This is a genomic window from Streptomyces mayonensis (assembly GCF_018982965.1).
Classification (GTDB): domain Bacteria; phylum Actinomycetota; class Actinomycetes; order Streptomycetales; family Streptomycetaceae; genus Streptomyces; species Streptomyces mayonensis.
Genome location: NZ_JACBYP010000073.1, coordinates 1 through 42,628, shown reverse-complemented (window position 1 = coordinate 42,628; position 42,628 = coordinate 1). Strand labels below are relative to the sequence as shown.

The following is a 42,628-nucleotide window of genomic DNA, read 5'->3' as shown; positions in this document are numbered from 1 at the left end:
GCGCCCCCGGCCCCGGCCCCGGGGGGGGGCCGGGGGGGGGGGGGGGGGGGCCCGCCCGCGGGGGGCGGGTCGGCCGGGTGACGGCCGGTCTGCTGCGGCCGGCCGTCACCCGCGTTTCGTCAGCCCAGGCCGCTCACCGCGGTCCCCGCGTCGGGGGCGTGGCCGGGCCTGCCCGGCTCGCCGGGGCCGGCGGGGACGGCCGGCCGGCGTGCGGGACCCGGCGCCCACGAGATCACCAGGGCGCAGACGAGGGCTGCCACGATGACGTAGACGCCGATCGCCCAGGAGGAGCCGAACTTCTCCAGCAGCAGGGTCGCGACGATCGGGACGGGAGCCGCCGTCACGGCGCCGCCCAGGTGGTAGGCCACCGACGAACCCGTGTAGCGCACCCGCGAGGGGAACAGCTGGGCGATGAAGCCCGCGACCGGCCCGTACACCAGGGCGTGCAGGACGGGCAGGGCGAGCAGGAAGGCCGCGAACGCGCCCACCGCGGTGCCGGTGTCGAAGAGGAGGAAGACGGGGAAGGCTCCGACGACGAGGGCCGCGCAGCCGGTGACGAGGAACTTCTTCGCGCCCGTCCGGTCGGCAACCACCGAGAACAGCGGCAGTGTCACCACCTCGAGGGCGGAGGCGGTCATCAGGGCCGTCAGGACCAGGGGGCGGCTCAGCTTCAGGTCGGTCTGGCCGTAGCTCACGAAGAAGGTACTGGCCAGGTAGAAGACGGTGTTGGCGGAGAACATGCAGAGCATGCCGATGAGCAGCGCCTTCTTGTGTCTGACGAAGAGCTCCTTGGCCGGCACCCTGATGACGTCGCCGCGCTTTTGCACGTCCAGGAACGCGGGGGACTCCGTCACCCGCAGGCGGATGTAGAGCCCGACGACGATCAGGATCGCCGAGGACAGGAAGGGCAGGCGCCAGCCCCAGCTGAGGAGCTGGTCCTCGGGCAGCAGGGTGGTCACCAGGAAGAAGGCGCCGGTGGACAGGAACGTGCCGGCCGGCACTCCGCACTGGGAGAAGCTGGCGTAGAAGGTCCGGCGGTTCTCCGGTGCGTGCTCCATGCTCATCACGACCGCGCCGCCCCACTCGCCGCCCACGGCGAAGCCCTGGACGAAGCGCAGCGCGACCAGCAGGACGGGGGCCCAGATGCCTATGACCTCGTAGGTCGGCAGCAGTCCGACGGCGAAGGTGCCGAGCCCCATCATGACCACCGACAGGACGAGCATCTTCTTGCGGCCGATCCGGTCACCGAAGTGTCCGAAGACCAGACCGCCCAGGGGGCGTGCGAGGAAGGCCACCGCGAGTGTCGCGAATCCGGCGAGGGTGCCGGCCAGCGGGTCGAGGGTGGGGAAGAAGAGCGGATTGAACACCAGGACGGTGGCCAGTCCGAAGACCAGATAGTCGTACCACTCGATGGTGGTTCCGATGAAGCTCGCCACCGCGACCTTCATCGGCGTGGGCCTGCTCGGGACGGATGAGGCGGAACGCGTCGTTGACATTCCTGGCTCCCATGGGATTCGGGCTACTGGATGCTTCGGCCACCGTCGACGTCCAGACAGACTCCGGTGAGGAAGCCCGCCTGGTCGGAGGCCAGGTAGAGGGTGCTGTTGGCGACGTCCTGCGGCGACGCGGTGCGAGCCATCGGAATGCCGGAGACCCAGTCCTTGCGGAGGTCGCCGGGAAGGACGTCGGAGCCGGTGAGGCTCTTGACGAAGCCGGTCTCGGAGACCACCGGGTTGACGGCGTTGACCCGGATGTCGGGGGCGACCTCGCCCGCCAGGCCGCGGGTCATGGTGATGACCGCGCCCTTCGTGGCGTTGTAGACGGTCAGCCCGGGACGGGGGCGTTTCGCCGCGACGGAGGCGATGTTGACGATCACTCCGCCGCCGCGTCGGCGGAGCGCGGGCACGGCGTACTTGCAGCCCAGGAAGACGCTGCGGATGTTGACGGCGAGCTGCCAGTCGACCGTGCCGACGTCGAGGTCCACGAGGGCGCCCTTGCGGTGGGGCACGCCCGCGTTGTTGACCATGACGTCGATCCCTCCGTACGCCAGCTCGGCGGCGTCCACGAGGTCGCGTACGGCGTCCGGGTCGGTCACGTCGGTGGTGACGGCGATCGCCGACGGCAGTGCGGCGGCCAGTTTCCCGGCCCCGTCGGTGTCGATGTCGGAGACCACGAGGTGTGCGCCCGCCGCGGCGAACGTCCGCGCGATGGAGGAGCCGAAGCCTCCGGCGGCGCCGGTCACGACGACGGTCTTGTCCTTGAACGAGAGCTCCATGGCTGCTCCTGTGGGGTTCGGTTCTCCGGCTGCCGGGCTGTGCGAGAGGGGCTCGTCACGGGGCCCGCCGCTCCTGCTCCCTGCGGCCCGGTCCGGTCATCCGCCGCGGATCGAGCAGCTCGGTGAGTTCCTCCTCCGCCAGGTCGGTGCGCTCACGGGCGACCTCGCGGACGGTGCGCCCGCTGGTGCGGGCCTCGGCGGCGACGGCGGCCGCCTTGTCGTACCCGATCCGCGGGGAGAGGGCGGTGGCCGTCATGAGGCTGCGTTCGACCGCGGCCGGTCCGGCGGCGGTCGCCCGGATCCCCGCGATGCAGTGGTCGGCGAAGACGGTGGCGGCGCCGGCCAGGAGCTCGATGGACTCCGACAGGCTGTAGGCGACGACCGGGGTCATGACCGTGATCTCGAAGTTGCCGCGGCCGCCGGCCAGGGCGATGGTCGCGTCGTTGCCCATCACCTTGGCCGCCACCTGGCACACCGCCTCCGCGACGACCGGGTTGGTCTTGCCGGGCATGATGGAGGACGCCATCGACAGGTGGGGCACCTCGATCTCGCCCAGCCCGGTGCGCGGTCCGCTGCTCATCCAGCGCACGTCGTCGGCGATCTTGAGGAGACTCGCCGCGGCCGTGCGCAGCGCGCCCGAGGCGAACACCACCGCGTCGAGGCTGTTCTGGGCCTGGAAGTGGTTCTCGGTCTCGCGCAGTTCCACCCGGAACTCGTCGGCCAGGGCCGTGACGACGCGGCCCGCGAACTCGGGGTGGGTGTTGAGGCCGGTACCGACCGCGGTCCCGCCGAGTGCCACCTCGGCGAGGCCGCTCTGGGCGGCCCGGAACCGCTCGACGCTGCGTTCGATCTGGCCGGCGTGGCCCCAGAACTCCTGCCCGAGCCGGATCGGGACCGCGTCCTGCAGATGGGTGCGGCCGGTCTTGACGACGTCGTCGGTGCGCTCGGCGAGCCCGCGCAGCGCCTCGGCGAGATGCGCGAACGCCGGCACCAGCCGGTGCTCGATCTCCGTCTGGGCCGCGAGGTGCACGACCGTGGGCGTGACGTCGTTGGAGGACTGCCCGAGATTCACGTGGTCGTTGGGATGAACGGGGTGCTTGGTCCCCAGGGGCATGCCGAGCATCTGGTTCGCCCGGTTCGCGATCACCTCGTTGGCGTTCATGTTGGTGTTCGTGCCGCTGCCGGTCTGGAACACGTCGACGTCGAAGTGCGCGTCGAGGAGTCCGTCGGCGACCTCGCCCGCCGCGGCCACGACGGCCCTGCCGAGCGCCGGGTCGAGGAGTCCGAGGTCGGTGTTGACGCGGGCCGCGGCCCGTTTCAGGGCTCCGAGGCCACCGATGTAGCGGCGCGGCAGCCGCAGGTCGCTGATGGTGAACGTCTGGATCGCGCGTTGCGTCTGCGCTCCCCACAGGGCCTCGTCGGGCACGGTCACCGGGCCGCCGAAGTCGACCTCCTGCCGGTGTCCCGGCAGGTGCGCCGGGTCCGGTTCGGCGGTGGCGGGAGCCGTCCGGTCGGTACTCATCGCCCGACGCCCACAGCCACGTACTTGACTTCCAGGTACTCGTCGATCCCGACCGTGCCGCCCTCCCGGCCCAGGCCGGACTGCTTCATGCCGCCGAAGGGGGCGGCGGCGTTGGACACGAGTCCGCGGTTGAGGCCCACCATCCCGGTCTCCAGGCCCTCGACGAGGTGGATCGCCCGCTCGACATCACGGCTGTAGACGTAGCCGACCAGTCCGGAGTCGGTGTCGTTCGCCGCGCGGAGCACGTCCTCCTCGTCGGTGAAGGTCTGGATCGCCGCGACCGGCCCGAAGATCTCCTCCTTCGTCAGGCGCGCGGCGGCCGGGACGTCGGTCAGCACCGTCGGCGGGTAGAAGTAGCCCGGCCGGGACGGCACCGTTCCTCCGAGGCGTACGGCGGCACCGCGCGCCACCGCGTCGTCGACGAGTCCGGCGACCTTGTCGCGCTGGGTGGCGTCGATCAGCGGGCCCACGTCCGTTCCGTCGCCGTCGCCCGGGCCGACCCGGAGGGTGCTCATCCTGGCCGTGAGCCCGCCGGTGAACTCCTCGGCGACGTCCGTGTGCACGTAGAACCGGTTGGCCGCGATGCAGGCCTCGCCGATGTTGCGCATCTTGGCGATCATCGCTCCGTCCACGGCCGCGTCGACGTCGGCGTCCGCGCACACGACGAACGGGGCGTTGCCGCCGAGTTCCATCGAGGTGCGCAGCACCTTGTGCGCCGAACTCGCGATCAGCTTCCGCCCGACCTCCGTGGACCCCGTGAAGGACAGCTTGCGCAGCCGGCCGTCGTGGATCAGGGGTTCGGCGACCGCTTCGGGCATCGAGGTGGGGACGACGTTGAGGACGCCGTCGGGCAGTCCGGCCTCGGCCAGTACGGAGGCGAGCAGCAGCGCGGTGAGCGGCGTCTGCTCGGCCGGCTTGAGGATCACGGTGCAGCCCGCCGCGAGCGCCGGACCGATCTTGCGGGTGGGCATGGCCAGGGGGACGTTCCACGGCGTGATCAGCAGGCTCGGGCCCACCGGCTGGCGCATCAGGACGACCCTCCCCGAGCCTCCCGGCTCGACGGTCCAGTCACCCCGGATGCGGACGGCCTCCTCGGAGAACCAGCGGAAGAACTCGGCCCCGTAGGCGACCTCCGCCCGGGACTCGGCCAGTGACTTGCCCATCTCCAGCGTGATCAGCAGGGCGATCTCCTCGGTCCGCGCGACGAGGAGTTCGTAGGCACGTCGCAGGATCTCGCTCCGCTCGCGCGGTGCCGTCGCGGCCCAGGACCTCTGCGCTGCCGACGCCGCGTCGAGGGCGTCCAGGGCGTCCTCGCTGGAGCCGTCGGCGACCTCGCACAGCGGGGTGCCGGTCGCCGGATTCTCCACCGCAAAGGTCCGTTTGCCGGCTGCCGCGCGGAAGCGTCCCGCGATCCACAGCCCCTTTTCGATACCACCGAGTACGCCGTTTTCGGTCACCGTGCCGCTCATCGTCCGAGGTCCTCACTCTCGCCCCATGCGCTTCGACGTGCGTCACTGTGCACCCCCGGAATGCCGCTGTCACGTGCGACGATGCGACAGCGGGGGCACTCGTGGACCGGCCCTCCTGTGCCGTGGGTCACAGCCTGGTCCTATGCAGATCCGGCGGTCACCCATCCATTTCTGGCCGACTGCCGCGAGGCGCCCGGAACATCCGTCCGCTTCCCTCGACGTCCCGATATGTGGTGTGACCCGTGCCACCCCATTACCATGCGCCAATGCCGTCACCCTCGACCACCATTGCGGCCGACCTGATGCCGCGGCTGATGCTGCTGCTCGCGATGCGGGAACAGGGCCATCTGAGCGCGGCGGCGGAGGCGGTCGGCGTGCCCCAGCCCACGGCGACGCGCTGGCTGACGGCACTGAGCCGGACCGTCGGTGTCGAACTCACCCGTCGGACCGGCCGCAGGGTCGAGCTGACCCGGGCCGGCGCCGCGCTGGCCGAGGCGGTGGCACCGGCGCAGACCTCCCTGGCGGTGGGTGTCGCGCGCGCCCACGAGGCGGCCGACCCGGGTCAGGGACATGTGGTCTTCGGCTTCCTGCGCACCATGGGGGCGAGCAGGGCTCCCGAACTCCTGCGCGGTTACCGTGTGGCGCGCCCGCGCGTCCGCCTGGCGCTGGTGCAGGCCTCGCACGAGGAACTGATCGAGAAGCTGCACGACGGCACGGTCGACGTCGCCATGACCTCGGTGCGCGCCACCGACGTCGATGTCGTCGCCACCGAGCTCTTCAGGGAGCCCTTCGTCCTCGTCGCTCCGGCCGATCACCGGCTGGCGCGTCGTGCGTCGGTCCGCCTGCAGGACTGCCGCGACGAGACCCTGGTGGGGCTGTCGGCGGGGATCGCGCTGCGCCGCCGGGTCGACGAGATGTTCGCGACCGCCGGGGTACGGCCCCGGTACGGGTTCGAGACCGAGGAGGTCGAGACGGTGCGGGGGATGGCGACCACGGGGGCCGGTGTCACGGTCCTGCCCGCCCGGCACGGCGGCCCGCTGGCGGGCTCCGTCGAGGTGCCGATCCTGCCGCGCCGCTACCGCCACATCGGGTTGCTCGTCTCGACCCGGCGTCCCCTGGAACCGGCCGCGGAGGGCTTCCGGCGATGGGCCTCGCAACACGGCTGACCGTGCGGCCCGCGCGGCCGGCCGGGCAAGAAGGCGCTGCCGCGATGGACGCGCCGGCCGCGCGTCGGCCCTCAGCGGGCTGCCCGTCCGCGGCTGCCGCCCGCGGTCTACGGCTTCACGAACGCCCGCAGGGAGAACACCGGGTCGGGGCGGGGCCGGTCCTGGTCGGGCAGGGACGCGAGCCGCGCGGCGAAGTCCGCCGCGAGCGGTTCGCCCGGCGGCAGCGTGACGAACCAGCCGCGCCGCAGGTCGGCGACGGTACGCCGGGGGCTGCGGCCCTGACCGTGGCCGGTGAAGCGGGCCCGCCCGGCCGGGCGCAGGCCGTGCGCGCGGGCGTGGGACTCGACGTGGTCGGCGGCGTCGTGGGCGGTACTGGGCGGGCGGGAGGCGAGGACGGCGTCGATGTCGCTGCCGACGTTGTGCGAGGCACCCTTGTCGACCGTCGTCACGTACACCCCGCCGGGCCGCAGTACGCGGGCGCACTCGGCGACGATCGCCCGCACGTTCTCGCCGCCGCCTGCCAGGTGCAGGAGCCACACGCTGGTGACGGCGTCGAACTGCCCGTCCCGGAAGGGCAGTCGGCGGCTGTCGGCGAGCACGACGGCGCCGGGCAGCCGGGCGGCGGCCCGGCGGGCCATGGCGGGGGCGAGGTCGACGCCGGTGATCCTCAGGCCGTCGCGTGCGGCCGCCACCCGGCGGGTGACGATGCCGGTGCCGCAGGCGACGTCGAGCAGCCTGCGGGCCTGCCGCGGCACCAGGCCCAGTACGGCCTCCGCGGCGGCCGCCGCCCGGGGCTCGCCGCCGCGCGACGCGTCGTAGCGTTCGGCTTCCTTGTCGTAGTCGAGCACATCGTCAGTGTGCCCCGTGGCCGGGGGCCAGGTCCTCCACCCTGCGGGCGAGCTCGACGTCCTTCTCGGTGACGGCGCCGCCCGCGCTGTGGGTGTGCACGGCGAGGGAGACGGTGTTGAACCCGAGGGTCAGGTCGGAGTGGTGGTCCAGTTCCTCCTGCACCTGGGCGACGTGGACGACCATCGCGGTCGCCGCGAAGTGCGAGCCGAGCCGGTAGGAGCGGGTGAGACGGCCGGCGTCGAGGGACCAGCCGGGCAGTCCGGCCAGCCGCTCCTCGATCTCCTGCGCGGACAGCGGTGCGACGGGCATGGGCGGCGCTCCTCTCGGACGGCCCGCCCCCGAATGGGCGGTGCGGCGGGTTCAGCGGGTGCGGCGGATTCGGCGGGTGCGGATTCGGCGGGTGCGGCAGGTCCGGCGTTTCGGGCGGGTCTTTCCAGCCTGCCACAGCACGGCCGCCGGAACCGCGCCCGCGGGGTCCGGTCGCCCGGCCCGGCCCGGCTTCGGCTACCGTTCGGGATCATGACCGTACCCGCCTCCGGCACCGCCTCCCACCGGCCGTGGCGCGGGCCCGTTGCTGCGGGCCCGGCACGAACGACGGCGGGCCGGGGGATCGCGGTACCGGCCGGCCACCTCCGCTCTCCCTGTGCTCTCTGCCCCGAGCAGGGCTCCGCCCGGAATAGAAAGATCCACGAACACCCTTGTGAGACCGGGCGGGATGCATGGCAGACTGCGGTGAACCTTGGGCACGTTGGGGAGGCGTGGCGTGAGTGAGCGGCGGGCCGCACCCACCGTGGGCCAGGTGGTCCTCGGCAGACGGCTGCAGGAACTGCGGGAGAGGGTGGGCCTCAGACGCGAGGAGGCCGCCAAGGTGCTCCGGGTGGCCCCGGCGACCGTGCGGCGCATGGAGATGGCCGAGGTCGCCCTGAAAATACCGTACGTCCAGATACTGCTGACGGCGTACGGCGTCGCCTCGGACGAGGTCGCCTCCTTCGTCGCGCTCGCCGAGGAGGCGAACCAGCCGGGCTGGTGGCAGCGGTACCACGACGTGCTGCCTGACTGGTTCAGCATGTACGTGAGCCTGGAGGGTGCCGCGCGCATCGTCCGCTCCTACGAGCCGCACTTCGTGCCGGGGCTGCTGCAGACCGAGGACTACGCACGCTCGGTCCTGGAGGCCGGGACGATCGGCAACGCGGGCGGCGAGGCGGTGGAGCGGCACGTGTCGCTGCGGATGGAGCGGCAGCGGCTGCTGGACCGCCCGGACCCGCCCCACCTGTGGGTGGTGATGGACGAGACGGTGCTGCGGCGCCCGGTGAGCATCCACGGCCGGGTGATGCGCGAACAGCTGGACAAGCTGCTGGAGTTCACGGCACGGGACCGGGTGACCCTGCAGGTGGCCGAGTTCGAGGACGGGCCGCACCCCGGGACGTACGCGCCGTTCTCCCTGTTCCGGTTCGCGGAGCCGGAGTTGCCCGACATGGTGTTCACCGAGTACCTGACCGGTGCCCTGTACCTGGACTCCCGGGCGGAGGTCTCCGCGCACCTGGAGGTCCTGGACCACATGACGGCACGCGCCGCCTCGACCCACCGCACCGAGAAGATCCTGCGCGAGTACCGCGAGAACTTCTGAGGCGGGCGGCGGGCCGGCGGAGTGCGTGCCGGGGCCCGACGCGGACGCCGTTTCGCCACCTCCTGACCCGTACGGGCGTCGCGAACGGGTGCGCTCGCGCGCCCGCCCCTAGGTTCGGGAACCAGGGCGAGCAAGGGAGCGCACGTGACCGACACGCGGACACCGCCCACCGAGCCGTGCGCGGCGCGGTTCTTCCGGCCGGGTTCCGCCGCTCCCGGCGTGCACGGCCCCGGACCGGTCGGCGGCGGGGAGGCGGACGCCTGCCACCGGGACCGCCGGCAGGGGCGGCGACGGGCCGTCGGCCGGTCAGGACCCGGGACGCAGGCGGCTGCCGCTGACGCGGGTGGAGAACGTCCCCGTCCTGCGCCGGCGGCAGACCGCGGACGACGAGAGGGAGCTCTGATCCGATGCCCGGCTTCGAGGTGCTGTACCAGGCGGCGGCGCTCTGTCTGACGTATCCCGACGACGACTTCCGCACCCGGCTGCCGCTGCTGCGCGAGGCGGCGCCGCAACTGCGCGCTTTCACCGACCACGCGGCGGCGACCGGGCAGGGTGAACTCCAGGCGCACTACATGGAGGTCTTCGAGTCCAGGGACCGGCACAGCCTGTACCTGAGCCGGTGGACCGGCGGCGACACCCGCGAGCGCGGGATGTCCCTGGTCCGCTTCAAGGAGCTGTACCGCGCCCACGGCCTGGAGTTCACCGGCGAGGAGCTGCCGGACTTCCTGCCCGCGGTACTGGAGTTCGCCTCCCGCACCGGGGACACGGCCGTGCTCACCGAGCACCGCGACGCCCTGGAGCAGCTGCGCTCCCGGCTCACCGCGTTCGGCACGCCCTACGCGTGCGTCCTGGGGGCGGTCTGCGCGACGCTGCCGCCCCCGCCCGCCGGAGCCCGCGCCTGAACGTCTTCCTGCTCAGGCGCCCCACGCCCACCGGTCGCGCGACCCCGGGCAGCCGGGGCCGCGAGGACCGGCGGCGCTGGGAGCGGGCTCCCAGCGCCTTGTCCCCCTAGGCCAGCTTGGCCGACAGGGTGATCGTCGTGCCGGTCAGGGCCTGGCTGACCGGGCAGTTCTTCTTGGCGTCCTCGGCGGCGGCGACGAACGCGTCCTCGGTGAGACCGGGGACGGTGCCCTCCACGGTGAGGTGGATGCCCGTGATGCCCTCGCCGGGCTGGAAGGTGACGTCGGCGGAGGTGGTGAGCTTGGTGGGCGGGTTGCCGGCGCCGGTCAGGCCGTTCGACAGCGCCATGGAGAAGCAGCTGGAGTGGGCGGCGGCGATCAGCTCTTCGGGGCTGGTCCTGCCGTTCGCCTTCTCGGCGCGCGACGGCCACGACACCGGCTGCTCGCCGATGCCGGACGAGTCGAAGGTGACGACACCGTTGCCCTCGGTCAGGTTGCCTTCCCAGACGGTGTGTGCGGAGCGCGTGGTTGCCACGGCGGGTCCTCTCGAATTCGCTTGCTGTACTGGGGCGGTGGAGGCCCGTTCCCGGGTCCCCGCCCCCCATCCGATCACACTCCGGCTCAGCTCACCCGGAAGACCGGCCCCCGGGCGGTGAACGGCAGCCGCGCGCCCCGCGGAATCAGGTAGGCGTGCTCGCGCCGCACCCGCAGGACGTCGCACCATCCGTCGGTGATGACGAGCACCGGCGCGGCGGGCGGGAAGTCGTCGGCGCGCAGCAGCAGGTCCACGCCGGGCTGGAGGACGGTGCCGCCGCGGCCGTGCACGCGCACCCGTCCGGCGATCTCGGTGACGGGCAGGTAGCCGGCGTCGTGCGGGGCCGCGTCGCAGAACACGACGCGTGCGGCGGGCACGTCGCGGGCCTCGGCGTAGGAGGCGATGGCGCCGAGCGCCTTGCCGAGCAGGGTGCGGTCCATGGATCCCGAGGTGTCCAGGACGACGCCGAAGGTGCAGCGGGCGATCTCCTCGGGCGGGAAGTACCGTCCGGCGCGCGGGATGCCGGGGGTGGCGGCCTGGCGCCGCGAGGGGCGGGCGTAGGACCGGACGGGCTCGGGGCGGGGCACGTACTCGTCGAACCACCGGGCGAGGCGGGCGTCCCAGGGCAGCGGCGGGTGGCTGAGGGTGCGGATCTCCTGGACCAGGCCGCCGGGCAGGAAGCCGCAGCCCTGCTGCTGGTGCAGGTCGAGGCCCTGGGTCAGGCCCCGGCGGTAGAAGCCGTCCAGGTCGACGCAGTCGCGGGGCGCGCCGAGCGGGGCGCCGAGGACGTCGCCGACCCCCTTGCCGCGCGGCGTGGACAGTCGGCGCATGCGGCGCAGGTCGCCGGCGATGCGGTCGTAGACCTCCTCGGCGGACAGCCCGGCCAGTGCCGGGTCGTGCAGGAGGCCCTCGGGCATGGTGCCGACCTGCATCTCGACGAGCCAGCCGTTGATGACGTAGTCGCAGGCGACGTTGAACAGGTACGGGTCGCGGGTGCCGCAGCGGTCGCCGTGGCGCAGGGCGGCGTGCAGCATCTCGTGGGCGAGGACGAAGCGCCACTCCTCGTCTTCGTACCGGCGCAGGGGGTTGACGTAGATCTCCCCCGCCTCGGGATTGACCGCGGCGACGGAGATGCCGTGGGCGCGGGCGAGTTCGGCGTCGGCGACGAGGGTGATGCCGGCGGCGATGCCGCCGAGCAGGGGGTAGGAGGAGACGAACCAGCTCAGGGCCTGCTGCCAGGGCTGCAGGCGGGTGGGGCCGCCGCGCATGTCGTCGCGCCGGCCGCCCGCGAGGTCGAGGGCGGTGGACATGGTGCGGGTCAGGGCGTGGGCGAAGGCCAGCTGCCAGTCGGGGGCCTGTCCGTTCCACCTGTCCCACGGCATGAGCAGCAGGTCGGGTTCGTGGCCGGCGGTGCCGCAGTGCTCGTGGGCGGCCGGGACGCCGCCGGCGCGGCGCCAGGCGGCGGCGATGTGCTCCTCGTCGCCGTCGGGGTAGGTCGCGGGCAGGTCGTCGGGGGTGCGGCCGACCGGGAAGGTCTGCAGGAAGCGGTTGACGACGGCGCAGCGGGCGGCGAGGTCGTAGCGGTCGGGCTGGACGCGCTCACCGGTGGCGGCGGGCACGTGGCCGAAGCCGAGGTGGATCAGGGCGTGGGCGATGGCCCAGGCCCACTCGGCGGGCGCGGCGTGCCGGGTGGGGTGCAGATGGATCCGGCCGTCGGAGTCGACGCGGACGAGTCCGTGCCGGGGCGCGACCGCGCACTCCTCGTGGCGGCACAGTTCGGCCTCCATGGCCGCGAGTGCCGGGTTGGACCGGGCCAGCCGCACGCCCTCGGCACAGGCCTCGGCGGCCGGGTCCTTCTTCTTGCGCTGCTTCTGCCCGCGGGCACGGCTCATCGGCGGGCCTCCACCAGCCGGGGCATGTCGCGGGCGGCCTCGACCAGGAACCAGGCGGGCAGGACCGGGTTGCCGTCGGGGTCGGAGGCGATGACGCCCTGGGCGACCTCGACGGAGATCTCCGCCAGCTGCACGAGCAGCGACTTGGCGCGGTAGGCGGTCTCGCGGCCGTGCGCCGACATGTGCTCCTTGTCGGCGGGCAGTTCCTTGACCAGCCGGCCGCGGAAGGACTCGGCGAGGTAGTAGAGCAGGTCGCGGTCCTGGAGGCGGTGGGGCCAGCGGGCCTCGCCCTTGAGGATCGCCCCGATGCCGAAGCGGCTGCGGACGATCTTGACGTAGCCGCAGAAGGCGGTCGCGTGGGCCGGGGTGAGCGTGCCGTGGGCGAGGACCTTCAGGGTCTCCTCGTCGAGGTCCTGGCCGAAGGAGTGCAGGGCGTCGGAGAGCATGTGCCAGGAGCGCGGGGTGGAGAACGGCTCCTCGGTCTTGGGCGGCTTGGACCACAGGTGGTCGGGGCGGTCGGTGAGGTGGTCGGTGATCCAGGGGTGGATGCCGTGCTCGCCGGCCCACACCAGCCAGTCCGTGGCGGAGGCGTCCAGGTGGACGTGGGTGAGGCGGTTGACCAGCGCGGAGGCGATGGGGCGGGCGAGCGCGTTGTCGGTGGCGCGGTTCCCGGCGCCGATGACGATGGAGCCCTTGGGGAGTTCGTAGCTGCCGATGCGGCGGTCGAGGATGAGCGAGTAGAACGCCTTCTGCACGTCCGGGGTGGCCGCGTTCAGCTCGTCCAGGAAGAGGCAGTACGGCTCGTCGCGGGCGATGGACTCGGGCGGGCAGAACACCGACCGGCCGTCCCGGATCTGCGGTACGCCGATCAGGTCCTCCGGCGCGAGCTGGGTGCCGAGCAGGCTCACGCACTCCAGGCCCAGGGAGTCGGCGAAGCCCCGCACCAGGGAGGATTTGCCGATGCCGGGTGCGCCCCACAGGAAGACCGGCCGCACGGTGGCGAGGCCGAGCAGCAGCTCCGGGAGGCGGGCGGGGGTGACGGTGACGGCTGCCTGCACGCAGGGACTCCTTGACGGCGGGGGAGGATGGGGGCGCGACCGCCCCCAGTGTGGGCATCCCCGCGGGCCCGGCGCAGCCGAATTACGGTGCGGGCGGCTCCGCACGGCGCCCCCGCACGGCGACTGCGGGCCGCCGTCCCCCGGGCCAGGACGGGGAAGGCCGGCAGGACCGGCACACCGGTCGAGCACGCCCGCGCGGCGCGGCAGGGGGCCGGTGACGGTCGTGCACCGTTCGGGATCAGGCGCTCTTGTCCTGCACGAACCCGTCCGCGACGGGGAAGGGTGCGCCCTCGACGACGTCCGGCCGTCGATCGTCCGCGTCCACCGGCACCTGCGGGCCGTTCGACTCGCGCAGCCAGTGGCGGAGCACCCGGTGGACCTGCTCGGCGCCGACGATCTCCTCGCCCTGGCCGGCCGGCGCGGACAGTACGGTCGGCGACAGCAGGAAGGCGCGCGACTGGGCGCCGCCGAGGCCGCCGTGGGAGCCGATCTGCTCCTCGAAGGCGAGGACCTCGCCGTCGGCCGGGTCGTGGAAGGAGTTGACCATGATGTCGGCGGTGTGCGGGAAGGAGTGCGTGCGGCGTACGGCGTCGGCGGCGCCCGGACCGAAGGCGGCGAGCGGCCCCGGGTCCTCGTCGAGCCGCTCCAGGGGTACCTCGGCGCCGCGCGCGCCGAGCACGACCCCGCCGTGTTCCTCGCTGCGCACCAGCAGGAAGCCGATGCCGGGGTGGTTGGCGAGGGTCGGCAGCAGGGCGGGGTGGCGGGCGTCGATCTCCTCGCGGCTCATCCGGTGCGGGACGTCCGGGAAGGAGACCAGGCCGAGGTTGCCGGAGGCCAGCACGATCGGTTCGGAGCGGCGGCGCCCCGTGGGGGTGTCGGCGGGCCGCTGCTGCTCGGCGCCCTCCTCGACGGGACGGTGCAGGGCGGCCCGCGCCATGTTGCGTGCCTCGGCGCCGCTGCGGGTGCGCCGGGCGCGCCGCGGCACCGGCAGTCCGCAGCCGGCCCGCACCAGGTCGCCGAGGGTCAGGCCGTAGCGGGCGCGGAAGGTCTCGCCGGGGCTCTGGCCGTGGTCGGAGAGGACGACGATCCGGTACGGGCGGGGGGCGTGCTCGGCGACCTTCTCGATCAGGGCGAGGGACCGGTCGAGCCGGCCGAGGACCTTCGCGGCGTCCCGGCCGCCCGGCCCGGAGTGGTGCGCGACCTCGTCGTAGGCGACCAGGTCGGCGTAGACGGCGGTGCGGCCGGCGAGCATGTCGCCCATCACCGCGGCGACGACGACGTCACGTTCGACGACGGTCGCGAAGGCGCGGACGAAGGGGTAGAGGCCGCCGCGGGAGACGCGCGGGCGGACCTTGTGCACGCGGGCCCGGGTGGACTGGCCGATCTCCCGGCAGACCTCGGCGGCGAAGGACATCGCGGTGCGCACGGCGTTGGCCGGGTCGGAGAAGTAGGCGAAGTAGCCCGATCTGGAGCGGGTCTCGCGGCTGCGGCGGCGGGTGGCTATGGACAGCACGAGGGCCTGTTCGTCGGCGCCGCCGCCGAACAGGTTGCCTCGGCTGGCGCCGTCGAGGCTGAGCAGTCCGCCGTCGCCGGTGTGCCGGACGGCGCGGTGCTGGAGTTCGGCGGCGCTGGTCGGGCGGTTGCAGACCATGACCTCGCCGGTGTCCTTCTCGTACCACCGGAAGGCGGGGACGTCGTGGTTGCTGCCGTGCAGGATGCCGAGCTGGCTGGCGCCGGTCTGGCTGGACCAGTCGGTGCGCCACAGGTCGAGCCGGTGGGTCGCGGAGGTGCCGTCGCGGCCGAGCCAGCGGGCGACGGTGGGCATGACGCCCGCGTCGACGGCGTCGCGCAGGACGTCGTGGCCGACGCCGTCCAGCTGCAGGAAGACGGTGCCGGGGCCCGCCGGGCAGGGCGGGTCGGATCTGCGGCGGCGGTCGGCGAGGCGGTAGAGGCGGCGCCGGTAGGCGTCGTCGTCGCGCACGGCCAGGGCACCACCGGTGGCGGAGGCCACGGCGGACATGACGGCGGCCACCACGACCGCCGTCTCGGGCGCGACACCGCCGCGCCCGGCCGGGTTCACGTCGATCGCCAGGAGCAGCAGTCCGCCGTTGAGGAAGAAGACCAGCAGACCGAGGACGAGGGCCGGCACCAGGAGCAGCAGGCGGACCAGGACCGGCCAGACCAGGGCGGAGAGGAGCCCGAAGGCTCCGGCGCCGATCGCGGCGGTCATGGCGATGTCGGTGGCGCTGTCGCCGTCGGGCGACTGGAGCCGGAAGTCCGGCAGGATGCCGGCGAGCACCAGCATGGTGAGGGTCGACACGGCCCACACCGTGACGCTCCGCCCGATCTGACTGGCGACCCGGCGCCAGCGGCCTCCACCCACGCTCCGCACACCTCACGTCCCGGCCCGTCGTCCGTGCGGGCCTTCCCCACCCTGCCACAACGCTCGGGAGCACCTGTTTGTCCCCCCGGGTCCGGTTCACACCCCCGCCCGGTGACGGGCGCGCGCCGTCGTGGTGCTGCGGCCGGGGCCGCCGCCTCCTGTTCCCCCTCCCCTTGTCCATTTGCTCCCGGCGGCCGTGCCGGTCTTCGGCCCTGCCGTGCCGGTCTTCGGCCCTGCCGTGCGGGTCTTCGGCCCTGCCGTGCCGGTCTTCGGCTCTTCGGCTGGGGCCGTGTGGTCTTCGGCACTCCGGCCGGGACCCTGGTGGTCCTCCGGCCGCCGGCGGTCACCCGGCGGTCACCCGGTCGGTGACGGGCCGTCGCGGGTGGTCAGCGGCCGTCGTAGCCGGCGGTCGGCATCGAGAGTCTGCGGTGGACGCAGGCCTTCATCCGGGCGTCGTAGGACGGTTCCGCGTGGCCGGCGATCTCGACGCGGACCCCGCGCCGCGCGCATTCCGCGGTGAAGGCGTCGACCGAGGACAGCGCGCTCTCCAGCACCCGGCGGCTGGGTGCGACGAACACGTCCCGGCCGGGGCGCACTCCGTCCCACAGCGCGTCGTGGTCGGCCCGTACTCCGCTGACCAGCAGTTCCCTGGCGACGACGTAGCCGTGCTCCGCCGCCCAGCGGGCGCACATGGCGTGCTGGCTGCGGGAGTCGACCAGGAAGGGGTCGTCGTCCAGCTGTTCCAGTGGCGTCAGACTCGCGATCGCCGTCACCCGCAGCGGCCCCATGGTGTCCCCCTCACCTCCCGTCACCTCCCGTTTTCGCCGCCGACCCTACTCCTGGACGTAGGCTTCGGGGAGTCGCGCGAGGGAGGCAAAGAGGTGCCGGTGGAGCTCACGTGGTGGGGTCACGCCACCTGCACGGTCGAGGATTCGGACGTCCGCGTGCTCACCGACCCCCTGTTCGCCCGCAGGCTCGCCCACCTGCGTCGCAGGCGTGGCGCGGTGCCGCCGCCGGAGGCGTGGCGCGCGGACGTGGCGCTGGTCTCGCACCTGCACGCCGACCATCTGCATGTGCCGTCCCTTGCGCGGCTCGCGCCGGGCACGCGCCTGCTTGTGCCCCGGGGCGCACGCCGTGCGGTACCGGGGCTGCGCCGGCTCGGGCACCTGGAGGTGCACGAGGTGTCCGCGGGCGAGGTGACGGACGTCGGTGACCTGCGTATACGGGCGGTGTCCGCCCGGCACGACGGGCGGCGGCTGCCGGTGGGCCGGCACCGCGCCCCCGCGCTCGGCTACGTCGTCGAGGGCGAGGCGCGGACGTACTTCGCCGGGGACACCGGGCTGTTCGACGGCATGGCGGAGGAGGTCGGGCCGGTCGACGCGGCGCTGTTGCCGGTCGGCGGCTGGGGCCCCTACCTCGGGTCGGAGCACCTGGACGCGGGGCGGGCGGCCGAGGCGCTGGCCCGGCTGGCGCCGCGCACGGCGGTACCGGTGCACTACGGCACGTACTGGCCGATCGGGATGGACGCCGTGCGCCCCCACGAGTTCCACACGCCGGGCGACGAGTTCGTGCGCCTGTCCGCGCTGCGTGCGCCGGGGGTGGCGGTGCACCGGTTGGGGCACGGCGAGAGCGTGCGGGTGGAGGTCGCGCGGTGAGCTGGCTGGGGGACGCGGCCGTGACCATACCGACGGAGCCGACGCAGCAGGCGTTCGGCTATCCGTCGCTGTTCCTGCTGGTGCTGATCGGGGCGCTGGTGCCGGTGGTGCCGACGGGCGCGCTGGTGAGTTCGGCGGCCGTGGTGGCGATGCACCAGACGCTGCCGTTCGCCATGCTGATGGTGTTCGCGACGGCGTCGCTGGCCGCGTTCTGCGGGGACATGGCGCTGTACTGGCTGGGCCGGCGCGGGGTCGGCTCGAAGAACGGGTCGCGCTGGCTGGCGGCGATCCGGTCCCGGGCGCCGGAGGACCGCCTGGAGCAGGCGCAGGGCAAGCTCGCCGAGCACGACGTCGCGGTCCTGGTGCTCTCCCGTCTGGTGCCGGCCGGGCGGATACCGGTGATGCTGGCCTGCCTGCTCGCCGAGTGGCCGCTGCGCCGCTTCGCCCGCGGGAACCTGCCGGCCTGCCTGGCCTGGGCGGCGACGTACCAGCTGATCGGCGTGCTCAGCGGCGCCCTGTTCGACGAGCCGTGGGAGGGCGTGGCCGCGGCGATCGCCCTGACCGTGCTGGTCAGCGCGGCACCGGGGGTGTGGCGACGCATCAGGGGGCCGGAGAAGGCGTAGGCGTACGCCGGGGCAGGAAGAGAGGGCATGGGCGTACGCCGGGGCAGGAAGAGAGGGCATGGGCGTACGCCCGGGACGGGCGGGCCGCTACTCCAGCACCCGGGAGCCGCCGACCGGCAGGTCCCACAGCCGCTCGCGGGGCAGGCCCGCGTTCCGCCAGGCGGCGCGTACGCGGATGAGGGGTTCCAGTACCGGTTCCGCGGACAGGACGAAGGTGCCCCAGTGCATCGGCGCCATGTGGCGGGCGCCGACGTCCTGGGCGGCGCGCACCGCCTCCTCCGGGTCGCAGTGCACGTCGCTGAGCCACCAGCGGGGATCGTAGGCGCCGATGGGGAGCAGGGCCAGGTCGATGCCGGGGTAACGGCGGCCGATGCGGCCGAACCAGTGGCCGTACCCGGTGTCCCCGGCGAAGTAGACGCGCTTGCCGTCCGGGCCGGTGAGCACCCAGCCGCCCCACAGGGTGCGGCAGGTGTCGGTGAGGGTGCGCTTGGACCAGTGGTGCGCCGGGACGAAGTCGAACCGGACCCCGTCCAGCTCGGTCGCCTCCCACCAGTCCAGCTCGGTCACGCGTGTGAAGCGGCGGCGGTGGAACCAGCGGCCGAGGCCCGCGGGCACCAGGACCGGGGTGTCGCGCGGGAGCCTGCGCAGCGTGGGGGCGTCCAGGTGGTCGTAGTGGTTGTGGCTGATGACCACGGCGTCGACGCGCGGCAGCTCGCTCCAGGGAACGCCGACGGGGGTGATGCGGGCCGGGGTGCCCAGGATCCGCCGGGACCAGACCGGGTCGGTGAGTACCGTGAGGCCGCCGATCCGCACCACCCAGCTGGCGTGTCCGGCCCAGGTGACGGCGACGGTGCGCGCGTCGGCGTCGGGCAGCGGGCCGGGGGCGCAGGGCAGCCGGGACACGTCGGCGAGCCCGGCGGGCCCGGGTCTCGTCGCGCCCTCGCGGGCGAATCTGGCGAACGCCTTCAGGCCGGGCAGCGGTGCGGTCAGCCGGTCGTGGAACGCCCGCGGCCACACCCGGTGCTCCGCCGGCGGCCGGGGAGCGGCGAGCGGCGGGTGCCCGGGGGCGGGGGCGGTGTCCCCGGCGGACGGGACGCCCGTGGTCGACCGGTGCCGCTGCGTCATCGCCTGGGCTCCCCTCGCTGAGCGGCGCGGAGACCGTCGAAGACCGATTTCAGGCCGGTCAACGCGCGGTGCACCTGTGGCAGTTCCAACGGGTCCGGGGCCGCGAGGCATTCCGTGCCCGGCGCCCCGGTGCACGCGGCGACCAGGGGGCCGGTGGCGAGCCGGACGCGCAGGGCGGAGAGGTCGTCGCCGAAGCGGTGACCGCCGGGGGCGGGCATGCCGAGCCTGGCGGTGAGGAAGTCCTCCAGTTCCTGTGCGTCGCCGACGCCCTCGGCGCCGAGGGCGTCGCGCAGCGGGCCGAGGTCGGCGTAGAGATGCCGGCCCGCCTGCGGGGGCCGCGCGGTGGCGCCGGCGGCGACGACGGTGGCGTGCGCGGCGGCGGCCACGCGCGCGTGCAGGCGTACGGCGGCCGAGCGGCGGGCGGTGACCGGCTCCGGCTCCCCCAGCGCGTACCCGGCCGCGGCGGCCACCGGGGCGGCGAGGCGCGCGCCGAGCGCGGTGAGCACGTCGAGCACGCGCGCGTGCAGGCCGTCCCCGGCGGCGGAGGCGGGGAAGCGGGCGACGGCGGCCGGCCAGCCCGGCGGCAGCAGGGCGCCGGCCAGGTCGGTGACGACGGTGACCCGTTCGGGCAGCATCTCGGCGGGGCTGAGCAGCACGGTGGCGTGCGGGTCGTGGAGGGTGTCGCGCCAGGTCTCGTCGCTCACCAGGTGCAGCCCCTCGCCGGCGGCGGCCTCGACGGTCTCGTGCAGCAGCTCGGGCGGCGCGACGGTGCCGGTCGGGTCGTCGGCGACGGACAGCACGAGCAGCCGGGGGTCACCGCCCTCGGCGCGGATCCGGCGGACGGTCTCCAGCAGCGCGTACGGGTCGGGCACGCCGCCGGACTCGGCCGGGGTCGGGACGTGGAAGACGGGCCTGCCGAGCAGCCGTGCGTACGGCGCCCACCAGGCGGCGCAGGGACGCGGCACCAGGACGTCGCCACCCAGCGCGGCGGTCAGCGCGAGCAGCAGGGCGGCGGCTCCGGGCGCGGCGGCGAGGTGTCCTGGCCCGGTGGGCAGCCCCCGCCGGTCCCAGTAGCCGCTCGCGGCGTCCAGCAGCGCGGGGGAACCACCGGCCGGCTCCTCGCCCCCGCGCCCCGCGGCGGCGGCGAGTACGGCGGCCGCCTCGGGCAGCACCGGCAGCCCGTCCCCGGGCGACTGCGGACCGTACCGCACGGGACCGTGGCCCACCGGGTCGTGGCCCGAGGAGTGGCTGCGGCCCGAAGGGTGGTGGTCGCCCGGAGGGTGGCCGTGGCCCGAGGGGTGGTGGTCGTGGGCTTGGGGGTCGTGTCCCGCGGGAGCGTGGGGCGCGTGGGCCTGGTGCGCGCGGTCGTGCGGTGCGGAGCCCGGCGGTACGGGCCCGTGCGGCGCGGGGCCGGGCGGTTCGGGGTCGTTCCGCGCGGGATCCTTCCGTGCGGGATCCTTCCGTACGGCATCGTCCCGTGCGGGGTCGTCCCGTACGGCATCGTCGGCCGGGCCGGTGGCGGCCTCCGGCGGGGTGGACGGGCCGGTGGCGGGGTTCCTTCCGCGGTCCGTGTGCCGCATGCGTGCCTCCCCGCCGTCCGTGGTGCCGTGTCCCTCGCGTGCCCTGCCGTCACCGGACGGTGTGCTCGTCGCGCCCGTCACCGGTCGTTGGTCCCAGTACCCACCGGGGCGCTCCGCCATGGCTCGCGTCACCGTTCGCGGCGCGGTCGGACGGGTCAGCGCTCGCCGTCCTCGCCCCGCAGGCGCAGGCGCAGCCGGTGCGCCGCCGCGCCGAAAGCACCCGCGATCAGGAGGCCGCCGGCGACCAGGGCGGGCACCGAGTCGCTGAAGCTGCCGCCGTTGCCGGCCTGCACCCCGTGCTCCGCGGTACCGCCCCCGCAGGACTTGCCCGGTGCGGAGGGCTCCCCGCGGCCGGCGGTGGGTTCCGGGCACGGCGGCTTGGTGGTGGCACAGGGAGTGCCGTGCGAGGAGGTTCCCGTGCGCGGCGCGGTGGATGCGCGGCACCCGGGCTCGGCGCCGCCCTCCTCCGGCATCGTCATGGTCGCGCTCCACGGGTCGCCCTCGCCGCCGGAGGCGTCCGGACAGGCGCCGTCCACGGTCCAGTCGTCCGCGGTGCCCGACCGGCCCGCGGCGTTCCCGGCGTTCCCGGGGTCCTCCGGGTTCTCGGGAACGGCCAGGTCGTCCGGGGCCACGGGGGCCTCCGGGGCGGCTGGGTCCTCGGGCGCCGGAGGAGCCGCCGGGTCGGCCGGGTCCGGCGGGTCGGGCAGGTCCGGCGCGCTCCGGTCGGCCTCGGGCTCCCCGGCGGCGGCTATGCGCGCGGTGCCGCGGTAGGACGGCCCGGACACCGTGGCGTCGTCGCCGGTCACCTTGCGCAACGCGACGGTGCCCCCGTCGAAGGCCGGTGAGGTGGCGTCGAGGGTCGCCGGTGCGGCCCCGCCGGTAGGGCCGCACGACACCGAGACGGTGACGGTGTCGCCCGGCGCGACGTCGGCCGGACTGACCTGTGCCAAGGCATCTCCGGCCGGCGGCGGGGGCACGGCTTGCGGGTCGTCGGCGGACGGCGGGGCAACGGGCTCCCCGGCGTCGGTGGGCGGCGGCACACCCGGATCGGCCGCGGCCGGCCCCGCGAGGGCACCGAGGGCGGCACTGGCCAGTACGGCGGCGGACAGGGCACTGGCGGTGCGGCGCATGGGGCGGGCTCCTTCGAGCGACGGCTGCGGGGGCACGGCACTCGCGCCCCCTCGGCCATCACAGCCCGCCCGGCGCGGACCCGCGCGTCACCGTGCGCCGTTCGCGCGAACGGGCCGCCGAGTGAGTGAGCCGACCACCGGCCACGGAGGCCCCTGCCCGGCACGGAGGCTCTCCGGGCCACGCCCCGACCGCCTGCCCGACCGCCCGGCCGTTCCTACTCCTCTCACCAGTCGGCCGACCGGCTGCAGGCCTTCACGCCCGGCCGGCCGGTGAGGGGAGTCGGCCGGCCGGCCGACTGCCACTCCTGGTTCCGGGCCCCCGGCCCGGCCGCTCACGCCCCCGGATCGCGGAGGACCTGTTCCCGTACCCGGTCGCAGCAGCGGCTGATCAGGCGGGAGACGTGCATCTGGGAGATGCCGAGCCGGTCGGCGATGCGGCTCTGGGTCATGTCGTCGAAGAAGCGCATGTAGAGGATGGCGCGCTCCCGGTCGGGCAGTTCGGCGAGGCGGTCCTTGACGGCCTCGCGGTCGACGACGGTGTCGAGGGCCGGGTCGGGGGCGCCGAGGGCGTCGCTCAGCGAGTAGCCGTCCTCGCTGCCGGGGAGTTCCGCGTCCAGGGACAGCGCGGTGAAGCTCTCCAGGGCTTCGAGCCCGACCCGTACCTCCGCCTCGCTGAGGTCGGCGTGTCCGGCGATCTCGGCGACGGTGGGCCCGCGGCCCGGGACGGTCTGGGACAGCTCCTGGCGGGCGAAGCGCACCCGGTTGCGCAGTTCCTGGACCCGGCGCGGCACGTGCAGGGTCCACATGTGGTCGCGGAAGTGCCGCTTGATCTCGCCCGTGATGGTGGGTACGGCGTAGCTCTCGAAGGCGTTGCCGCGTTCCGGGTCGTAGCGGTCGACGGCCTTGACCAGGCCGAGGGCCGCGACCTGGCGCAGGTCCTCGTAGCTCTCGCCGCGGCTGCGGAACCGGCCGGCGAGTCGCTCGGCCATGGGCAGCCAGGCCTCGACGATCCCGTCGCGGACCGCGTCGCGCTCGGGACCGCCGGTCAGGGTGGCCAGCCGGCGGAAGGCGCCGGCGGTGTCGGGGGCGTCGTCGTGCGGGTGCTTCACACTGGCGTGGATCGGCATGGTGCGTCGCAACTCCCTCGGAGCGCGGGGCCCTGTCGCCGGCGACGGGCGTCGGCCCGCTCGGAGCGTCCCGCACGGAGCCGGGGCGGGTCCGGAAGAACCCCCGGCAGGCGGGCGGCACCGGTCGACGACACGGCCCTTGGTTCGGGCGGTCACCGTGGGAGGGCGTCCGGGCCCGGACGGACTCATCCGTGGCGGCGTCGCGCCGCTCCCACGGACGTGCCTCCTGTCCGAAGCACTGAGTGTGCGCCTGCCCCCTGCTGCCCACGGCAAACACCCGGAATACGCCGCACGCGCCGCCGGTACCGGTCCTGCCGCGTCCTGCCGGCTCCGCCGCAGGTCAGCCCTTGCGCGGCTGGTTGAACCGCAGCATGTTGCCGGCCGGGTCGCGGAACGCGCAGTCGCGGACGCCGTAGGGCTGGTCGACGGGTTCCTGGAGGACCTCGGCCCCGGCGGCGCGGATGCGTTCGAAGGTCGCGTCGACGTCGTCGGTGGTGAAGATGACGCCGCGCAGCATGCCCTTGGCCAGGAGTTCGGCCATGGCCTTCCGGTCGGCGGCCGGGGCGTTGGGGTCGGCGAGCGGCGGTTCGAGGACGATGTCCACGTCGGGCTGGGCCGGGGAGCCGACGGTCACCCAGCGCATCCCTTCGAATCCGACGTCGTTGCGGACCTCCATGCCGAGTACGTCGCGGTAGAAGGCGATCGCCCTGTCGTGGTCGTCGACGGCGATGAAACACTGCGAGAGGTTGATGTCCATGCACGTCAACCTACGGGCGGAACCCCGCGCTCGGCTTCTCCGTTCCTGACCGGCCGGGTGTAGACCTTGGCGACGCAGGGCGGGACGGCGGCGCCGTCGGCGTGGTCGCGCTCGCGGTACGCGCTGGGGCTCTCGCCGACCAGTTCGGTGAAGCGCGAGCTGAACGACCCCAGCGACGTACAGCCGACCGCGAAGCAGACCTCGGTGACACTCATGTCGCCGCGCCGCAGCAGCGCCTTGGCCCGCTCGATCCGGCGCGTCATCAGGTAGCCGTACGGCGTCTCGCCGTAGGCGGCGCGGAAGCTGCGGGAGAAGTGGCCCGCCGACATGAGGGCGACGCGCGCCAGCGCGGGGACGTCGAGCGGTTCGGCGTACGCGCGGTCCATCAGGTCGCGGGCCCTGCGCAGCCGGGCCAGGTCCTCGAGTGTCGTCACCGGTCCACGATCCCACGGCGCCCGCCGCCGCGGGCGGGCGGCGCCGTGGGAAGCGTGCGTGCTCAGGCGCCGACGTACGCCGCGAGGTGCTGCCCGGTGAGGGTGGAGCGGTCGGCGACGAGGTCGGCGGGGGTGCCCTGGAAGACGACGCGGCCGCCGTCGTGGCCGGCGCCGGGGCCGAGGTCGATGATCCAGTCGGCGTGCGCCATGACGGCCTGGTGGTGCTCGACGACGACGACCGACTTGCCGGCGTCGACCAGCCGGTCGAGGAGGCCGAGCAGCTGCTCGACGTCGGCGAGGTGCAGGCCGGTGGTGGGTTCGTCGAGGACGTACACGCCGCCCTTGTCCCCCATGTGCGTGGCCAGCTTGAGGCGCTGGCGCTCTCCGCCGGAGAGGGTGGTGAGGGGCTGGCCGAGGGTGAGGTAGCCGAGGCCGACGTCCGCGAGCCGGTCGAGGATCTTGTGCGCGGCGGGGATGCGTGCCTCGCCCGCGCCGAAGAACTCCTCCGCGCGGGCCACCGACATCGCGAGCACCTCGCTGATGTCCCGGCCGCCGAGCCGGTACTCGAGCACCGCGGGCTGGAACCGCTTCCCCTCGCAGTCCTCGCAGGGCGCGGCGACGCCGGCCATCATGGCGAGGTCGGTGTAGATGACACCGGCCCCGTTGCAGGTGGGGCAGGCTCCCTCGGAGTTGGCGCTGAACAGGGCGGGCTTGACGCCGTTGGCCTTGGCGAAGGCCTTGCGGATGGGTTCGAGCAGCCCGGTGTAGGTCGCCGGGTTGCTGCGGCGCGAGCCCTTGATGGGGCTCTGGTCGACCGATACGACGTCGGCGCCGGCCGGGAGCGAGCCGTGGACCAGCGAGCTCTTGCCGGAGCCCGCCACGCCGGTGACCACGCAGAGCACACCGAGCGGGACGTCGACGTCGACGTCCCGCAGGTTGTGGGTGTGCGCGCCGCGGATCTCCAGGGCTCCGGTGGCCTTCCGCACCGTCTCCTTGAGCGAGGCCCGGTCGTCGAGGTGGCGGCCGGTGACGGTGCCGGAGGCCCGCAGTTCCCCGACGGTGCCCTCGAAGCAGACGGTGCCGCCCTTGGTGCCGGCGCCGGGGCCGAGGTCGACGACGTGGTCGGCGATCGCGATGGCCTCGGGCTTGTGCTCGACGACGAGGACGGTGTTGCCCTTGTCCCGCAGGCGCAGCAGCAGGTCGTTCATCCGCTGGATGTCGTGGGGGTGCAGCCCGACGGTGGGCTCGTCGAAGACGTACGTGGTGTCGGTGAGCGAGGAGCCGAGGTGGCGGATCATCTTGACGCGCTGTGCCTCGCCGCCCGACAGGGTGCCCGCGGGACGGTCGAGCGAGAGGTAGCCGAGGCCGATCTCCACGAAGGAGTCGAGAGTGTCGCGCAGGGCGGTGAGCAGCGGCGCCACCGACGGCTCGTCGAGACCGCGGACCCACCCGGCCAGGTCGCGGATCTCCATCGCGCAGGCGTCGGCGATGCTGGTCTTGCCGATCCGCGAATTCCGGGCGCCCTCGCTGAGGCGGGTGCCGTCGCACTCGGGACAGGTGGTGAAGGTGACGGCGCGCTCCACGAAGGCCCTGATGTGGGGCTGCATCGCTTCCTTGTCCTTGGACAGGAACGACTTCTGGATCTTCGGGATCAGTCCTTCGTAGGTGAGGTTGACGCCGTTGACCTTGACCTTGACCGGCTCGCCGTACAGGAAGTCGCGCAGTTCCTTCTCGGTGTACTCGCGGATCGGCTTGTCGGGGTCGACGAAGCCGGACTGGGCGTACACCTGGACGGTCCACTGGCTGTCCGACTTCCAGCCGGGGATGGTGAAGGCACCCTCGGCGAGCGACTTGGTGTCGTCGTACAGCTGGCCGAGGTCGATGTCGGAGACGGTGCCGCGGCCCTCGCAGTGCGTGCACATGCCGCCGGTGCGCTGGAAGGTCGCCTTCACCGCCTTCTTGTTGCCGCGTTCGACGGTGATCGCACCGCTGGCCCGGACGGAGGCGGTGTTGAAGGAGTACGCGCTGGGCGGGCCGATGTGCGGGTCGCCGAGCCGGCTGAAGAGGATGCGCAGCATCGCGTTGACGTCGGTGGCGGTGCCGACGGTGGAGCGGGGGTCGGCGCCCATCCGCTGCTGGTCCACGATGATCGCCGTGGTCAGGCCGTCGAGGACGTCGACCTCGGGCCGCGCCAGGGTGGGCATGAAGCCCTGCACGAAGGCACTGTAGGTCTCGTTGATCAGCCGCTGGGACTCGGCGGCGATCGTGTTGAACACCAGGCTGCTCTTGCCGGATCCGGAGACTCCGGTGAAGACCGTCAGGCGGCGTTTGGGGATCTCGACGCTGACGTCCTTGAGGTTGTTCTCGCGGGCGCCGTGCACGCGGATCAGGTCGTGGCTGTCGGCCGTGTGCGCCCCCGGCGCCTGTGTACGGGTCCTCTTGGCGCTGCTCATGGTCTCTCCGTCCGTCGGGGGCTCGGGTGAAGGGTGATGCCCACGGTCGTCACACGCTAGAGGGACGGTCGCGCCTCGCGCTTCTCGATTACTGACCGCTTTCACCGGCCTTTCCCCGGGCCCGTCCGCCCGGGGTCGGCGCGTCCTTCCGCCGCGGAAAACCGGAGCGGAACCGTCCGGGTGAATCCGTGTCGGCTCCGGGTGTCCGGGTACGCGGTCGGCACCCCCTGAGGATGTGGAGGGAGACATGCAGCGAGGCAGCGACCGGATGAGCGTCCACCGCGACGACGAGATGAAGCACGAACTGCAGGGTCTGCTCAGGTCCGGGCACCCCACCCGCAGCGAGGAGTGGAACGATCCGGAGCCGGCCGCCGAGGACGACCCCGACGTCATGTACGGACCGGTGACGCCGGGCCGCGGGCCGACGTACCTGGAGGCGCTGCGGCTCGAGCTGGCACGGAACCTGACGCGGGCGAGCTTTCCCGCGTCGCCGCGGGAGCTGACCCGCACCCTGCGACGCGGCAACGCGCCGGACGCCCTCGTCGAGAACCTCGAACGGCTGCCGCACAAGGCCCGCTACGACAACGTGCAGGAACTGGCGGTGGCCCTGACCGAGAACGGCGGAACCGGAACGGACGGGCCGCCGGCCAGGTAGCGGACGGCCCTACGACCCCACACGGACCCCACACGCGCGCCGGGCGGCGACACCGGCCGGGGCGCCGCGAAAGGAACCCGAACCCCATGCGCATCGCATTTCTGAGCGCGCCCGAGGGCGTGGAACAGGTGGAGCTGACCGAGCCGTGGCAGGCGGCGAAGGACGCGGGCCACGAGCCGGTGCTGGTCTCCACGCAGTCCGGCGAGATCCAGGGCTTCGACCACCTCGACAAGGCGGACACGTTCCCCGTGGACGAGGTGGTGGGCGACGCCTCGGCCGACTCGTTCGGCGGGCTGGTCCTGCCCGGCGGCGTGGCCAACCCCGACTTCCTGCGGACCGACGAGCAGGCCGTGGCGTTCGTGAAGGCCTTCTTCGACCAGGGCAGGCCGGTGGCCGCCATCTGCCACGCGCCGTGGACGCTGATCGAGGCGGACGTCGTACGCGGCCGGGTCCTGACCTCGTGGCCGAGCCTGCAGACGGACCTGCGCAACGCCGGCGCGACGTGGGTCGACGAGCAGGTGAAGGTCTGCGACCACGGCAACAACGTCCTGGTCACGAGCCGCAAGCCGGACGACCTCAAGGCGTTCTGCGAGACCTACCTCGCGGAGTTCGCCAAGGCGGGCGGCTGAGCGCCGGCGCGGACGACCGAGCCCGGGCCCGGGCCCCCGGTGCGACGCGCCGGGGGCCCGATCGTGCCGGGGCCCGGTCGCGGCGACCGTGACAACGAAACCGTGACAACGAAACCGTGACGGCGACCGCGACAACGACGACACCGACAACCGCGCGCCCAGCGACCGCGGGCCCACAAGTGCTGGGCCCGGCGACGGCGGGCTCGGCGACCGCAGGCCCAGCACTCGTGGGCGCGGCACGCGCGGGCCCGGGCGGCGGGGGGCCAGCACTCCCGGGCCCGGGCCCGGCACCGCGCGGCCCTGGCGGTGGGTTCCGCGGGCGTGCCCGTTCCTACTCACCGGGCGCGGCGGACTGCCCGCAGCCCCGTTCCCGGGCGCCCTCGCGGGTGCGGCCCGCGGCGACCGGGCGCCTGGGGTTGCGGCGCAGCCACTCGCCCTCCAGCCGGGCCATGCGGTCGTTGTGCGCCCGCAGCGCGTCGTTCGACCCGTACAGCAGGGTGTCGTGGCGCGTGCGGTGGATGGTCTCCAGCTCTCTCATCAGCTGCTGGTCGTCCAGGCGGCCGGGATCCACTCCGGTCGTGGTGCCGTCCCGCGTGTCGTGTTCGTTCATGCGGTCCGGGTACCCGCCCCGCAGCACTACCACCCCCGAGCGGCACCCGGGAGGGAGCCATGGATCTCGCGTTTCTGCATCCCCTCTACGAACACCAGGGGCCCTGGGCCTCCGTCTACGTCGATCTCTCCCGGCACACGGAGGACACCCCCCACGAGCGTGAGCTGACGGCCGCCGCGGTGGCCCGGGAGCTGGCGGAGCAGGGCGCGGACGACGCCACCTGCGAGGCGGTGCGGGAGGCGGTGGACGCGCTCCGGCACGCCAGTGACCCGCACGGCCGGGCCCTGTTCGCGCGGGCCGGCGAGGTGGTCCTCGACCCCCGGCTGGCCCGGCCCCCGTACGGCGGGACCACCGCCGACTGGGCGCCGCTGCCCCACGTCACGCCGCTGCTCGACCTGGCCGGGGAGGACCCGGTGTGCGTGGTGGCGTACGTCGACCGCAAGGGGGCCGACTTCGAGCTGCGCAGCGCGCTGGGCAGCTCGGACGCGGGCGGGGTGACGGGCAGGCAGTGGCCGGTGCACCGCACGAGCAGCGTCGACTGGTCGGAGCGCCACTTCCAGCTGCGGGTCGAGAACACCTGGGAGCACAACGCGGCGGAGATCGCGGACGCGCTCGCCGTGTGCCAGGAGGAGACCGGCGCCGACCTGCTGATCCTGGTCGGCGACGACCGGGAGCGGCGTTCCGTGCACGAACGGCTGCCCAAGCGGCTCCAGGGGCGGATCGCCGAGGCCTCGCGCGGCGCGGGCAGCAGGCTGCTGGACGACGAGGTCGAGCGGCTGCGCGACGACCACGTGCGCTCGCGCGCCCAGGAGGACCTCGACCGCTTCCTCGCCGCCCGGTCGCCGGACGACGAGGGCCGGGCCGGCGCCGCGGAGGGCGTGCCCGCGCTGGTCGAGGCGGCCCGTGAGCACCGTATCGACGAGCTGCTGGTCATCCCGGACGCCCCGGACACGCACCGTGAGGTGTGGATCGGCGAGGACGCCGACCAGCTGGCGGTGCGGCGTACGGAGCTGAAGACGCTCGGTGAGCAGCACTCCTGGTCGGCGCGGGCGGACGACGCCCTGCTGCGCTCGGCGGTGACGACCGGTGCCCCCGCGATCTCGGTGACGCCGGTGCTGCCGCCGGAGACCGCCGGCAAGGCGCCGGTGGGCGGCCTGGGGGCGCTGCTGCGCTGGAAGTGATCCCCCGCGCCGGCCCTCGCACGCGCACGGGCGCCCGGGAGTCGCCCGTGGGTCAGCGCGCCCGCTCGACCCGGCGTTCGTCCCAGACCGGCTCCGGCGTCTCACGGACCCGTCCGTCGCTGCCGAACACCAGGTACCGGTCGAAGGAGCGGGCGAACCAGCGGTCGTGGGTGACCGCGAGGACCGTGCCCTCGAAGCCCTCCAGGCCTTCCTGGAGGGCTTCGGCCGACTCCAGGTCGAGGTTGTCGGTCGGCTCGTCCAGGAGCAGGGCGGTGACGCCCTGGAGTTCGAGCAGCAGGATCTGGAAGCGGGCCTGCTGGCCGCCGGAGAGCCGGTCGAAGGCCTGCTCGGCCTGCTGGGTCAGCTCGTAGCGGCGCAGCCGGGACATGGCGGCGCCGCGGTCCTGGGCGTGCTCGGTCCACAGGATGTCCAGGAGGCTGCGGCCGAGCAGTTCGGGGTGGGCGTGGGTCTGGGCGAAGTGGCCGGGCACCACGCGCGCCCCGAGTTTCCACTTCCCGGTGTGCGTGACGTCGTCGCCGGCGAGCAGCCGCAGGAAGTGCGACTTGCCGGAGCCGTTGGAGCCGAGGACCGCGACCCGTTCGCCGTAGAAGACCTCCAGGTCGAAGGGTTTCATCAGGCCGGTCAGTTCCAGCTGTTCGCAGGTGACGGCGCGGACGCCGGTGCGGCCGCCCTTCAGGCGCATCCTGATGTCCTGCTCGCGCGGCGGCTCGGGCGGCGGTCCGGCCTCCTCGAACTTCCGCAGCCTGGTCTGGGCCGCGGCGTAGCGAGAGGCCATCTCGTGGGAGACGGCGGCGGCCTGACGCAGCGTCAGCACGAGCTTCTTGAGCTGTGCGTGCTTCTCGTCCCAGCGCCGCCGCAACTCCTCGAAGCGGGCGAAGCGTTCCCGGCGGGCCTCGTGGAAGGTGGCGAAGCCGCCGCCGTGCACCCAGGCGTCGGCGCCCGCGGGCCCGGGCTCGACGGAGACGATCTTCTGGGCGGAGCGGGCGAGGAGTTCCCGGTCGTGGGAGACGAACAGGACGGTCTTGCGGGTCTCGGCGAGCCGCTCCTCCAGCCAGCGCTTGCCGGGCACGTCCAGGTAGTTGTCCGGCTCGTCGAGCAGCAGCACCTCGTCGGTGCCGCGCAGCAGTGCCTCCAGGACGAGGCGTTTCTGTTCACCGCCGGAGAGGGTGCGCACCTGCCGCCACTGGGCCTTCTCGTACGGCACCCCGAGCGCGGCCGTGGTGCAGATGTCCCACAGGGTCTCCGCCTCGTACCCGCGCGCCTCGGCCCAGTCGGCGAGCGCCTGCGCATACGTCAGCTGGGCGGCCTCGTCGTCGACCGTCACGAGGGCATGCTCGGCGGCGTCGACGGCGCGGGCGGCCTCGCGGATCCTGGGCGGCGCGACGGACACCAGCAGGTCGCGCACGGTCGTCTCGTCGCGTACGGAGCCCACGAACTGGCGCATCACGCCGAGGCCGCCGCCGACGGTGACGGTCCCGGCGTGCGGTTTCAGCTCCCCGGCCAGCAGGCGCAGCAGCGTGGTCTTGCCCGCGCCGTTGGGGCCCACCAGCGCCACGACGGCCCCCTCCCCCACCCGGAAGGAGACGTCGCCGAGGAGCGTCCTCCCGTCGGGAAGGTGGTACTCCAGGTGCGCGGCTTCGAGATGACCCATGGGACCGGATTCTGCGGCTGCGGCCGGGCCGCGGGCAAACTCATTTCGCCCGGCGCCCCCGGCGCCCGCCGTGCCCGTCCCCTCCCTCCGGTGCCCGGCGCCTCCCCCGCGGGCCGGGACGTGCGGCGCGTGACGCGGACCACCGGCAGGTATCGCCGCCCGCTGGGTAGGCGGGGTCCATGAGTCCCGACGTAGACCTCACCGCCGCCACACCCGGACCGCATCCCGTCCGCAACGGATTCCTACGGCTGGACCAGCGGGTGTTCGAGGCCGTCGCCGCGCGCACCTGGCCCGGCGCGGACTCCCTGCTGCCCCGGCTGAGCCGCGGCGCCAACCACGGGGTGCTCTGGTTCGCGGCGGGCGCCGTCCTGGCCGCCTCCCGCACTCCGAGGGCGCGGCGCGCCGCCGCCCGGGGTCTGGCCTCGCTGGGCCTGGCCTCCTTGACGATCAACACCCTCGGCAAGCGCTCGGTCCGCCGGCCCCGGCCGGCACTCGACCCGGTGCCGCTGGTCCGGCAGCTGAAGCGGCAGCCGATCACGACGTCCTTCCCGTCGGGGCACGCCGCGTCGGCGGCCGCGTTCGCGACGGGCGTCGCGCTGGAGTCCCCGGCCTGGGGCGCGGCCATCGCCCCGGTGGCCGCCGCCGTCGCCCTGTCCCGGGTGTACACCGGCGTCCACTTCCCGAGCGACGTGCTGGCCGGTGCGGCGCTCGGCGCGGGGGCCGCGTTCGCCGTACGGGGCATGGTGCCGACGCGCGCCCAGCACGTGCCGCCGGCCCGGCCGCGCGCCGAGGTCCCGGCGCTGCCCGGCGGCGAGGGCCTGGTCATGGTCGCCAACATGGGCTCGGGCAGCTCGGACCGGGTGCGGGCACTGTGCGACGCGCTGCCCGAGGCGGAGGTGGTCGAGTGCGAACCGACTGACGTACAGGCAGAGTTGGAGAAGGCGGCGGGTCACGCCCGGGTGCTGGGCGTGTGCGGCGGCGACGGCACGGTGAACGCGGCGGCCGAGATCGCGCTCCGGCACGGGCTGCCGCTCGCGGTGCTGCCCGGCGGCACCCTCAACCACTTCGCTTACGACCTGGGCGTGGAGGACGCGCGGGACCTGTGCGGGGCGCTGGAGCGGGGCGAGGGGGTGCGGGTGGACGTGGGCCGGTTCGTCTCCGGCGGCCGGCGCGGCGTTTTCCTGAACACCTTCAGCCTCGGCGTGTATCCGGAGCTGGTCCACGAGCGCGAGCGCTTCTCGTCCCGGATCGGCGGCTGGCCGGCCGGGGTGGTGGCGGCCGTACGGGTGCTGCGCGCCGACCGGCACCCGCTGACGGCGGAGGTGCGCGGCCGTCGGCGCCCGCTGTGGATGCTGTTCGCGGGCAACGGCACGTACCACCGCAGGGGTCTGGCCTCGGGTCGGCGACTGGACCTGGCGGACGGGCAGTTGGACGTAAGGGTGGTGCACGGCGGACCCCGGCCCGCGCTGCGGCTGCTCTCGGCGGCCTTCGCCGGACCGCTGACGCGCTCGCCCGCGCACGCGGCGGTGCAGGTGCCGCGGCTGCGTCTGTCGGGCGTGGCACCGGGGACGCTGATGGCCTACGACGGTGAGCTGACCGAGACGGAGGGCGAGCTGACCCTGGAGAAGCTGCCCGAGGCGCTCACGGTCTACCGGCCGCTGCCCGGCGAGGGCCTGCTCTCCTGAGTCCGTTCGGACCCTCTCGGTCCGTCGGGCTCTTCCGGCCTGTCTGTCCATTATTCGATACGGCCGTCTCACCATGCGAGGTGCGGGCGTACGGTGACCGGAGTGTCGGGAGAGCGACCGGGAGAAAGTGATCCGCCATGCGCAAGAAGCCGGACAGGCCCGAGAAACCGGAGAGGCCGCGCGAGACGGCCGTCTACACGCACGGGCACCACGAGTCCGTGCTCCGCTCGCACACCTGGCGCACCGCCGCCAACTCCGCCGCGTACCTGCTCGGCTCGCTGGAGCCGCACATGAGGATCCTGGACGTCGGCTGCGGACCGGGCACCATCACCGCGGACCTGGCGGAGCTGGTGCCGGACGGCCACGTCACGGGTGTCGACCGGGCGCCGGAGATCGTGGCGCGGGCCCGGGCGACAGCCGCCGGACGCGGCCTGGCCAACACCGAGTTCGCGGTGGCGGACGTGCACGCACTGGACTACCCGGACGACACGTTCTGCGTGGTCCACGCCCACCAGGTGCTCCAGCACGTGGGCGACCCGGTCGGGGCCCTGCGCGAGATGCGGCGGGTGACGCGGCCGGACGGGATCGTCGCCGTGCGCGACTCCGACTACGGGGCGATGACCTGGTATCCGGCCTCCGCGGGCATGGACGACTGGCTGGACCTCTACCACCGGGTGGCGCGGGCCAACGGCGGTGAGCCGGACGCCGGGCGCCGGCTGAAGGCGTGGGCGCTGGAGGCGGGGTTCACGGATGTCAGGGCGACCTCCGCGACCTGGACCTTCGCCACCCCCGAGGAACGGGAGTGGTGGAGCGGCCTGTGGGCGGACCGCACCCTGGCGTCGGCGTACGCGGAGCGCGCGACCGGAGGCGGCCATGCCACCACGGAGCAACTGCGGGCTGTCTCGGCCGCCTGGCGCGCATGGGGAAAGCAGCCGGAAAGCTGGTTCAGCGTCCTGCACGGGGAAATTCTGTGCCGAAAGGAAGCCTTTTCCACGCCTGTTCGGTGAATTCCGGGAAACCAGTAGAGCAGGAGGTTATACATCATGGTTCCGCTTCTGCTCGTACTGCTTCTGGCGATCGTCCTTTTCGGCGTCGGATTCGCGGTGAAGGTTCTCTGGTGGATCGCTCTGGCGGTCCTGGTCCTGTGGCTGGTGGGATTCCTGGCCCGCGGGACGAAGACCGGCGGCGGAAGGGGCCGCTGGTACCGGTGGTGAACGACCGCTGGTGAGCGACCGGTGACGAACACCGCGTGACGAGGCTGCTGCCCCGGGAGACTTCACTCCCGGGGCAGCAGCGGTCCCAGCGGCCCGAGGTCCAGGTTCAGGTCCTCGGGCCGCAGTCCGTAGCGGTCGCGCAGCTCGGTCATGCGGTCGTCCAGGAGCATCAGGGTGAGCCCGATGCGCTCCTCCTGCTCCTCGCTCAGGTCACCCTCGTCGACGCGGCGCAGCGCCTGGCGTTCCATGAGCTGGCGCAGCAGCTCGACGACCGTCAGCACCAGTTTGACCAGGTCGCGCTCGACCGTGTCGGGTTCCAGGTCGAGGCGCTTGCGGGGCTCCGGCTGTTCACTCACCGGCTGTTCACTCACGGGCTGTTCACTCACATCGGTCCCCGAACGGTGACGGTACGTTGCGGTTGACCGAGCTGATCAACGCGTTCAGGTCGATCCGGACCAGGTCGACGTCCGCGATGCGCAGCGTGACGTCACCGGTGATGACGACGCCGCCGGCCAGCAGCCGGTCGAGCAGGTCCACGAGGGCGATCTCGCGGCGTTCGACGACGGTCATGATCCCTCCCCCGCATTCTTTTCCTCTTCTCCGGCGAATGAATAGGCTGCCCAGGGTCCTGTGAGTTCCACGCGGATTCCCGGGGCGTCGTCCTTCGTCCGGTCCACTCTTTCGACGAATTCCTCGGAGGCGTCGCGGCGCACCAGATACGCGGCATTGAGCACGTTCCGCCCGGCGGCACCGGAGAGGCGGGGGTTCTGCGGTGCGTGCAGCCGGGCGTCGTCGGCCCGGTCGGACAGCGTGCGGTGCAGGTCCGTGGCGAACTCCTCGGCCCGGCTCCACAGGTCGTCGTCCGCCCTGGACTGCCGGCGCCGCTGCCGCAGGTAGTCCCGGCCGGAGGCGGGCTTCGGCTCGGGCCGCGCGGGTTCCGCCGCCTGTTCGGGCCCTTCGACGTACACCTTCATGCCCCACTCCACCCGCCCGTCCAACCGGTCGAGCGTGCACCCGAAAGCTTCTGCGCGCTCCTCCAGCATGAGGCGTACGCCGCTGTCGTCCCGGAAGACGGTGGCCAGCCGCAGCGGCAGCGGGGTGGTGACCGCGGTGAGCGCGTCGACGACCTGCTGGTGGGCGCGTGCGGTGCCGGTCAGCCAGTCCAGGTCCTCCAGGTGGTCGTGCAGCGCCTCCTCGTTGAAGTCCGCCTCGGGCACCCGGCTGACGACGGCGACCAGGTCCCCGTGCGCCAGCAGCCGCGGCGGGTCGCCCGACACCCCGGTGAGCTGGGCCTGGAGGGGCGTGTCGAAGGGGCGGCAGACGGCGTAGACGTAGCGCAGCGCGGTCACGGCGCCTCCCTCGGTACGCGGCCCGGGTCCAGTTCACGCAGGCGTTCCCGCAACGCGGCGTTCTCCCGGGTCAGTTCGTCCTGCCGGGCGCGGGAGGAGAGAGCGGGATCGCTCTCCCACCAGTCGATGCCCATCTCCTTGGCCTTGTCCACGGAGGCGACGACGAGCCGCAGCTTGATGGTCAGCAGCTCGATGTCGAGCAGGTTGATCCGGATGTCGCCGGCGATGACGACACCCTTGTCGAGCACCCGCTCCAGGATGTCCGCGAGGTTGGCGCTCTGCCCCTGGCCGTAGGGGTCGGGCAGCCGGCCGGGAGTGGTCATCGACGCCTCCCGCCCTCGGCGCCCTCGTACTCCTCACGGGGCGCCTCCTCGTCCTCGTACTCGTCCTCGCCGGTTTCCTTCTCCTCCTCGTACTGGTCCTCCGGCTGCTCCTCGGCGTACTCCGGCTCCTCGTCGTACTCGTCCTCGGGCTCCTCGTCGTACTCGTCCTCGGGGCCGTCGTCGTACTCCCCCTCGGCTTCGTCGTGCTGCTCCTGCCCGGGCTGCCGCTCCTCCTCTTCCGCGACCGCGTCCTCGTGGCTGCGGACGACCTCGCCGTCGCGGATCTCACCGCGCCAGCCGTCGTCGGCCTCGCCCTTGAGGGTGATGTGGCGGACGTAGTTCTTCAGGTCGAGGCGGGCCCGGCGGCCCTGGGCGCGCCAGATGTTGCCGGTCTTCTCGAACAGTCCCTTGGGGTAGTACTCGACGACCAGGACCACACGGGTCAGGCTGTCGGCGAGCCGGTGAAAGCTGACGACGCCCTTGGTGGAGCCCTTGGCGCCCTCCGAGGTCCAGGAGATCCGGTCGTCCGGCACCTGCTCGGTGGTCGTCGCCTTCCAGCTGCGGTTGGACCAGAACACCTTCAGCTGCCAGTCGGAGGACGTGTCGTCGGCGCGGTTCGCGCTCTTGACGCCCTTGGCGAAGGTGCTGAAGTCCTGGTACTGGGTCCACTGGTCGTAGGCGGTGCGCAGCGGTACGCCGACGTCGACGTACTCGATGATCACCGTCGGCTTCTGACCGCCGCCGCCCTTCTTCCTGCCCTTGCCGCCGGTGAGGTTCTTGAATGCGCCGACGACGTTGTCCTTCACCTTGCCGGCGCCGACCTCGAAGGCGGCCCGCACCGGGCCCTTGCCCTCGGCGAGCTTGCGTCCGCCGTCGAGGGCGAGCTTGCCGAGTCCGGGGCTGTTGCCCTCGGCGATGTCGTTGAGCTTGCCGGTGGTCTCGCCGAGCTTGGTGCCGACGCCGGTCAGCAGCCGGGTGGCCTGGGCAGCCAGGTAGTCCTGGACCTCCGCCTTGAGGCGGTCGGCGGCCTCGCTCTGCGCGACGTCGGCCAGCGGGTTGTGCTTCGCGGCCTTGCCTGCCGTGGAGGCCGCGGAACCGAGTGCGCCGGTCATCGTTCACCACCGCCCTTCGACGGCCGGGCCCCGGCCGTCTTCCTGCCGGCTGCCTTCTTGACGGGCTGGGCCCGCTTCGTCGCGGTCTTCTTCGCGGGGGCGGCGGTCTTCCTGGCCGGCGTCTTCTTCGCGGGGGCCTTCCCGGCCGCCCTGCGCGCGGCGGGCGCGGCCTTCTTCGCGGGCCGCCGCTCCTCCGGTTCCTGCTCGGCGCGCTCGTCCCGGTCGTCACGCTCACCGCTCTCGTCCCGGTCGTCGCGCTCGGCGCGCTCGTCTTGGTCGTCCCGGTCGTCGTCGTGTTCCGCGTACTCCTCCGAGTCCTCCGAGGCCTCGGAGTCGCGGGAACCGACGCCCGGCGCCTTCGACGCCACGCCGGAGAGCTGGTCGCGCACCTCGGCGGTGCGGCCGTGCAGCCGGTCGGCGAGCGCGTCGATCTGCCGCTCGACCATGGCGCCCGAGGCGGCCTTTCCGACACCCCTCAGGTCGGTCCGCAGCTGGTCCCCGATCTCCTTGAACTGCGGGTTGTTCTCCAGGTGGCCCGAGACCAGCTCGGCGACGCCCTTCGGAGTCAGGTTCAGCTTCTTCCCGGCCACCATCGTGCCCACGGCGACCGCGAGTTTCAGTTTCCTCGTGCGTCCCAGCAGATATCCGGCCCCTATCGCGAGGCCCATTCCGACTCGGTTCATGGTGCCGTACCGTTGCCCAATCCCGCGCTCGTGCGCGTTGCGATCTCCAGTCGGTCCAGCAGCGCGTCCTCCTGCCGGTCGAACTCTTCCCCGGTGATCTCTCCGGCCTCCAGCTGCTCTTCCAGACGGGCCAGTCCGGCCCGGATCGTGGCGGGGTCGTAGTAGATGCGCTCCGCCTCCCGCAGTACCTGCCCGATGGCCCAGCCGCTGCCGCGCACCGGTGCGAACGGCAGCAGCAGGACCTCGGAGATCAGTCCCACGTCGTCACCCCGCTCCCGCGTCCGTGCCACCGGCCGCGGTGCCCGCGGGCTCGGCCGGGCCGGGCTCGACGAAGCTGTACGGCGGCAGCGGTCCGTTCACCCGCACGTCCAGGTGCGGCAGCCGCCCGCGGGCCTGCTCCACGGCCGTCAGGAACCGCTCGGCCGACTCCCGCTTCACCAGGAACGACACGTTGGCCAGCCAGCCGGTGGACTCGGGACCCACGCTCACCGCGTCGGCCTCCTTCTCCAGGGCCCGTTCCAGCACGGTGGCGTCCTCGGCCTCCTTGCCCTTGACGGCCGCGGCGACCAGCTCGCCGAGCTGGATCTTGCTCTCGTAACTCCCGCCCCCCGCCTGCCGGTTGGACTCGGCCAGGGCGCGTATCTCGGGGTTCTCGGCCATCACGTGGTGCAGTACGGCCTCTTCGACGTGGGTGGCCTTGATGTTGTACTCGACCCGCCCCTCCAGCGCGCCCAGGCGTTCCGCGTAGTGCTCGGCCCGCTCGGCCAGCACCCCGGCGACGGCCTTGTCGTCGGGGGCGACGCTGCCGAACCGCATGGGCAGCACGCAGCCCTCCTCGCCGATCCCGCTCAGCACGTTCTGGTGGGCGAGCAGCTCCCTGCGCTTGGGGCGCAGCCCCTCGGGCGCGTCGCTGACGACCGCCGCGAGTGCGCCCTCCTTGAGGACGCGCACCTCGCGGGGAGGGTCGCCGACTCCGCCGGTGCCCTCGGGGAGCGAGGGGTGCGTGGCGGCGGTGATGCCGTAGACGTACGTACTCACTCCTGCTCCTCCTTCCGGCGCGAGGGCGCGGCCTTGCGGGCACGCGGACGCGAGGCCGGCTCGCGCTCACGCTCGGAGCCGCCCTCGTCACGGGCCTGCTTGAACGCGTCGGAGATGGTCTCGGCGGCGCCGGACAGCGCCCCCTTGGACTTGCCGCGGGCGCCGGACTCGGTCATCTCGCCGACCAGGTCGGGCAGGCCCGGGTCCTTGCGCGGCCCGGCCTCCAGGTCGAGCCGGTTGCACGCCTCGGCGAAGCGCAGATACGTGTCCACGCTGGCGACGACGACGCGTACGTCGATCTTCAGGATCTCGATGCCGACCAGGGAGACACGCACGAAGGCGTCGATGACGAGCCCCCTGTCCAGAACAAGCTCAAGCACGTCGTAGAGGCCGCTGGTGCCGCCTCCGCCGCCGGTCTGTTGTGCCGGTACGACAGTCATGCCTGCTGTTCCTCCATCTTGTCGTCAGTGGATGTGTTCGATGTCCTCGGTGCGTTCTGCGGGTGTGTTCGGTGTGCGCGGACCCGCGGTCCGGCCTAGCGGCCGCCGCGCGCGTCGGCGCGGCCGCGCTCGTAGCGGCGTACGCGCCGGTAGCCCGTGAGCTGCCCCTCGGTGTCCAGCTCCACCTGGTAGCTCGCCATCAGGCTCATGGTGTCCGGCACCCGCTCGAGCTCGAGCACCTCGACCTCCAGGGCCCAGCCCTCCTCCGTCTGCTCGAAGGACGACACGGACTCGGCGGTCATACCGGTGAGCTCGGCAAGCTGGGCGCGCGCCTCACGCAGCACCTCCATCGGCTTGCGACGGCGCGGCTCCTGTGACTGCTGTGCTTGGTGTGAGGGCTGTGACTTCCGTGAACTCTGTTGTGAGCCTTGCGATTCGGGCGTGTTCTTCGTGTTCGACATGGCCACCTCGTCACTCGGGTGGCCGTATGTGTGTTCGCCAAACCTCGCGCGGTCGTGCGGGACCGCACGCGCGCGGCGGGGCTCACGCCAGTACTCCTGAGTACGCGTGCGGCGGGGGTACTCCCGTACGCGTGGCCGGCTCAGTCGCGCAGGGCGTTCAGGCGCCGTCCGGCCGGGCCCAGGGACCGGGCGCGGCTCATGATCCCGGCCCAGGGCCGGGTGCGGGCCTGCTCGACGGCGTTCTCGATGGTCCAGCGCCGCGCGTGCAGAGCGGGGTCGTCCAGCTGGTCCCAGGAGACGGGGGTCGCCACGGGCGCGCCGGGCCGGGCGCGGACGGTGAAGGGCGCGACCGCGGTCTGGGCGTAGGCGTTGCGCTGGATGTCGAGGTAGAGCCGGTCGCCGCGGTCCTTCTTGCGGGCCGCGGTGGTCAGCCGGTCGGGGTGCGCGGCGGCCAGTACGTCGGCGACGTTCCGGGCGAACTCCCGTACGGCGCCGAAGTCCTGATGCGGCGTCAGGGGAACGACGACGTGCAGGCCGCGGGAGCCGGTGGTCATCAGGGCCGACGGCAGCCTCAGCTCGTCGAGCAGTCCGCCCAGCAGCCGGGCGGCCGACCGGACCTGCTCGAAGTCGTCGCCGGACGGGTCGAGGTCGAAGACCATCCGGTCCGGCCGGTCGGCCTTCCCCGTCCGCGACAGCCAGCGGTGCAGGGTGAGGGCGGCCTGGTCGGCGAGGTACAGGAGGGTGGCGGAGTCGCCGCAGACCGTGTGGCAGACGGTGCCGCCCTCCTTGCCGACCTCGACGCGCTCGATCCAGTCCGGATAGTGCTCCGGGGTGTTCTTCTGCATGAACTGCGGGCCGTCGACGCCGTCCGGGTGCCGTTCCAGCATCAGCGGGCGGCCCCGCAGGTGCGGCAGCATGAACGGGGCGACGGCCCGGTAGTAGTCGACGAGGTCGCCCTTGGTGTACTCCTCGTACTCCTCGGTGTGCTCCTGCCCCTCCCCGGCACCCGCCGGGAAGAGCACCTTGTCCGGCCGGTGGACCTCCACCGTGTGCGGGCCGGCCCGCACGGTCCGGGTGCCCCCTGCGCTCACGGCACGATCGCCTGCTCCACCAGCATCCGTCCGGCCGCCGCGACGGACTCGGCGTCGATCCCGGCGCCGTGCAGTTCCTCGGCGGGAGTGGCGGAGCCCGGCATCGTCCGGACCGCGAGCCGCACCAGCCGCGGCACGGGCCGCCCGTCCGAGAACGCGTCGAGGACGGCGTCGCCGATGCCGCCCTCGCGGCGGTGGTCCTCGACGGTCAGCAGGCAGCCGGTGTCCTCGGCGGCCCGGCGCAGGGTCTCGCGGTCGACCGGCTTGACCGAGTACAGGTCGATCACCCGGACCTGGATCCCCTCGCCGGCCAGGGTGTCGGCCGCGGCCAGCGCCTCGTGCAGGGTGACACCGGCGGCGACGACCGTCAGCCGGTCCTCGTCCGAGGAGCGCAGGACCTTGCTGCCGCCGACCGGGAACTCCTCCTCGGGGCCGTAGATCACCTTGCTCCCGCCGCGCGAGGTGCGCAGGTAGCGGATGCCCTCCAGCTCCGCCATCTCGGCGACGAGGTGCGCGGCCTGGTTGGCGTCGCACGGGTACAGCACGGTCGAGCCGTGGATCGCCCGCATCATCGCGAGGTCCTCCAGACCCATCTGGCTGGGCCCGTCCTGGCCGATGGCGACGCCCGCGTGGGAGCCGACGAGGTTGATGCCGGAGCCGCTGATCGAGGCCATCCGCACGAAATCGTAGGCGCGGGTCAGGAACGCGGCGAACGTCGTGGCGAACGGCACCCGGCCGCGCGCCGCCAACCCCACCGCCGCGGCGACCATCTGCTGCTCGGCGATGTAGCACTCGAAGTAGCGCTCGGGGTGCTCCTTGGCGAAGAACTCGGCCCGGGTGGAGTCGCCGACCTCGCCGTCCAGGGCGACGACGTCTCCGCGGGCGGTCCCGAGTGCGGCCAGCGCCTCGCCGAACGCGTTGCGCGTGGCCACCTCGTCGCCCACCTCGTAGCGGGGCAGCTCGATCCGGCCGGTGCCCGCGGAGTGCGGCGCCGGCGCGTCCTCCGGCTCGTGCACGCGGACCCGGATGTCGCGCCTGCCGCCGAGTTCCGCGATGGCGTCCTCCGCCTCGGGCAGCGGTTTGCCGTGCTGTCCCTCGCGGTTCTCGACGGCCTCGACGCCCTTGCCCTTGAGGGTCCGGGCGATGATCGCGGTGGGCTGGCCCCTGGTGGACAGGGCCTCGCCGTAGGCGCGGTCGACGGCGTCGACGTCGTGGCCGTCGACCTCGATGGTGTGCCAGTCGAAGGCGTGGAAGCGGCGCGCGTACGCGTCGAGGTCGTGGCCGTGCCGGGTGGGGCCGCGCTGGCCGAGCCGGTTGACGTCGACGATCACGACGAGGTTGTCGAGGTGCTCGTGCCCGGCGTGTTCCGCGGCCTCCCACACCGAACCCTCGGCCATCTCGCTGTCGCCGCACAGCACCCACACCCGGTAGCCGGTGTGGTCGAGCCGCTTGCCGGCCAGCGCGATGCCGACCCCCACGGGCAGCCCCTGTCCGAGGGAGCCGGTGGCCGTCTCGACCCACGGCAGCCGCTGGGGCGTGGGGTGACCCTCCAGCCGGCTGCCCAGCTTGCGGAAGGTCAGCAGTTCCTCGTCGTCGATGGCACCGGCCGCCTTGTAGGCGGAGTACAGCAGGGGCGAGGCGTGTCCCTTGGACAGCACGAAGCGGTCGTTGCCGGGGTGGGCGGGGCGCTCGAAGTCGTAGCGGAGGTGGTTGGCCAGCAGTACGGCCATCAGGTCCGCGGCGGACATGGAGGACGTCGGGTGCCCGGAGCCCGCGGCGGTGGACGCCCGTACGCTGTCGACGCGCAACTGCTGTCCGAGGTCGACGAGTTCATCGGTGTTCATGAGTCTCCTTCCGCGGCCCGGCGGTCGGTGCGCCTGACGGGGCCGGGGGCGATGTCGGGTCCGGGGGGCGGCTGGTCGGCCG

43 protein-coding genes are annotated in these 42,628 nt (G+C 73.5%); 11 read left to right on the top strand and 32 right to left on the bottom strand.

Annotated elements, in window-relative coordinates:
- Positions 1-119: 119 nt before the first annotated feature.
- From HZS56_RS24670 to HZS56_RS24655, 4 genes are read right to left on the bottom strand one after another with little or no spacing between them, the layout of a single operon-like run.
- Complete coding sequence (locus HZS56_RS24670) at positions 120-1,496, bottom strand: MFS transporter (protein WP_216722975.1); 1,377 nt, start codon at positions 1,494-1,496, stop codon at positions 120-122.
- Positions 1,497-1,519: 23 nt separating this feature from the next.
- On the bottom strand, positions 1,520-2,275 hold the full coding sequence (locus tag HZS56_RS24665) for an SDR family oxidoreductase (RefSeq protein WP_216722974.1): 756 nt from the start codon (positions 2,273-2,275) through the stop codon (positions 1,520-1,522).
- A 55-nt stretch (positions 2,276-2,330) separates the two neighbouring features.
- Positions 2,331-3,797 (bottom strand): class II fumarate hydratase, encoded by a 1,467-nt coding sequence (locus HZS56_RS24660; RefSeq protein ID WP_374201202.1) that lies wholly within the window; start codon positions 3,795-3,797, stop codon positions 2,331-2,333.
- Complete coding sequence (locus HZS56_RS24655) at positions 3,794-5,266, bottom strand: NAD-dependent succinate-semialdehyde dehydrogenase (protein ID WP_216722973.1); 1,473 nt, start codon at positions 5,264-5,266, stop codon at positions 3,794-3,796. The genes HZS56_RS24660 and HZS56_RS24655 overlap by 4 nt, the downstream gene beginning before the upstream one ends.
- A 266-nt stretch (positions 5,267-5,532) precedes the next feature.
- On the opposite strand from HZS56_RS24655, the gene HZS56_RS24650 reads away from it, so the two are divergent.
- A complete protein-coding gene (locus HZS56_RS24650; protein WP_216722972.1) occupies positions 5,533-6,432 on the top strand; it encodes a LysR family transcriptional regulator in 900 nt (299 codons plus the stop codon).
- A gap of 107 nt (positions 6,433-6,539) precedes the next feature.
- On the opposite strand, the gene HZS56_RS24645 is transcribed toward HZS56_RS24650, so the two are convergent.
- Both HZS56_RS24645 and HZS56_RS24640 read right to left on the bottom strand, forming a co-directional pair.
- Entirely contained in the window at positions 6,540-7,280 is a 741-nt protein-coding gene (locus HZS56_RS24645) for a class I SAM-dependent methyltransferase (RefSeq protein ID WP_216722971.1), read from the bottom strand.
- Between the two features lie 4 nt (positions 7,281-7,284).
- On the bottom strand, positions 7,285-7,590 hold the full coding sequence (locus tag HZS56_RS24640; RefSeq protein ID WP_216722970.1) for a 4a-hydroxytetrahydrobiopterin dehydratase: 306 nt from the start codon (positions 7,588-7,590) through the stop codon (positions 7,285-7,287).
- A 454-nt stretch (positions 7,591-8,044) separates the two neighbouring features.
- Between HZS56_RS24640 and HZS56_RS24635 the strand changes: the two genes are divergently transcribed.
- Positions 8,045-8,908: a Sco1979 family transcriptional regulator gene (locus HZS56_RS24635; RefSeq protein WP_216722969.1), complete on the top strand. Its 864-nt coding sequence runs from the start codon at positions 8,045-8,047 to the stop codon at positions 8,906-8,908.
- Positions 8,909-9,315: 407 nt separating this feature from the next.
- Entirely contained in the window at positions 9,316-9,810 is a 495-nt protein-coding gene (gene narJ / locus HZS56_RS24630) for a nitrate reductase molybdenum cofactor assembly chaperone (RefSeq protein ID WP_216722968.1), read from the top strand.
- Between the two features lie 106 nt (positions 9,811-9,916).
- Here narJ and HZS56_RS24625 read toward each other — a convergent pair whose 3' ends face one another.
- From HZS56_RS24625 to HZS56_RS24605, 5 genes are all read right to left on the bottom strand, one after another.
- Positions 9,917-10,342 (bottom strand): OsmC family protein, encoded by a 426-nt coding sequence (locus tag HZS56_RS24625; RefSeq protein ID WP_216722967.1) that lies wholly within the window; start codon positions 10,340-10,342, stop codon positions 9,917-9,919.
- Positions 10,343-10,428: 86 nt separating this feature from the next.
- Complete coding sequence (locus HZS56_RS24620) at positions 10,429-12,234, bottom strand: vWA domain-containing protein (protein WP_216722966.1); 1,806 nt, start codon at positions 12,232-12,234, stop codon at positions 10,429-10,431.
- Positions 12,231-13,292: an ATP-binding protein gene (locus HZS56_RS24615; protein WP_216722965.1), complete on the bottom strand. Its 1,062-nt coding sequence runs from the start codon at positions 13,290-13,292 to the stop codon at positions 12,231-12,233. The genes HZS56_RS24620 and HZS56_RS24615 overlap by 4 nt, the downstream gene beginning before the upstream one ends.
- Positions 13,293-13,530: 238 nt before the next feature.
- Positions 13,531-15,684, bottom strand: coding sequence for a phage holin family protein (locus HZS56_RS24610; RefSeq protein WP_216722964.1), 2,154 nt, complete (start codon positions 15,682-15,684; stop codon positions 13,531-13,533).
- Positions 15,685-16,061: 377 nt separating this feature from the next.
- Positions 16,062-16,463, bottom strand: a complete 402-nt coding sequence (locus HZS56_RS24605) for a hypothetical protein (RefSeq protein ID WP_216722963.1) — start codon at positions 16,461-16,463, stop codon at positions 16,062-16,064.
- A gap of 93 nt (positions 16,464-16,556) precedes the next feature.
- On the opposite strand from HZS56_RS24605, the gene HZS56_RS24600 reads away from it, so the two are divergent.
- Both HZS56_RS24600 and HZS56_RS24595 read left to right on the top strand, forming a co-directional pair.
- On the top strand, positions 16,557-17,330 hold the full coding sequence (locus tag HZS56_RS24600; RefSeq protein WP_216722962.1) for an MBL fold metallo-hydrolase: 774 nt from the start codon (positions 16,557-16,559) through the stop codon (positions 17,328-17,330).
- On the top strand, positions 17,327-17,953 hold the full coding sequence (locus HZS56_RS24595) for a DedA family protein (protein ID WP_216722961.1): 627 nt from the start codon (positions 17,327-17,329) through the stop codon (positions 17,951-17,953). The genes HZS56_RS24600 and HZS56_RS24595 overlap by 4 nt, the downstream gene beginning before the upstream one ends.
- An 87-nt stretch (positions 17,954-18,040) precedes the next feature.
- Here the strand turns inward: HZS56_RS24595 and HZS56_RS24590 are convergent, their stop codons facing one another.
- The 7 genes from HZS56_RS24590 to HZS56_RS24560 all read right to left on the bottom strand — a co-directional run bounded on the left by HZS56_RS24590 (position 18,041) and on the right by HZS56_RS24560 (position 26,559).
- Positions 18,041-19,078 carry an MBL fold metallo-hydrolase gene (locus HZS56_RS24590; RefSeq protein ID WP_216722960.1) on the bottom strand — a complete coding sequence of 346 codons (1,038 nt, stop codon included), beginning with the start codon at positions 19,076-19,078 and terminating at the stop codon, positions 18,041-18,043.
- Complete coding sequence (locus tag HZS56_RS24585) at positions 19,075-20,304, bottom strand: aminotransferase class I/II-fold pyridoxal phosphate-dependent enzyme (protein ID WP_216722976.1); 1,230 nt, start codon at positions 20,302-20,304, stop codon at positions 19,075-19,077. Before HZS56_RS24585 ends, HZS56_RS24590 begins: the two co-directional genes overlap by 4 nt.
- Positions 20,305-20,813: 509 nt before the next feature.
- The gene (locus HZS56_RS24580) at positions 20,814-21,788 is read right to left on the bottom strand and encodes an MDR/zinc-dependent alcohol dehydrogenase-like family protein (RefSeq protein WP_216722959.1); all 975 of its coding nucleotides are present in this window, start codon (positions 21,786-21,788) and stop codon (positions 20,814-20,816) included.
- A 332-nt stretch (positions 21,789-22,120) separates the two neighbouring features.
- Positions 22,121-22,915, bottom strand: coding sequence for an RNA polymerase sigma factor SigF (locus HZS56_RS24575; protein ID WP_216722958.1), 795 nt, complete (start codon positions 22,913-22,915; stop codon positions 22,121-22,123).
- Positions 22,916-23,255: 340 nt separating this feature from the next.
- Positions 23,256-23,672 carry a VOC family protein gene (locus HZS56_RS24570; protein ID WP_216722957.1) on the bottom strand — a complete coding sequence of 139 codons (417 nt, stop codon included), beginning with the start codon at positions 23,670-23,672 and terminating at the stop codon, positions 23,256-23,258.
- Between the two features lie 5 nt (positions 23,673-23,677).
- Positions 23,678-24,106: a helix-turn-helix transcriptional regulator gene (locus HZS56_RS24565; protein WP_216722956.1), complete on the bottom strand. Its 429-nt coding sequence runs from the start codon at positions 24,104-24,106 to the stop codon at positions 23,678-23,680.
- Positions 24,107-24,168: 62 nt separating this feature from the next.
- The gene (locus HZS56_RS24560) at positions 24,169-26,559 is read right to left on the bottom strand and encodes an ATP-binding cassette domain-containing protein (protein ID WP_216722955.1); all 2,391 of its coding nucleotides are present in this window, start codon (positions 26,557-26,559) and stop codon (positions 24,169-24,171) included.
- A 247-nt stretch (positions 26,560-26,806) separates the two neighbouring features.
- Between HZS56_RS24560 and HZS56_RS24555 the strand changes: the two genes are divergently transcribed.
- Both HZS56_RS24555 and HZS56_RS24550 read left to right on the top strand, forming a co-directional pair.
- Positions 26,807-27,214, top strand: a complete 408-nt coding sequence (locus HZS56_RS24555) for a DUF2795 domain-containing protein (protein WP_216722954.1) — start codon at positions 26,807-26,809, stop codon at positions 27,212-27,214.
- Positions 27,215-27,300: 86 nt separating this feature from the next.
- Positions 27,301-27,843 carry a type 1 glutamine amidotransferase domain-containing protein gene (locus HZS56_RS24550; protein ID WP_216722953.1) on the top strand — a complete coding sequence of 181 codons (543 nt, stop codon included), beginning with the start codon at positions 27,301-27,303 and terminating at the stop codon, positions 27,841-27,843.
- Between the two features lie 331 nt (positions 27,844-28,174).
- Here the strand turns inward: HZS56_RS24550 and HZS56_RS24545 are convergent, their stop codons facing one another.
- On the bottom strand, positions 28,175-28,453 hold the full coding sequence (locus HZS56_RS24545; RefSeq protein WP_216722952.1) for a DUF6158 family protein: 279 nt from the start codon (positions 28,451-28,453) through the stop codon (positions 28,175-28,177).
- A gap of 59 nt (positions 28,454-28,512) precedes the next feature.
- On the opposite strand from HZS56_RS24545, the gene HZS56_RS24540 reads away from it, so the two are divergent.
- Positions 28,513-29,634, top strand: coding sequence for a baeRF2 domain-containing protein (locus HZS56_RS24540; RefSeq protein ID WP_216722951.1), 1,122 nt, complete (start codon positions 28,513-28,515; stop codon positions 29,632-29,634).
- Positions 29,635-29,686: 52 nt separating this feature from the next.
- Here HZS56_RS24540 and HZS56_RS24535 read toward each other — a convergent pair whose 3' ends face one another.
- Positions 29,687-31,306 carry an ATP-binding cassette domain-containing protein gene (locus HZS56_RS24535; protein ID WP_216722950.1) on the bottom strand — a complete coding sequence of 540 codons (1,620 nt, stop codon included), beginning with the start codon at positions 31,304-31,306 and terminating at the stop codon, positions 29,687-29,689.
- 179 nt (positions 31,307-31,485) lie between these two features.
- Between HZS56_RS24535 and HZS56_RS24530 the strand changes: the two genes are divergently transcribed.
- The 3 genes from HZS56_RS24530 (at position 31,486) to HZS56_RS24520 (ending at position 34,205) form a co-directional block, all read left to right on the top strand.
- Complete coding sequence (locus HZS56_RS24530; protein WP_216722949.1) at positions 31,486-32,991, top strand: bifunctional phosphatase PAP2/diacylglycerol kinase family protein; 1,506 nt, start codon at positions 31,486-31,488, stop codon at positions 32,989-32,991.
- A 137-nt stretch (positions 32,992-33,128) separates the two neighbouring features.
- Complete coding sequence (locus HZS56_RS24525) at positions 33,129-33,998, top strand: methyltransferase domain-containing protein (protein WP_216722948.1); 870 nt, start codon at positions 33,129-33,131, stop codon at positions 33,996-33,998.
- Between the two features lie 36 nt (positions 33,999-34,034).
- Positions 34,035-34,205 (top strand): hydrophobic protein, encoded by a 171-nt coding sequence (locus HZS56_RS24520; RefSeq protein ID WP_216722947.1) that lies wholly within the window; start codon positions 34,035-34,037, stop codon positions 34,203-34,205.
- 62 nt (positions 34,206-34,267) lie between these two features.
- On the opposite strand, the gene HZS56_RS24515 is transcribed toward HZS56_RS24520, so the two are convergent.
- From HZS56_RS24515 to HZS56_RS24460, 12 genes are all read right to left on the bottom strand, one after another.
- Positions 34,268-34,561, bottom strand: a complete 294-nt coding sequence (locus tag HZS56_RS24515; protein WP_216722946.1) for a gas vesicle protein K — start codon at positions 34,559-34,561, stop codon at positions 34,268-34,270.
- Between the two features lie 22 nt (positions 34,562-34,583).
- Complete coding sequence (locus HZS56_RS24510; protein WP_216722945.1) at positions 34,584-34,775, bottom strand: gas vesicle protein; 192 nt, start codon at positions 34,773-34,775, stop codon at positions 34,584-34,586.
- A complete protein-coding gene (locus HZS56_RS24505) occupies positions 34,772-35,554 on the bottom strand; it encodes a GvpL/GvpF family gas vesicle protein (protein ID WP_216722944.1) in 783 nt (260 codons plus the stop codon). Before HZS56_RS24505 ends, HZS56_RS24510 begins: the two co-directional genes overlap by 4 nt.
- Positions 35,551-35,877: a gas vesicle protein gene (locus HZS56_RS24500; protein ID WP_216722943.1), complete on the bottom strand. Its 327-nt coding sequence runs from the start codon at positions 35,875-35,877 to the stop codon at positions 35,551-35,553. The genes HZS56_RS24505 and HZS56_RS24500 overlap by 4 nt, the downstream gene beginning before the upstream one ends.
- Entirely contained in the window at positions 35,874-36,989 is a 1,116-nt protein-coding gene (locus tag HZS56_RS24495; RefSeq protein ID WP_216722942.1) for an SRPBCC family protein, read from the bottom strand. Before HZS56_RS24495 ends, HZS56_RS24500 begins: the two co-directional genes overlap by 4 nt.
- Positions 36,986-37,672: a DNA primase gene (locus HZS56_RS24490; protein ID WP_216722941.1), complete on the bottom strand. Its 687-nt coding sequence runs from the start codon at positions 37,670-37,672 to the stop codon at positions 36,986-36,988. Before HZS56_RS24490 ends, HZS56_RS24495 begins: the two co-directional genes overlap by 4 nt.
- The gene (locus tag HZS56_RS24485) at positions 37,669-37,932 is read right to left on the bottom strand and encodes a gas vesicle protein GvpG (RefSeq protein WP_216722940.1); all 264 of its coding nucleotides are present in this window, start codon (positions 37,930-37,932) and stop codon (positions 37,669-37,671) included. The genes HZS56_RS24490 and HZS56_RS24485 overlap by 4 nt, the downstream gene beginning before the upstream one ends.
- 4 nt (positions 37,933-37,936) lie before the next feature.
- Positions 37,937-38,710, bottom strand: a complete 774-nt coding sequence (locus HZS56_RS24480) for a GvpL/GvpF family gas vesicle protein (RefSeq protein WP_216722939.1) — start codon at positions 38,708-38,710, stop codon at positions 37,937-37,939.
- The gene (locus HZS56_RS24475; protein WP_216722938.1) at positions 38,707-39,150 is read right to left on the bottom strand and encodes a gas vesicle structural protein GvpA; all 444 of its coding nucleotides are present in this window, start codon (positions 39,148-39,150) and stop codon (positions 38,707-38,709) included. The genes HZS56_RS24480 and HZS56_RS24475 overlap by 4 nt, the downstream gene beginning before the upstream one ends.
- Before the next feature lie 95 nt (positions 39,151-39,245).
- A complete protein-coding gene (locus HZS56_RS24470; protein ID WP_216722937.1) occupies positions 39,246-39,611 on the bottom strand; it encodes a gas vesicle protein GvpO in 366 nt (121 codons plus the stop codon).
- A gap of 140 nt (positions 39,612-39,751) precedes the next feature.
- Positions 39,752-40,702: a non-homologous end-joining DNA ligase gene (ligD, locus tag HZS56_RS24465; protein WP_216722936.1), complete on the bottom strand. Its 951-nt coding sequence runs from the start codon at positions 40,700-40,702 to the stop codon at positions 39,752-39,754.
- Entirely contained in the window at positions 40,699-42,546 is a 1,848-nt protein-coding gene (locus HZS56_RS24460) for a transketolase (RefSeq protein WP_216722935.1), read from the bottom strand. The genes ligD and HZS56_RS24460 overlap by 4 nt, the downstream gene beginning before the upstream one ends.
- Positions 42,547-42,628 lie beyond the last annotated feature (82 nt).

Bases quoted from the DNA above. Each gene is read 5' to 3' on its own strand.
- HZS56_RS24670 (WP_216722975.1), bottom strand. From the start codon at position 1,496: ATGTCAACGACGCGTTCCGCCTCATCCGTCCCGAGCAGGCCCACGCCG.
- HZS56_RS24665 (WP_216722974.1), bottom strand. From the start codon at position 2,275: ATGGAGCTCTCGTTCAAGGACAAGACCGTCGTCGTGACCGGCGCCGCC.
- HZS56_RS24660 (WP_374201202.1), bottom strand. From the start codon at position 3,797: ATGAGTACCGACCGGACGGCTCCCGCCACCGCCGAACCGGACCCGGCG.
- HZS56_RS24655 (WP_216722973.1), bottom strand. From the start codon at position 5,266: ATGAGCGGCACGGTGACCGAAAACGGCGTACTCGGTGGTATCGAAAAG.
- HZS56_RS24650 (WP_216722972.1), top strand. From the start codon at position 5,533: ATGCCGTCACCCTCGACCACCATTGCGGCCGACCTGATGCCGCGGCTG.
- HZS56_RS24640 (WP_216722970.1), bottom strand. From the start codon at position 7,590: ATGCCCGTCGCACCGCTGTCCGCGCAGGAGATCGAGGAGCGGCTGGCC.
- narJ (WP_216722968.1), top strand. From the start codon at position 9,316: ATGCCCGGCTTCGAGGTGCTGTACCAGGCGGCGGCGCTCTGTCTGACG.
- HZS56_RS24620 (WP_216722966.1), bottom strand. From the start codon at position 12,234: ATGAGCCGTGCCCGCGGGCAGAAGCAGCGCAAGAAGAAGGACCCGGCC.
- HZS56_RS24605 (WP_216722963.1), bottom strand. From the start codon at position 16,463: ATGGGGCCGCTGCGGGTGACGGCGATCGCGAGTCTGACGCCACTGGAA.
- HZS56_RS24590 (WP_216722960.1), bottom strand. From the start codon at position 19,078: ATGACGCAGCGGCACCGGTCGACCACGGGCGTCCCGTCCGCCGGGGAC.
- HZS56_RS24580 (WP_216722959.1), bottom strand. From the start codon at position 21,788: ATGCGCCGCACCGCCAGTGCCCTGTCCGCCGCCGTACTGGCCAGTGCC.
- HZS56_RS24575 (WP_216722958.1), bottom strand. From the start codon at position 22,915: ATGCCGATCCACGCCAGTGTGAAGCACCCGCACGACGACGCCCCCGAC.
- HZS56_RS24570 (WP_216722957.1), bottom strand. From the start codon at position 23,672: ATGGACATCAACCTCTCGCAGTGTTTCATCGCCGTCGACGACCACGAC.
- HZS56_RS24560 (WP_216722955.1), bottom strand. From the start codon at position 26,559: ATGAGCAGCGCCAAGAGGACCCGTACACAGGCGCCGGGGGCGCACACG.
- HZS56_RS24555 (WP_216722954.1), top strand. From the start codon at position 26,807: ATGCAGCGAGGCAGCGACCGGATGAGCGTCCACCGCGACGACGAGATG.
- HZS56_RS24550 (WP_216722953.1), top strand. From the start codon at position 27,301: ATGCGCATCGCATTTCTGAGCGCGCCCGAGGGCGTGGAACAGGTGGAG.
- HZS56_RS24545 (WP_216722952.1), bottom strand. From the start codon at position 28,453: ATGAACGAACACGACACGCGGGACGGCACCACGACCGGAGTGGATCCC.
- HZS56_RS24540 (WP_216722951.1), top strand. From the start codon at position 28,513: ATGGATCTCGCGTTTCTGCATCCCCTCTACGAACACCAGGGGCCCTGG.
- HZS56_RS24535 (WP_216722950.1), bottom strand. From the start codon at position 31,306: ATGGGTCATCTCGAAGCCGCGCACCTGGAGTACCACCTTCCCGACGGG.
- HZS56_RS24530 (WP_216722949.1), top strand. From the start codon at position 31,486: ATGAGTCCCGACGTAGACCTCACCGCCGCCACACCCGGACCGCATCCC.
- HZS56_RS24525 (WP_216722948.1), top strand. From the start codon at position 33,129: ATGCGCAAGAAGCCGGACAGGCCCGAGAAACCGGAGAGGCCGCGCGAG.
- HZS56_RS24520 (WP_216722947.1), top strand. From the start codon at position 34,035: ATGGTTCCGCTTCTGCTCGTACTGCTTCTGGCGATCGTCCTTTTCGGC.
- HZS56_RS24510 (WP_216722945.1), bottom strand. From the start codon at position 34,775: ATGACCGTCGTCGAACGCCGCGAGATCGCCCTCGTGGACCTGCTCGAC.
- HZS56_RS24500 (WP_216722943.1), bottom strand. From the start codon at position 35,877: ATGACCACTCCCGGCCGGCTGCCCGACCCCTACGGCCAGGGGCAGAGC.
- HZS56_RS24495 (WP_216722942.1), bottom strand. From the start codon at position 36,989: ATGACCGGCGCACTCGGTTCCGCGGCCTCCACGGCAGGCAAGGCCGCG.
- HZS56_RS24490 (WP_216722941.1), bottom strand. From the start codon at position 37,672: ATGAACCGAGTCGGAATGGGCCTCGCGATAGGGGCCGGATATCTGCTG.
- HZS56_RS24475 (WP_216722938.1), bottom strand. From the start codon at position 39,150: ATGACTGTCGTACCGGCACAACAGACCGGCGGCGGAGGCGGCACCAGC.
- HZS56_RS24470 (WP_216722937.1), bottom strand. From the start codon at position 39,611: ATGTCGAACACGAAGAACACGCCCGAATCGCAAGGCTCACAACAGAGT.
- HZS56_RS24460 (WP_216722935.1), bottom strand. From the start codon at position 42,546: ATGAACACCGATGAACTCGTCGACCTCGGACAGCAGTTGCGCGTCGAC.